Source organism: Nonomuraea sp. NPDC050404 (genome assembly GCF_040655495.1).
Lineage (GTDB): Bacteria > Actinomycetota > Actinomycetes > Streptosporangiales > Streptosporangiaceae > Nonomuraea.
In genome coordinates this window covers 57009-112933 of record NZ_JBFAKB010000031.1, presented here as the reverse complement: position 1 = coordinate 112933, position 55925 = coordinate 57009, and the positions used below count along the sequence as shown (strand labels likewise).

At 71.5% G+C, this 55925-nt stretch carries 54 protein-coding genes and 1 pseudogene (2 of these 55 cut by a window edge); 22 read left to right on the top strand and 33 right to left on the bottom strand.

The window, feature by feature from the left end:
* Nucleotides 1-2024 carry the 5' portion of a family 78 glycoside hydrolase catalytic domain gene (locus AB0I81_RS52285; protein WP_360675301.1) on the bottom strand. The gene continues 1078 nt to the left of window position 1, outside the view, so the window shows 2024 of its 3102 coding nt (coding positions 1-2024); it begins with the start codon at nt 2022-2024; the stop codon falls past the left edge of the window.
* A 329-nt stretch (nt 2025-2353) separates the two neighbouring features.
* Here AB0I81_RS52285 and AB0I81_RS52280 point away from each other — a divergent pair, with 329 nt between their 5' ends.
* Nucleotides 2354-3415 (top strand): LacI family DNA-binding transcriptional regulator, encoded by a 1062-nt coding sequence (locus tag AB0I81_RS52280; RefSeq protein WP_360675298.1) that lies wholly within the window; start codon nt 2354-2356, stop codon nt 3413-3415.
* Nucleotides 3415-4428: an alcohol dehydrogenase catalytic domain-containing protein gene (locus AB0I81_RS52275; RefSeq protein WP_360675295.1), complete on the top strand. Its 1014-nt coding sequence runs from the start codon at nt 3415-3417 to the stop codon at nt 4426-4428. Before AB0I81_RS52280 ends, AB0I81_RS52275 begins: the two co-directional genes overlap by 1 nt.
* 167 nt (nt 4429-4595) lie before the next feature.
* Here AB0I81_RS52275 and AB0I81_RS52270 read toward each other — a convergent pair whose 3' ends face one another.
* Complete coding sequence (locus AB0I81_RS52270; RefSeq protein WP_360675293.1) at nt 4596-5618, bottom strand: LacI family DNA-binding transcriptional regulator; 1023 nt, start codon at nt 5616-5618, stop codon at nt 4596-4598.
* A gap of 31 nt (nt 5619-5649) precedes the next feature.
* Between AB0I81_RS52270 and AB0I81_RS52265 the strand changes: the two are divergent.
* Nucleotides 5650-7545: pseudogene (locus AB0I81_RS52265) on the top strand (cytochrome c oxidase assembly protein); the annotation flags it as partial.
* Between the two features lie 15 nt (nt 7546-7560).
* Here the strand turns inward: AB0I81_RS52265 and AB0I81_RS52260 are convergent.
* From AB0I81_RS52260 to AB0I81_RS52205, 12 genes are all read right to left on the bottom strand, one after another.
* Nucleotides 7561-8196, bottom strand: a complete 636-nt coding sequence (locus tag AB0I81_RS52260; RefSeq protein WP_360675290.1) for a response regulator transcription factor — start codon at nt 8194-8196, stop codon at nt 7561-7563.
* Nucleotides 8193-9434, bottom strand: coding sequence for a sensor histidine kinase (locus tag AB0I81_RS52255; protein ID WP_360675287.1), 1242 nt, complete (start codon nt 9432-9434; stop codon nt 8193-8195). The genes AB0I81_RS52260 and AB0I81_RS52255 overlap by 4 nt, the downstream gene beginning before the upstream one ends.
* Nucleotides 9435-9441: 7 nt before the next feature.
* A complete protein-coding gene (locus AB0I81_RS52250) occupies nt 9442-10146 on the bottom strand; it encodes an ABC transporter permease (protein WP_360675284.1) in 705 nt (234 codons plus the stop codon).
* 100 nt (nt 10147-10246) lie between these two features.
* Entirely contained in the window at nt 10247-11167 is a 921-nt protein-coding gene (locus AB0I81_RS52245) for an ABC transporter ATP-binding protein (RefSeq protein WP_360675282.1), read from the bottom strand.
* A 104-nt stretch (nt 11168-11271) separates the two neighbouring features.
* Complete coding sequence (locus AB0I81_RS52240) at nt 11272-12612, bottom strand: MFS transporter (RefSeq protein WP_360675279.1); 1341 nt, start codon at nt 12610-12612, stop codon at nt 11272-11274.
* A 148-nt stretch (nt 12613-12760) separates the two neighbouring features.
* Entirely contained in the window at nt 12761-13420 is a 660-nt protein-coding gene (locus AB0I81_RS52235) for a GntR family transcriptional regulator (RefSeq protein WP_360675276.1), read from the bottom strand.
* Nucleotides 13421-13456: 36 nt separating this feature from the next.
* Complete coding sequence (locus AB0I81_RS52230) at nt 13457-13888, bottom strand: SRPBCC family protein (protein ID WP_360675274.1); 432 nt, start codon at nt 13886-13888, stop codon at nt 13457-13459.
* 58 nt (nt 13889-13946) lie between these two features.
* Nucleotides 13947-14855 (bottom strand): AraC family transcriptional regulator, encoded by a 909-nt coding sequence (locus AB0I81_RS52225; RefSeq protein WP_360675271.1) that lies wholly within the window; start codon nt 14853-14855, stop codon nt 13947-13949.
* Nucleotides 14856-14991: 136 nt separating this feature from the next.
* Nucleotides 14992-17709 carry a beta-L-arabinofuranosidase domain-containing protein gene (locus AB0I81_RS52220; RefSeq protein WP_360675268.1) on the bottom strand — a complete coding sequence of 906 codons (2718 nt, stop codon included), beginning with the start codon at nt 17707-17709 and terminating at the stop codon, nt 14992-14994.
* A 326-nt stretch (nt 17710-18035) separates the two neighbouring features.
* Complete coding sequence (locus AB0I81_RS52215) at nt 18036-18527, bottom strand: hypothetical protein (RefSeq protein WP_360675265.1); 492 nt, start codon at nt 18525-18527, stop codon at nt 18036-18038.
* Nucleotides 18528-18616: 89 nt separating this feature from the next.
* On the bottom strand, nt 18617-19993 hold the full coding sequence (gene tnpB / locus AB0I81_RS52210; RefSeq protein WP_360675263.1) for an IS607 family element RNA-guided endonuclease TnpB: 1377 nt from the start codon (nt 19991-19993) through the stop codon (nt 18617-18619).
* A 325-nt stretch (nt 19994-20318) separates the two neighbouring features.
* Nucleotides 20319-20750: a nitroreductase family deazaflavin-dependent oxidoreductase gene (locus AB0I81_RS52205; RefSeq protein ID WP_360675260.1), complete on the bottom strand. Its 432-nt coding sequence runs from the start codon at nt 20748-20750 to the stop codon at nt 20319-20321.
* Between the two features lie 176 nt (nt 20751-20926).
* Here AB0I81_RS52205 and vanY-N point away from each other — a divergent pair, with 176 nt between their 5' ends.
* Nucleotides 20927-21499, top strand: a complete 573-nt coding sequence (gene vanY-N, locus AB0I81_RS52200) for a D,D-peptidase/D,D-carboxypeptidase VanY-N (RefSeq protein ID WP_360675257.1) — start codon at nt 20927-20929, stop codon at nt 21497-21499.
* Between the two features lie 6 nt (nt 21500-21505).
* Here vanY-N and AB0I81_RS52195 read toward each other — a convergent pair whose 3' ends face one another.
* Nucleotides 21506-22732, bottom strand: a complete 1227-nt coding sequence (locus tag AB0I81_RS52195) for an MFS transporter (protein WP_360675254.1) — start codon at nt 22730-22732, stop codon at nt 21506-21508.
* A gap of 149 nt (nt 22733-22881) precedes the next feature.
* On the opposite strand from AB0I81_RS52195, the gene AB0I81_RS52190 reads away from it, so the two are divergent.
* Genes AB0I81_RS52190 through AB0I81_RS52175 form a run of 4 tightly spaced genes read left to right on the top strand, consistent with a single transcriptional unit; the run spans nt 22882 to nt 26214 of the window.
* Entirely contained in the window at nt 22882-23859 is a 978-nt protein-coding gene (locus AB0I81_RS52190) for an acyl-CoA dehydrogenase (protein ID WP_360675253.1), read from the top strand.
* On the top strand, nt 23856-24740 hold the full coding sequence (locus tag AB0I81_RS52185; RefSeq protein WP_360675250.1) for a PIG-L family deacetylase: 885 nt from the start codon (nt 23856-23858) through the stop codon (nt 24738-24740). The genes AB0I81_RS52190 and AB0I81_RS52185 overlap by 4 nt, the downstream gene beginning before the upstream one ends.
* Nucleotides 24737-25363 (top strand): SAM-dependent methyltransferase, encoded by a 627-nt coding sequence (locus tag AB0I81_RS52180; protein ID WP_360675247.1) that lies wholly within the window; start codon nt 24737-24739, stop codon nt 25361-25363. Before AB0I81_RS52185 ends, AB0I81_RS52180 begins: the two co-directional genes overlap by 4 nt.
* Nucleotides 25364-25395: 32 nt before the next feature.
* Nucleotides 25396-26214 carry a glycosyltransferase family 2 protein gene (locus tag AB0I81_RS52175; RefSeq protein ID WP_360675244.1) on the top strand — a complete coding sequence of 273 codons (819 nt, stop codon included), beginning with the start codon at nt 25396-25398 and terminating at the stop codon, nt 26212-26214.
* Between the two features lie 45 nt (nt 26215-26259).
* Here the strand turns inward: AB0I81_RS52175 and AB0I81_RS52170 are convergent, their stop codons facing one another.
* Both AB0I81_RS52170 and AB0I81_RS52165 read right to left on the bottom strand, forming a co-directional pair.
* The gene (locus AB0I81_RS52170) at nt 26260-27288 is read right to left on the bottom strand and encodes a hypothetical protein (RefSeq protein WP_360675241.1); all 1029 of its coding nucleotides are present in this window, start codon (nt 27286-27288) and stop codon (nt 26260-26262) included.
* A 124-nt stretch (nt 27289-27412) separates the two neighbouring features.
* Nucleotides 27413-28303 carry a LysR family transcriptional regulator gene (locus AB0I81_RS52165; protein ID WP_360675238.1) on the bottom strand — a complete coding sequence of 297 codons (891 nt, stop codon included), beginning with the start codon at nt 28301-28303 and terminating at the stop codon, nt 27413-27415.
* A gap of 108 nt (nt 28304-28411) precedes the next feature.
* Here AB0I81_RS52165 and AB0I81_RS52160 point away from each other — a divergent pair, with 108 nt between their 5' ends.
* The 3 genes from AB0I81_RS52160 to AB0I81_RS52150 all read left to right on the top strand — a co-directional run bounded on the left by AB0I81_RS52160 (nt 28412) and on the right by AB0I81_RS52150 (nt 30995).
* Nucleotides 28412-28822, top strand: a complete 411-nt coding sequence (locus AB0I81_RS52160) for a hypothetical protein (protein WP_360675235.1) — start codon at nt 28412-28414, stop codon at nt 28820-28822.
* Entirely contained in the window at nt 28815-30491 is a 1677-nt protein-coding gene (locus AB0I81_RS52155) for a multicopper oxidase family protein (RefSeq protein WP_360675232.1), read from the top strand. Before AB0I81_RS52160 ends, AB0I81_RS52155 begins: the two co-directional genes overlap by 8 nt.
* A gap of 75 nt (nt 30492-30566) precedes the next feature.
* Nucleotides 30567-30995 carry a hypothetical protein gene (locus AB0I81_RS52150; RefSeq protein WP_360675229.1) on the top strand — a complete coding sequence of 143 codons (429 nt, stop codon included), beginning with the start codon at nt 30567-30569 and terminating at the stop codon, nt 30993-30995.
* On the opposite strand, the gene AB0I81_RS52145 is transcribed toward AB0I81_RS52150, so the two are convergent.
* Genes AB0I81_RS52145 through AB0I81_RS52135 form a run of 3 tightly spaced genes read right to left on the bottom strand, consistent with a single transcriptional unit; the run spans nt 30986 to nt 33787 of the window.
* A complete protein-coding gene (locus tag AB0I81_RS52145; RefSeq protein ID WP_360675226.1) occupies nt 30986-31582 on the bottom strand; it encodes a sulfotransferase family protein in 597 nt (198 codons plus the stop codon). The genes AB0I81_RS52150 and AB0I81_RS52145 overlap by 10 nt on opposite strands.
* Nucleotides 31579-32400, bottom strand: coding sequence for a sulfotransferase (locus tag AB0I81_RS52140; RefSeq protein WP_360675223.1), 822 nt, complete (start codon nt 32398-32400; stop codon nt 31579-31581). Before AB0I81_RS52140 ends, AB0I81_RS52145 begins: the two co-directional genes overlap by 4 nt.
* Nucleotides 32390-33787 carry a sulfotransferase gene (locus tag AB0I81_RS52135; RefSeq protein ID WP_360675220.1) on the bottom strand — a complete coding sequence of 466 codons (1398 nt, stop codon included), beginning with the start codon at nt 33785-33787 and terminating at the stop codon, nt 32390-32392. The genes AB0I81_RS52140 and AB0I81_RS52135 overlap by 11 nt, the downstream gene beginning before the upstream one ends.
* Before the next feature lie 156 nt (nt 33788-33943).
* Between AB0I81_RS52135 and AB0I81_RS52130 the strand changes: the two genes are divergently transcribed.
* Nucleotides 33944-34864, top strand: a complete 921-nt coding sequence (locus AB0I81_RS52130; protein ID WP_360675218.1) for an NAD-dependent epimerase/dehydratase family protein — start codon at nt 33944-33946, stop codon at nt 34862-34864.
* 57 nt (nt 34865-34921) lie between these two features.
* Here the strand turns inward: AB0I81_RS52130 and AB0I81_RS52125 are convergent, their stop codons facing one another.
* On the bottom strand, nt 34922-35422 hold the full coding sequence (locus AB0I81_RS52125) for a pyridoxamine 5'-phosphate oxidase family protein (RefSeq protein WP_360675215.1): 501 nt from the start codon (nt 35420-35422) through the stop codon (nt 34922-34924).
* Between the two features lie 197 nt (nt 35423-35619).
* On the opposite strand from AB0I81_RS52125, the gene AB0I81_RS52120 reads away from it, so the two are divergent.
* The 3 genes from AB0I81_RS52120 to AB0I81_RS52110 all read left to right on the top strand — a co-directional run bounded on the left by AB0I81_RS52120 (nt 35620) and on the right by AB0I81_RS52110 (nt 37898).
* Nucleotides 35620-35964 carry a DUF1801 domain-containing protein gene (locus AB0I81_RS52120; protein WP_360675212.1) on the top strand — a complete coding sequence of 115 codons (345 nt, stop codon included), beginning with the start codon at nt 35620-35622 and terminating at the stop codon, nt 35962-35964.
* A 63-nt stretch (nt 35965-36027) separates the two neighbouring features.
* Nucleotides 36028-37212: a histidine kinase gene (locus tag AB0I81_RS52115; RefSeq protein ID WP_360675209.1), complete on the top strand. Its 1185-nt coding sequence runs from the start codon at nt 36028-36030 to the stop codon at nt 37210-37212.
* Nucleotides 37209-37898, top strand: a complete 690-nt coding sequence (locus AB0I81_RS52110; protein WP_360675206.1) for a response regulator transcription factor — start codon at nt 37209-37211, stop codon at nt 37896-37898. Before AB0I81_RS52115 ends, AB0I81_RS52110 begins: the two co-directional genes overlap by 4 nt.
* A 25-nt stretch (nt 37899-37923) precedes the next feature.
* Here the strand turns inward: AB0I81_RS52110 and AB0I81_RS52105 are convergent, their stop codons facing one another.
* Both AB0I81_RS52105 and AB0I81_RS52100 read right to left on the bottom strand, forming a co-directional pair.
* Nucleotides 37924-38820 carry a CPBP family intramembrane glutamic endopeptidase gene (locus tag AB0I81_RS52105; protein WP_360675203.1) on the bottom strand — a complete coding sequence of 299 codons (897 nt, stop codon included), beginning with the start codon at nt 38818-38820 and terminating at the stop codon, nt 37924-37926.
* 143 nt (nt 38821-38963) lie between these two features.
* Nucleotides 38964-40058 carry an acyltransferase gene (locus AB0I81_RS52100; protein WP_360675201.1) on the bottom strand — a complete coding sequence of 365 codons (1095 nt, stop codon included), beginning with the start codon at nt 40056-40058 and terminating at the stop codon, nt 38964-38966.
* 80 nt (nt 40059-40138) lie between these two features.
* Between AB0I81_RS52100 and AB0I81_RS52095 the strand changes: the two genes are divergently transcribed.
* From AB0I81_RS52095 to AB0I81_RS52085, 3 genes are all read left to right on the top strand, one after another.
* On the top strand, nt 40139-40771 hold the full coding sequence (locus AB0I81_RS52095; protein WP_360675198.1) for a TetR family transcriptional regulator: 633 nt from the start codon (nt 40139-40141) through the stop codon (nt 40769-40771).
* 313 nt (nt 40772-41084) lie between these two features.
* Complete coding sequence (locus AB0I81_RS52090) at nt 41085-41780, top strand: ABC transporter ATP-binding protein (protein WP_360675195.1); 696 nt, start codon at nt 41085-41087, stop codon at nt 41778-41780.
* Nucleotides 41777-42415: an ABC transporter permease subunit gene (locus tag AB0I81_RS52085; protein WP_360675192.1), complete on the top strand. Its 639-nt coding sequence runs from the start codon at nt 41777-41779 to the stop codon at nt 42413-42415. Before AB0I81_RS52090 ends, AB0I81_RS52085 begins: the two co-directional genes overlap by 4 nt.
* A gap of 42 nt (nt 42416-42457) precedes the next feature.
* On the opposite strand, the gene AB0I81_RS52080 is transcribed toward AB0I81_RS52085, so the two are convergent.
* From AB0I81_RS52080 to AB0I81_RS52040, 9 genes are all read right to left on the bottom strand, one after another.
* The gene (locus AB0I81_RS52080) at nt 42458-42838 is read right to left on the bottom strand and encodes a hypothetical protein (protein WP_360675190.1); all 381 of its coding nucleotides are present in this window, start codon (nt 42836-42838) and stop codon (nt 42458-42460) included.
* Nucleotides 42839-43115: 277 nt separating this feature from the next.
* Nucleotides 43116-44333 (bottom strand): serine hydrolase domain-containing protein, encoded by a 1218-nt coding sequence (locus tag AB0I81_RS52075; protein ID WP_360675187.1) that lies wholly within the window; start codon nt 44331-44333, stop codon nt 43116-43118.
* On the bottom strand, nt 44330-44677 hold the full coding sequence (locus tag AB0I81_RS52070; protein ID WP_360675184.1) for a DUF1048 domain-containing protein: 348 nt from the start codon (nt 44675-44677) through the stop codon (nt 44330-44332). Before AB0I81_RS52070 ends, AB0I81_RS52075 begins: the two co-directional genes overlap by 4 nt.
* 1 nt (nt 44678) lies before the next feature.
* On the bottom strand, nt 44679-45035 hold the full coding sequence (locus AB0I81_RS52065) for a DUF1048 domain-containing protein (RefSeq protein WP_360675181.1): 357 nt from the start codon (nt 45033-45035) through the stop codon (nt 44679-44681).
* On the bottom strand, nt 45032-45358 hold the full coding sequence (locus AB0I81_RS52060) for a PadR family transcriptional regulator (RefSeq protein WP_360675178.1): 327 nt from the start codon (nt 45356-45358) through the stop codon (nt 45032-45034). The genes AB0I81_RS52065 and AB0I81_RS52060 overlap by 4 nt, the downstream gene beginning before the upstream one ends.
* Before the next feature lie 83 nt (nt 45359-45441).
* Nucleotides 45442-47439 (bottom strand): cation-translocating P-type ATPase, encoded by a 1998-nt coding sequence (locus AB0I81_RS52055; RefSeq protein ID WP_360675175.1) that lies wholly within the window; start codon nt 47437-47439, stop codon nt 45442-45444.
* Complete coding sequence (locus tag AB0I81_RS52050; protein ID WP_360675172.1) at nt 47429-47818, bottom strand: helix-turn-helix domain-containing protein; 390 nt, start codon at nt 47816-47818, stop codon at nt 47429-47431. The genes AB0I81_RS52055 and AB0I81_RS52050 overlap by 11 nt, the downstream gene beginning before the upstream one ends.
* Before the next feature lie 70 nt (nt 47819-47888).
* Nucleotides 47889-48119: a hypothetical protein gene (locus AB0I81_RS52045; RefSeq protein ID WP_360675169.1), complete on the bottom strand. Its 231-nt coding sequence runs from the start codon at nt 48117-48119 to the stop codon at nt 47889-47891.
* A gap of 62 nt (nt 48120-48181) precedes the next feature.
* The gene (locus tag AB0I81_RS52040; RefSeq protein ID WP_360675166.1) at nt 48182-48538 is read right to left on the bottom strand and encodes a hypothetical protein; all 357 of its coding nucleotides are present in this window, start codon (nt 48536-48538) and stop codon (nt 48182-48184) included.
* Nucleotides 48539-48725: 187 nt separating this feature from the next.
* On the opposite strand from AB0I81_RS52040, the gene AB0I81_RS52035 reads away from it, so the two are divergent.
* Nucleotides 48726-49325 (top strand): TetR family transcriptional regulator, encoded by a 600-nt coding sequence (locus AB0I81_RS52035; RefSeq protein ID WP_360675163.1) that lies wholly within the window; start codon nt 48726-48728, stop codon nt 49323-49325.
* 168 nt (nt 49326-49493) lie between these two features.
* A complete protein-coding gene (locus tag AB0I81_RS52030) occupies nt 49494-51089 on the top strand; it encodes an FAD-dependent monooxygenase (protein ID WP_360675160.1) in 1596 nt (531 codons plus the stop codon).
* 310 nt (nt 51090-51399) lie between these two features.
* Here AB0I81_RS52030 and AB0I81_RS52025 read toward each other — a convergent pair whose 3' ends face one another.
* On the bottom strand, nt 51400-53934 hold the full coding sequence (locus AB0I81_RS52025; RefSeq protein WP_360675157.1) for an AAA family ATPase: 2535 nt from the start codon (nt 53932-53934) through the stop codon (nt 51400-51402).
* Nucleotides 53935-54024: 90 nt separating this feature from the next.
* Between AB0I81_RS52025 and AB0I81_RS52020 the strand changes: the two genes are divergently transcribed.
* Together AB0I81_RS52020 and AB0I81_RS52015 are read left to right on the top strand one after the other, a co-directional pair.
* Nucleotides 54025-54438, top strand: coding sequence for a hypothetical protein (locus AB0I81_RS52020; RefSeq protein ID WP_360675154.1), 414 nt, complete (start codon nt 54025-54027; stop codon nt 54436-54438).
* 48 nt (nt 54439-54486) lie between these two features.
* Nucleotides 54487-55925: the 5' portion of a WD40 repeat domain-containing protein gene (locus AB0I81_RS52015; protein WP_360675151.1), read on the top strand. Its footprint extends 1636 nt past the window's final position; 1439 of the gene's 3075 nt are visible here — the first part of the coding sequence; its start codon is at nt 54487-54489; its stop codon lies beyond the right edge, outside the window.

Sequence of the window (55925 nt, the reverse complement as noted above, 5' to 3'; positions counted from 1 at the left end):
CCCCAGTCGTAGACGGGGGTCTTCAGCGCCACGTTGCCGCGCATCGGGGTGTCGGCGATCGACTGACCTTCGACGAGGTGCCGCATCGTGGTTCTGAGGTAGGCGGCGAGGTCGTGGTTGCGGTGGATGGCGCCCATCGGCATCGTGTAGTCGGCCGGGTAGGAGAGCTTCTCGCGGCCTGGGCAGTCGGTGAACACCGACATGATGTTGGAGGCGAAGGAGTAGCGGGCCATCTTGTGGATCCGGTTGATCCGGGCGTTGGAGGTGGTCACCTGCCCCGAAACGGGGGTGTCGGCCTGCAGCCGGATGCCCGTGATCAGGTTCTTGTCGGGGGTGTAGCCCTCCGGTAGGCCGGTGACCTGGATCCACTGCATGCCGAAGTAGGTGAAGTCGGGGTGCCAGGTCTCGCCGTCGCGCAGGCCGGCGGTGGTGTAGGTGTTGAACAGGTCGCGGCCCCGGCTGCCGCCGCCGCCCATCAGGGACGCCTGGTCCACGGTGCCGTCGGCGGCCAGCGACTCGGCGGGTGACATCCGGATGACGGTGCCGGCCGGCACGGCGTCCTTGAGGTGCAGCTCCGGCCATCCGACGATGTTCTGCCCGAGGTCGAACACCCAGGTGCCGGGCGCCGGGTTCGTCATCGACACCGGCCTGAAGGTCTCGACCGCCTTGACCGGCTCGGCCGTGCGGGCGACCAGTCGGGTGGCGAGGTTCGGCGGGGGTGAGAGGCCGGCGGAGGTCCAGTCCATGGCCGAGCCGTCGCGCCGCCTGGCGGTGGGGGAGAGGTCGGCGCCGGGGCGGTCCCAGCCCGGTTGTTCGCGGCGGGCGTCGTGGTCGGCGCCCGAGTACCAGGCGTCGGTGACCAGCGGGCCGAGCGCGGTGCGCCAGCTCCGGTCGGAGACGATGACGTCGGAGGAGCCGCCCGCGTAGGTGATCTCCAGGCGGGCGATCATGCGGGGCGTCACCGCCGCGCCGGCACTCGGGTCGCTCGCGGCGATGTTGTTGCCGGAGCCGGTTACCGTCGCGCCCGCCGGGTGCGGTTTGTCCAGCGCCGGGGTGAAGGTGATGCCGGACGCGCCGATCGCGGTGATCGTACGGGATTCGAGCGCGTCGCCGCCGTCGCCGGTGTCGACGTTGATCGTGCCGCCGACGTGGTAGCCGGTGACACCGCTCAGTGCCACGGTGGTGGCGCCGGTGGCGGTGGCGGCGGTGAGGGTGCCGCTGCCCTTGAGCTGGCTCTGCCACCAGGAGTAGGGCGCGGTACGGCCGACGGCCGGGTTGGTGACGCTGCGCCGCACGTAGGCGGGCCCGTTGCCGAGCCGGACCCCGAGCGTGTTGGCGCCGGCGCGCAGGTCGCCGGTGACGTCGTAGGTGCGGTACTCGCTGGAGAGCTGGTAGTTGGAGTTGCCGGGGGCGAGCACCTCGTCGCCGAGCTCGCGGCCGTTCAGGGTCGGCAGGTGCAGGCCGACGCCGGACAGGTAGAGCCGGGCACCGGCCACGCGCCTGCGCCGGTCGAGGTCGAACGCGCGGGCGAAGATCGGCATGGGCTGCGTCTCGGTGCGGCCGGGGTACTCGATCCACCGCGCCGCTCCCCAGTCGTCCTGCCGCAGCAGGCCCATCTCCCACAAGGACGGCCTGCTCCAATCCGAGGGCCGCCTGCCCGCGTCCCAGACGCGCACTTGCCAGCTGACCTGCTGCCGCGAACCCAGGGCCCGGCCGCCGTAGCGGACACCGGACTGCACGCCCGAGCTCACCTTCCCCGAGTCCCAGATCAGCCGCCCGCGCCGCAGGTCGCCCTCGTTCGCGGCCACCTGGATCTGGTACGCGGTCTGCGCGTCGGCAGGGCAGGTCGCCCGCGCGCACTGGCCGACCGGCGTCATGCGCCAGCCAAGCACGGGGGCGGGGCTGTCGATGCCGAGGGGCTGATCCCGCCTGCCGTCCACGCGCAGGTCGACGACCTCGACGTACGACTGCCCGCCGGCGGCCGGCTGAGCGTTGAGCGGCTGGATGAGGAGGAACGCTGCCAACAGGGATATCCGGCGACGTAATGAGGACACGGGGCACTCCCACTTCCGTGCGGAAAGCGGCGTTTGCGAAAAACGATTTACACACTCGCGGGTGCCGTCAACGTAAGCTCCGGCCGGAAAGCCGTCAAGAGCGTTTGAGGAACGGTTCCCGCGCTTTTCCCATGGCAACGGGCCAGCGGGGGATTTCTGGAGGTAACGGTACCCACGGTTTCTCCGGCTGCGGGCGGATCCTGGACGGCTTCCCGCTGAACGCCCGTATCGCGGCGGACTGCGACCAGGCCCCCGGTTCCGGCTCATAGAATCGGATCACGCCTCGGAGATGGAGTCTCATGGTCACGCCCGCTCGACGACGACGAGTGACGATCGCCGACGTGGCGAGCCACGCGCAGGTCTCCATCACGGCCGTCTCCAAGGTGATCAACAACGCCTACGGCGTCAGCCCGGCGATGAAGAACAAGGTCAAGACGGCCATCGAGGAGCTCAATTACCGGCCGCAGGCGGTGGCCAGGGGGATGCGCGGGCGTACCTTCACCATCGGCCTGGTGCTGCCGCACATCAGGAACCCGTTCTTCGCCGACATCCTCGACGGCCTCACCGCCTACCTGGAGAGCACCGACTACCAGGCGTTCATGATCGCGGGCGGGGCAGCGCGCAAGGTCGAGCACCGGGCGGTCGACGCCCTGATGGACCGGCAGGTGGACGGCATCATCATGGTCGCCCCGCTGGCATCCAAGGCGCGCCTGGAGGAGGTGGCGAAGGAGAAGCCGCTCGTGGTGCTGGCCCGCCACGAACGCTCCCCGCACTACGACTCGGTGCTGGACGACGACGAGGCGGGCGCGGAACTGGTCGTCAAGCACCTCATCGAGTTGGGGCATCGCCGGATCGCGCACATCACGCACCAGGACGACAGCATCGCCCGGCCGGGCGACCTGCTGCACAACATCCGATCAGGCAGCTACGAACGCGTCATGCGCGAGCACGGGCTCGCCGATGAGATCGCGATCGCGACCAGCTTCTACAGCGAGCAGGGCGGCTATGACGGCGCCCGCCGGTTGCTCGGCCGCGCGCCGCGCCCGACGGCGATCTTCGCGGGAGCCGACTCGGCGGCCCTCGGCGCGCTCGCCGCGCTGCACGAGGCGGGCCTGTCGGTCCCGGGGGACGTATCGGTCGCCGGCTACGACAACACCCACCTGGCCGCGTTGCCCAACATCGCGCTGACCAGCGTCGACCAGGACGGCCGCGAGATGGGCCGGGCCGCGGGCAAGCTGCTGCTCGAACGCGTCGAAGGCCGCATGACACCGGTGCGCTTCTCCGTCACACCGAGCCTGGTCGTCCGAGGCTCGACGGCCGCGCCGGCCGCGCCGGCCGGGCCGGTTCCGGCGGTCCGGTAATGCGCGCGCTGGTCATCACCGGGCCGGGCGAGGCCGCGGTCCAGGACGTCGAGCCGCCCGTGGCCGCGCCGGGACAGGTGATCGTCGACATCGAGCGCGTCGGCGTGTGCGGCACCGACCTGGAGCTGTTCACCGGCGAGATGAACTACCTGCGTACCGGCCGGTCCTGGTACCCGCTGCGCCCTGGCCACGAATGGTGCGGACAGGTCACCGCGCTCGGCGAGGGCGTCGATCGCGGCTGGCTGGGCCGGCGCGTCACCGGCGACACCATGATCGGCTGCGGTCGTTGCGAGCGCTGCCGGGCGGGCCGCCACCACGTCTGCGCCGACCTGGCCGAGATCGGCATCAGCCGCGGGTACGCCGGAGCGCTGGCCGAACGGCTCGCCGTACCGGCGACGGCGTTGCACGCGCTGCCCGACCAGGTGGACACCACGCTCGGCGCGCTCGTCGAGCCCGGCGGCAACGCCCTGCGCGCCTTCCACGGCGCCGGGCTGCGGCCGGGGGAGCGGCTGCTGGTCCTGGGAACGGGCACGATCGGCCTGCTCGTGGCGCTCTTCGCGCGTTCCCGCGGCGTCGAGGTGCACCTGATGGGCCGGGACGCCGAGGGCCTGCGCCTGGCGCGCACCCTGGGCTTCACCGGCATCTGGACCCGGCCCACGCTGCCCGCGACGGTCTGGCACGCGGTGGTCGACGCCTCGAACGCCGCCGAACTGCCCGCCCTGGCGCTGGAGCTCGTCGAGCCCGCCCGGCGGGTGGTCTACATCGGGCTGGCCGGCACGCCGAGCACCCTCGACACTCGTGACCTGCTGCTCAAGGACGTCACCGCCGTGGGCATCCTCGGGGGCTCGGCCGGGCTCGCCGACGCCATCAAAGCCTACGCGGACGCTTCCGTGGACGCCCGCCCGCTGGTGGCGGCCACGGTCGGTCTGGCCCAAACCGCCGAGGTCCTGGCCGGACATCGCCCGGACGGCGCCGGCCCCGGCCCGAAGATCCACATCGACCCGCGGCTGTGAGACAGGCCCGCAATTCTGAGGAAGCTCGCGGTTCTGAGGAAGCTCGCGGTTCTGAGGAAGTCTGAGGAAAACGCGCGGCTGTGAGGAAAGCGCGCGGCTTTGAGGAAGGCCCGCGCTGTGCGAGAAGCAGCAGCTCCCGGCAGACCGCGCCACCCCAGGCCCGGCGCCTACCCCATGCCCGTGGTGCTTTCCGCGACCACCAGCCGCCAGGGCGCCTCAAGCTGGACAGGCGGGCTCTGGTCACCCTCCACGCGGGCCAGCAGACGGCTCACGGCCAGCTCGGCGATCCTCTCCTTGTCGGGCGCGACGGTGGTCAGCGGCGGGGTGACGAAGCGGCCCTCCTCGATGCCGTCGAACCCGACGACGGCGACGTCCTGCGGCACCCGCAGCCCCCGCGACAACACGGCCCGCACCGCGCCGACCGCGAGCAGGTCGTTGTAGCAGAACACCGCGTCCGGCGGCTCGGGCAGGTCGAGCAGCGCCTCCATCGCGTCCCTGCCGTCCTGGCGCTGGTAGCGCCGTACCATCGCGGAATACTCGGGCCGGACGGTCAGGCCCGCCTCGGCCAGCGCCTGCTCATACCCGGCCGAGCGGTGCGCCGCGGTCGCCCTGGCCGGCCGGCCGGGCTGCTGCCGCTTCACGTGCGGCACGCCCATGGCGGCGATCCGGGTCCTGCCCAGCGAGATGAGGTGCTCCGTGGCGGCCCTGGCCGCGGCGGTGTCGTCGATGGCGACGTGATCCACGCCGTCCACCCGCATCTCACCCAGCATCACCGCCGGGCAGTTGCCCGCCCATCGGCGCAACTCGTCCGCGTCGAGGCCGAGCGGGCTGAAGATGAACCCGTCGAACAGCGCCGACCGGTCGCGCCGCATGACGATCTGCCGCTCCCGTTCCGCCACCCCCTCGGTGCGGTCGATGAGCACCGTGTACCCGCGCTCCTCGGCCTGGTCCACCACGTGGGCGGCCAGTTCGGTGAAGTACGGCACGTCCAGCGGCAACACCAGGGCCAGCAGGTTGGAGCGCCCCCGGTTCAGGCTGCGCGCCGCGAGGTTGGGCCGGTAGTCGAGCTCGTCCAGGACCCGCTGCACCTGGGCGCGCGTCTCCGGCGCCACGTAGGCGAAGTTGTTCACGACGTTCGAGACGGTCCGCACCGAGACCCCCGCCAGCCGCGCGACATCGCGTTGTGTCACCACAGTTGATTCACCCTCCAGCCGGGACCCGATGAAGAGTCGTGCGGCGCGGATGGGCCGCGCGGCGGGACCAACTTTGCCACGCGGCGACCCCTACCGCGATATCACGGCTTCAAGGGCGGCCCCGGGCCGGGCTGAACCCCGGCCGGAGGTGGTGCGTACCTCGAATATCGCGGTGGGTTGGCCTCGGACGACGTGGCGGGTGTGTGCAATGAGAATTTCCGCACGGTTGTACGCGGGTGCCGTCATCGGCATGGGCGTCCTGGTGCTGGTGGCGGCGTTGCGCTTCGGCGGTGGCGCCGGGGCGCCGCAGATCGCCGGGCTGCCCACGGCGGGGCCGCTGACCGACTGGGGGCTGCCGGTGATGCGCCTCGTGCACGAGTTGTGCGCGGTGGCGTGCGTGGGAACCCTGCTGGCGGCGGCCGTGCTGGCCCCGGCCGCCTCGCCCGAGTCGGCGCGCTGCCTGCGCGCGGCCGGATGGTGGGCGCTGGGCTGGGCGCTCTCCTCGCTGCTGAGTTATCTGCTGACGTTGTCGAGCTTCATCGCGATGCCGGTGGCGGACGTGCTGTCCGTGCCCGGCCTGCTGAGCTCCGGGACGGAGCTGCCGCAGGCGCGGGCGCTGCTGGTCGTGGTGGCCGTGACGTTCGTGGTGGCGGTGGCGACGCTCGTGCCGCGGCTGCCGAGGTGGATCCCGCTGGCGGTCGCGCTGTTCGGGCTGCTGCCGCCGGCCTACGTCGGCCACGCCGCCTCGGCGGGCGACCATGATCTGGCGGTGTCCGCGCTGATGGCGCACCTGCTGTCGATGGCGCTGTGGGTGGGCGGCCTGGGCGCGGTGCTGGTCTGCTTCCGCCGCTCCGGCGACCTGCCGATCGTGCTGCGCCGGTTCAGCACGATCGCGCTGTGCTGCTTCGCCGCGGTGGCCTTCTCGGGGGCGGTCAGCGGCTGGACGCGCCTCGGCACGCCCGCGGACCTGTGGCAGACCCCGTACGGGCTGCTCCTGCTGGCCAAGGCCGCCACCCTGGGAGTTCTGGGCTGGTTCGGATGGAGCCATCGCCGCCGTACGGTCGAGGGCGTCGCCGATCGCGGGGTGCGCAGGACCTTCGTGCGGCTGGCGGCCGGGGAACTGGGCGTGATGGCGGTGGCGATGGGGCTCGCGGTGGGCCTGTCCCGGACCCCGCCGCCGCCGGGCGCCGAAAGCGGCGAGCACGTCCATCCGCTGCTTGAGTACGTCGTGACGCCCTTCTCACCCGGCGCGCTGATCGGCGAGGTGCGGCTGGACTCGCTGGTGGTGCTGCTGCTCGCGCTGCCCGCCGCCGGCTACCTGTTCGGCGTGCGCCGGGCGGTCACATGGCCGGCGGGCCGGACGATCGCCTGGTACGCCGGGCTGGGCCTGGCCGCGCTGGTGCTGCTGTCCGGGGTGGCCGGGTACTCGCGGGCGATGCTCTCGGTGCAGGCCCTCCAGCACGTCGTCCTCGCCGTAGTCGTGCCGCTGCTGCTCTGCCTGGGCGCGCCTCTGACGCTGGCGCGCCGGCCCACCTCCCGGTACGGCCGGCGCGTCATGACGCCCGGACTCCTGCTGATCGCCTATCCGGCACTGTTCCTGCTGCTGTACGGCACGGACTGGCTGCCCTGGTCGTTGTCCGGGTACGCGCAGCACCTGGCCACCCAGTTGCTCTTCCTCGGCCTGGGCCTGGCGGCGTCATGGGTGCTGGCGGGCGTCGATCCGCTGCCCCGGCCGTTCCCCCGGGTGCCGCTGCTGGCGGTGGTCGCCGGAACGCATCTGGCGGTGGGCGCGTACCTGCTGGCCGGGCCGCCGGTCGCGGCGCGGTGGTTCGCGATGACGACGCCGCCCGGCGCGCCGGACCTCGTCACCGACCAGCACGTGGCCGGCGCGGTGGTCCTGATCGTGCCGCTGCTCGCCCTCGTGCTGGTGACGGCCCTGTCACGGGCGGGGAAACAGCCCCCGCTCGAAGGCCACCGCGACGGCGGCGGCACGGTCGTTGACCCCGAGCTTGGCGTAGATGTGCAGCAGATGGCTCTTCACGGTGGCCTCACTGATGAAAAGGCGTGAGGCGGCCTCGCGGTTGGTGGAGCCGCGGGCGATCAGCGCGAGCACCTCCAGCTCCCGCGCGCTCAGCGGATCGGACGGCGCGCGTACCTGGCCGATCAGCCGGGTGGCCACCGAGGGGGACAGCACCGCCTCGCCGCGCGCCGCGGCCCGCACGGCCCGGATCAGCTCCTCGGGCATGGCGTCCTTCAGCAGGTAGCCGGTCGCGCCCGCCTCGATGGCCGGCAGCACGTCGCTGTCGGTGTCGTACGTGGTCAGCACCAGGACCCTGGCCGTGCTGCCCCGCTCGGCCAGCCGCCTGATCGCGGTGACCCCGTCGGTCCCCGGCATCCGCAGGTCCATCAGGATCACGTCGGGCCGCACCTGTTCGGCCAGGCTGACCGCCCGCGCGCCGTCGCCCGCCACCCCGACCACATCGAAGCCGGGCTCGCCGGTGAACATGCCGCGCAAGCCGTCACGGACGATGGGATGGTCGTCGACGACGATCAGCCGGATCGGGCGCTCGCTCACCGGACCTCCCTGGCCGGGACCGTGGCCGAGACGGCGGTGCCCCCGCCGGGCTCCGACTCGATCTCCAGGCTGCCCGCCAGCCTGGTCACCCGCTGCCGCATGGAGGTCATGCCGAAACCCCCGCCGCCGTCGCCCGGCACGAACCCGGCGCCGTCGTCGCGCACGTCCAGCGTGACCACGTCTTCCATGTACGACACGGTGACCCCCACCCGGGCGGCCCCGGCGTGCTTGCCCACGTTCGCCAGGGCCTCCTGCGCAACCCGCAGCAATGTCACCTCGACCTCCGGGTGCAGCGGCCGGACCGGGCCGGTCGTGGCGAACTCGGTCCGGACGCCGTGAACGTCCTGCCACCGCCTGGTCACCTCCGCCAGCGCCTCCGGCAGCCGGGCGGACTCCAGTTCGGCAGGAGCCACGGCGTGCACGGAACGGCGCGCCTCGGCCAGGCCGTCCCTGGCCAGCCGGGCCGCGTTGTCGAGGTGGCGCCGCCACTCCGCCGGGTCGTCCTCGGCCCGCGCGGCCGCCTGGACCTGGGTGATGATCCCGGCCAGGCCCTGCGCCAGCGTGTCGTGGATCTCCCGCGCCATGCGCTGACGCTCGTCGGTGACGCCCGCCTCGCGGGCCTGCAGGAGGAGCTGGGCCTGCAGCCCCGCGTTCTCCCGCATCGTCTCCTCCAGCTTGGCGTTGGTCTCGGCGAGCCGGTCGACCATCTGCTGCCTCCTGGCGCTCCGGTCGGCGGTGACGTCGCCGAAGAGGCTGAACAGCACGACCAGGACCACGATGACGACGATGAACAGCACGTAGGACGAGATGACGGCCGGATCGGGGCCGGGCAGCCCGCCGAAGTAGCCGGTCACCGCGGCCGCCGCCGTCGCGGCCACACCCGCGATCCGCCATCTGCCCAGCAGGAAGTGCCAGGAGTGGAGGTAACCGGTGAAGGCATAGAAACTGGCGAAATAATGGTCGAGCAGGCCCAGCGCGGTGATGAACGCCACCAGCCCGGCGATGTACAGGCCCGCCGCCCTGCCGTTCGCCATCCAGGCGGGGTGCAGGGTGACCATCCACAACGTCCATCCCGCGGCGAGCGCGGTCAGGCCCAGGATCCCGAGCCGCTGAGCCTGCGGGCCGTCCCCGGTGAGCAGCGCGAGTCCGGCCGAGACGGCCAGCAGCACGTACGGTACGACGGCCAGCCCGGTGGCCAGCCGGCCCTCCGCGACGTCGAGCGGATCGCGTGGCGTCACCGCCGCCTCACTCCCAGCGGAAGAAACGGGCCGCGACAAAACCGATGACCAGCGCATACACCGCCATTATGGCAAGAGGCAGAGGCTGTGTCGCAGCGCCGCTCCAGGCGTCGTGGATCGCCTGCCTGAACAGGCCGAGCGGGGTGAACCCGCCGATCGCGGCCAGCGTCTCCGGCATGGACTCCACCGGCTGCATCAGGCCGCCGAGGAAGGCCAGCGGGAAGTAGAGCAGCACGCCGACGCCGTTGGCGGCGCGCCCGGTGGCCGCGGTGGCCGCGATGAGCAGGCCGATCGCGAAGATCGCCGAGGCGCCGAGCAGGAAGGCGGCCGACATCGCCGCGACGCTGGCGGGCAGGGCCGCCTGGAAGACCACGACCGAGACCATGACGAGCAGCACCGAGGCGAGCAGCGCGAACACCAGCTGCAGAATCAGCTGCACGCTCAGCAGGGCGAGCGGGCTGACCGGCGTGGTGGACATCCGGCGCAGGATGCCCCGCTCCCGGTAGGTGGCCAGGGTGGTGGGCACCATGTAGAGCCCCACCAGGCCGACCGCGAGCGTCATCGACATCGAGGGCAGCGCGGTGTCGCCGGGGCCGGTCCCGCTGCCGAAGATCACCAGGATGAAGAGCGGGACGGCCATGCTGAAGATCGCGCCCGGGTCGCGCAGCAGCAGCTTGCCCTCGACCTGGGCGAGTTTGGCGAATCCGGTCATCAGAACTCCCGCGAACGTTTGGCGAATCCGGTCATCAGGACTCCCGCGAATCTTTGGGGAATCCGGCCATCAGGACTCCGCGAGGCTTTGGCGGTGCCGGTCATCGGGACTCCTGCGGATCGAAAGGACGGCCGGTCAGCGCGACGAAGGCGTCGTCGAGCGTGTGCTGCTCGATCCGCAGTTCGGCCACCGGCACCTGGGCGCGGGCCAGCGCGGAGGTCACCGCCCCGGCGAAGTCGCCGCGGCCCGCGACGATCACCAGGTCGCCGGAGCGGGTCACCGACACCACCCCGGGCACCCCCGCCAGCACGGCGTCGTCGAACGGCGTCAGCGGCCGGAAACGCAGCCGCTGGTCGGCGTCCACGGCCGAGATCAGGCGCGAAGGGCTGTCCAGCGCGACGATCCGGCCCCGGTCGAACACCGCGACCCGGTCACACAGCTCCTCCACCTCATCCATGTAGTGGCTGACCAGGACGACCGTCACCCCCGTGTCCCGGACCCGCTTGATCAGCTCCCAAGTGGCCCGGCGGGCGGCCGGGTCCAGCCCCGTGGTCAGCTCGTCGAGCAAGGCCACCTTCGGGTCGCCGACCAGCGCCAGCGCGATGAACAGCCGCTGCTTCTGCCCGCCGGACAGGGTCCCGAACCTGGCGTGGCGCCGGTCGGCCAGACCCCACTCCCGCAGCAGTTCCCGCCAGTCCCTGGGGGCGTCGTAGAAGGAGGCGTACAGGTCGAGTGCCTCCCCGACCTTGATGTTCTCCGGCAGGAGCGACTGCTGGAGCTGCACGCCGACCTGGTGGCTCAGCTCCCGCCGGTCCCTGACCGGGTCGAGGCCGAGAACCCTGACCGACCCGGAATCGGGCCGCCGCAACCCCTCGACGCACTCCACGGTGGTCGTCTTGCCTGCTCCGTTGGGCCCGAGGATGCCGAAGATCTCGCCCTGCTCCACAGAGAAGGACACCTCGTTCACCACGCCGAGCCCGCCGTACCTCTTGCTGAGGCCGCTCACCTCGATGACTGCCATGCCTCAAGCCTCGGCCGCACACCCCCTGGCCCGAATCGCCCGCCCGGCCATGATCCGCCACCGCTGGGGCTGAGCCCGGAACCCACCGATCGGTTGATGCGCCTTCAGGCGCTCGCCCGATCGGGCCTCGTGCCGTAGGCGGTCAGGGCGAGGCAACCCAGGGCCGCCAGCGCCACCGCCGACAACATCACCGGGTACGACAGCAGCCGCGACAGCGCGGACAACACGGTGGGCAGCAGGAAGCCCGAGTAGGCGAGCATGTAGTAGATGCCGGTCAGGCCGGCCAGGTCGTTCTCGCCTGCCATCGACTGGATTTCCATCAGTCCCGACACGACCGCGATGCCATAGGCCGCACCCAGGGTGATCGCGGCCGCCACGGCCAGCAGCGGTGACCGCAGCACGGCGTTGCCGGCGCACAACGCGGCGCCGAGCAACATCGCGGCCATCGCCACCACGCAGGCGCGCCCCTGGCCGGCGCCCGCCGCCCGGTGCAGCCGCCTGACCACCGGCTGCACGGCCGCGCCGGTGCCCAGCGTGAGGACCGTCAGGCCGGTCGCGTACGCCAGCTCCCAGTGGCCCACCCGTGCGGCGACCAGGTGCGGCATCACCGCGTACGCCAGTCCCGCCGCGCCGAACACCCACGGCGCCATCGGCAGCACCACCAGCCGGAACCGGCGGCGCGCGGGAGCGGGCACGCGCAGGTCGTCCACCAGGGAGCGCAGCAGTCCCCGGCCCGGGGCGGGTTCGGGCGCACGCGTCTCCGGGACCCGCAGCAGCAGCACGGGGACGGCGACGGTGATGAGGATGTGCACGGCATACGGGGTCACCATCGGCCACGGCCCCCACTGGGCCAGCGCGCCCGCGACACCCGCGCCCAACGCGAACCCCGCCGTCTGGCAGAGCGCGGCCCGACGCGCGGCAAGCCCATCGCCCACGCCTCCGCCCCCCGCGCCTCCACTGCCTGCGCCTTCAGGACCCGCGCCTCGGTTGCCCGCGCTTTCAGCACCTGCGCCTCGGGTGCTTGCGCCTTCAGCCCCCGCGCCTCCGTCGCTCGGGTTGCCGGACAGCTCCTTGACCCAGCTGCTGCCCACCGCCATGGCGATGCCGACCGCGACGCCCGTGAGCAGCCTGCCGAGGTAGATCGTCCAGGCGCCGCCTGTGCCGAAGCACAGCACCAGGCTGGCCAGCGCGGACACCACCGTCCCGAACACCAGGACAGGGCGGCGGCCACGGCGGTCCGACACCGGCCCGGCGAGTAGCAGACCGGGCACCAGCCCGACGACGTAGGTGCCGAGGAAGGCGTCCACGCTGAGCGCCGAGTAGCCGCCGAGCCGGCGGTACATCAGCAGCAGAGGCGTGAACTGGTTGCCGCCCCAGCCGCAGACGAACATCGCCGCGGCGACCCATCGCCACGCCCCTGGACGGGCCACGATCGCGTCGGGCATGGTGATCACACGTTCCTTGCTTGTGGAGATGACGCCGCCCGTCTGATCAGGCGCCACCCTGCGGGACCCGGCCCCCTGCGGAGGCCGGCGCCCGCTGGTCCGATCAGGCGTCGCCGGCGGCACCGGGGATCTGGCGCCGCTGGTCCGATCAGGTGTCGCCAGGTGGCACCGCTGAGCCGTGGGTTGCGGTGAGATGTGCGCGCAGGGCCTGACCGAACGCCGCGGGCGCGCCGGCCACGAGGTGAGCGAGCAGGCTCTCGTGCTCGCCGGCCAGCACCCCCAGCCGCTGCGGCCGGGGCGACAGTGCGGAGATGCTCATCCGGCGCTGCCGGTCGCCGAGGGTGGCGTAGAAGCGGGCGGCGAGCCGGTTCCCCGACGCCTCCACGATGCCCCGGTGGAACCTCTCGTCCGCCGCGGCGAACCCGTCCACATCCCCGGCACGGGCGAGTTCACGCTGCCGCCCGATCAGCCCGCGCAGGTGCTCCTCGGACTCGGCCGTCAGGCCGTGCCGGGCGATCCGTTCCGCGGCGGCCTGCTCCAGCGCCTGCCGCAGCTCCAGCACGTCCGCGGCCTCTCCGGCGGGCACGGGCACGACCACGGCGCCGCGCTTGGGATGCAGCGCCAGCAACTCCTCCGACTCCAGGCGCAGGAACGCCTCACGGACCGGGGTCCGGCTGACCTGGACCCGCTCGGCGATCTCGCCCTCGCTGATCAGCGTGCCGGCGCTCAGCTCGCCACTGAGAATGAGCTCTTTGGTGACGGCATACACCGCCTGCGCGGCGGACGCGCGCCCCGTGGTCTCGGCCATGGCCCGACTGTAGCAAACATAGATGCATGCTTGTATCTATGGCTGGCTCGCGTACGCGGCGACCCCGTCGGCCATGCCCTGCATGAAGCGGGTCAGGTACCGCCGCCAGAAGGCCCCCGAGAGCGGCATCTTGGGGACGAAGGTGCCGGACCAGGTGATGTCGGTGCCGCCGCCGGGCGCGGGAGCCAGCTCGACCGTCCCCCGGTAGGACCGGAACACCCCGCCCACGTTGTCGTAGACGAACCGCCGGTCGGGGACCAGTTCGAGCACCCGCTCCCGGGCGACGTGCTTGCCGGTGCGGAAGATCCTCAGGTCGCCGACCCGCTGCTGGTCGGCGGCGTCGCCGCCCTCGACCTCGGCGGAGCCGATCGGCGACCAGGAGGGCCAGGTGGCCGCGCGGGTGAGCGCCGCGTAGACGGCACCGGGGGCGGCCTGAGAGCGTGCGGTCACGCGATAGGAATGGGACATGCGCCCAACGTAGGCAGCGCCGCCGGCCAGGGACATGCGCGCGATTGCGGAAGGTCGATCAGTTCTTGCGGTACGCCGAGGGCCGCACCTGGTTCTGTCGGTACGCCGACGGGCGTACCCCGGTCTGGCGCAGGAACGCCGACGACAACGCGCCGGGACTGGCGAACCCGCACCGCCGGGCGATCTGCTCGATGCTCAGGGGAGTGGCGGACAGCAGCCGCCGCGCCTCCTCGATCCGCAACCGGGTCAGGTACCGGTGCGGCGTCTGCCCGGTGGCCTCCCGGAAGACGCGGACGAAGTGGTACACGCTCAGGTGGACCTCGGCCGCGATGACGGCCAGCGTCAGCGGCTCCGCCAGGCGTTCCCGCATGATGGCGACACCCGCCCGTACCGCGGCGTGCTCGGGACCGGGCAGGCGCTCGTCCCCGCCACGGGACAGCAGGTGCGTCGCGAGGAACGCCGCCGCGGACTCCGCGTACAGGTCGCCGACGTCGCCGGCGCCCGGCAGCGAACGGAGCAGCTGCTCGACCACCGGATCCCCCGCCCCCAGACCGGCGGACAACGCCTCGAAGTCGGTCGGGCGGCCGCCCAGCGCGCCGGTGACCCGCCGGACGGCCGGCGCGGGAATGTGCACCTGCACGGTGCTCCACCCGGTCGCCGAGCGGTAGCTGAAGGAGGTGGCGCGGCCGGGGACCATGAGCTCCAGATGCCCGGGCACCCACCGGCGGCGGACGGGCTTCGCGCCGGTGTCCATGCGCACGTCCGCGCTTCCGGCGACACAGAGCACGAGATGGAGGTCGGACACCGCGGGCAGCGGCAGGTACTCGGCCTCGCGGGAGTGGTCGAAGCCCTGGACGAGCAGTGACCGCCAACCGGCGTCGTCCCAGCTGTTGTAGGTGTGCCGCGCGTACGCCGAGGTGTCGAAGTCGGCGTAGGACGCCAGATCGAAGTCGGGCGAATGGAACACACGACGAGTTTAGTCGGCCGCCCGGCCACCATGCGGGCTCCCGGCCGCCGTCCGCGCCCATGGGCCCCGGGCACGGCTGGTGCTCCCAGCCGCCGTACCCGAGGCCCCGGGGGACCTTAGGAGCAGGAGGCCCGCCTCACAGGAACCTCCAGAGGTTGTTGTTCGCGCCGTTGTCGTCGGCGAGCACCACCTGCGCGCCCTGCGACGTGCCGCCGAGGCCGAGCACCCGGCCGCCGTTGGCGCACTGGATGCGGAAGGTCGCGCCCGTCCCGTAACGCAGCCGCCAGCGGTGGTCACTGGTGCCGTTGTCGGCCCACTGCACGACGCGCGACCCGGCGGCGGTGCCCATGTTCTCCACGCCCAGCACCTTCTGGCTGGCCGAGTTGCGCAGCCGCAGGTAGCCGCCGGTGTCCACGATCGCCGTCCACAGATGGTCGGCGGTGCCGTTGTCGCCCCACTGGACGACGAGCGCGCCGTCGGCCGTGGACATGTCGGTGACGCCGAGCACCATGCCGGTGCCCGCGTTCTGGATGCGGCGCGCGCCGCTCGGCACGAACCGCCAGAGGTTGTCCGCGCTGCCGTTGTCGGGGTCCTGCACCGCCTGGGCGCCGTTCGCGGCCGAGCCGTTCAGGATGCCGAGCAGCTTGGAGCTGTGCACGTTGCGGATCTTCACGGAGCCGTCGCCGGCGTCGGTGATCGTCCAGCGGTGGTCGGCGGTGCCGGTGTCGCCCCACTGGAGCACGCGGGCGTTGTCGGCGGTGGACATGTTCTCCACGCCGAGCACCTTGCCGCTGTGCGCGTTGCGGAACCGCACGGCGGTGCCGTCAACGACCGGGACCCAGTCGTGGTCGGCGGTGCCGTTGTCGGTCCACTGCAGCGCGGGGGCGCCGTCGGCGGTGGACATGTCCTGAATGCCGAGCACCAGCCCGGAGGCCGCGTTGAGCAGCCGGAAGCCGGTGGACCCCTGGCCGCCGGTGTTCCAGTAGACGACGTAGTTGTGGTTGGAGGCGTCGTAGAACGGGCCCAGATTGACGTTCGCGCCGCCCGCGGTCGCGGTGAAGGCCAGGGACGACGTGCTCGTACGGGCGATCGACGCGGTGGTGAGGGCCGGGGCCGCCGACAGGCTGGTGCTGCCGTAGTTGCCCGACAACACGACCGGGCCGTAGGTGACGGCCTGCAGGTTCGCGTTGTCGTTGGCGGCTTTCATGACCACCCGCATGGGCAGCCGGACGGTCACGGTGTCGCCCGACGTCCACGAGCGGGTGAGTGCGGCGTAGGAGCCCGGGGTGGTGGCGACGGACTGCGCGACCCCGTTGACGCTGATCGTCGCGCCCTGGGTCCAGGCCGGGATGCGGACGCGCATCGTCCACGATCCGCTCACGTTCCCGGTGACCTGCAGCGACGTGGTGTCGCCGACCGGGTACGAGGTCGTCTGGGTGACCGTGATGCCGCGCTGGCTCCAGTTGAGCGTGGAGGGCGCGAACAGGTTCACGAACAGTGTGGTGCCGTTGTGGAAGTAGATCGAGTCCATCAGCTTGGTGTTGGTCTCGATGCCGGTCCCCTGGCAACACCAGAACGAGTCGTAGTCCGTGCTCCAGGTGCCGCCGCCCCAGGCCGGGCCGACGCCCCGGCGCCCGCCGGGGTTGAGCGGGGTGAAGTAGGTGACGTGGCCGCGCGCGCTGGCCGGGTCCTGCTGCCCGATCAGATGGTTGAGCAGCGCGTTCTCGTAGTAGTCGAAGTAGTCGGCCCGCGTCGGTGACAGCAGCCACAACTCCCGGGTCAGCTTGAGCATGTTGTAGGTGTTGCACGCCTCGCCGGTGTCCCTGCTCAGGTGGGCGGCGATCGCGTTGGGCGCGCGGAAGTGCTCGGCCTGGCTGTTGGAGCCGTTGACGTACGTGTGCGCGCCGATGGTGATGGACCAGGCGTTGGCGGCGATGTCGCGGTACCGGGTCGTGCCCGTCGCCTTGTACTCGCGGGCCGCGCCGATCCACTTGGGCACCTGCGTGTTGGCGTGCAGCCCGTTCAGCTGGTCCTGATTGGCGGCCAGCGGGTTGAACACGGCCGCGTGGTCGAACCGCTGGGCCGCCGTCATCCAGCGGGAGTCGCCGGTCATCTGGTAGAGGTCCGTCAGCACCGCGTTCATGCCGCCGTACTCGGTGCCCAGCATGGCCTGCATCTGGCTGGAGCTCAGCCGCGAGGTACGGGTGTCCACCCACCCGGCCAGGGCCAGCAGCACGGTACGGGCCTGCGTGTTGCCGATCAGCCGCCACACGTCCAGCAGTCCGGCCAGGGTCTTGTGGATGCAGTAGTAGGGCACGTTGCCGTTGGTCAGGGTGCGGTTCTCCACGGCGGTGATGTCCGACTCGGGGAAGCCGGACAGGTAACCACCGGTGAACCCGGCGGCGCCGTTGTTGGCCTGGCACTTGGCCAGCTCCGCGACCATGTGGGCGGCCTTGTCCCGGCAGGTGGTGTCGCCGAGCACGGCGTAGGCCTGCGCCCAGGCCGTCAGGAAATGGCCCTGCATGTGGGAACGGAACGGGAAACTGGGCGCGTCCCAGCCGCCGTTGGCCGCCGCGCCGCCGGTGGACAGGCGGTGGTTGGCGCGGAAGACGTACAGCAGCCGGTCGACATCGACGAAACGCAGGTAGTTCAGGGCGCGGTTCTGGTTGTCCAGCCAGCGGCCGGAGGTCAGCCGGACCTGGCCGAGGTCGAACTCGTAGGCGGACACGCCGATGTCGGGCCTGGCCCAGGGGAGTGCGGCCAGCGCGGGGGAGACGCCGATGACCTGGCCGGCGGCCGAGAGCGCGACCGTCGCGCCCGCTGCCCGCAGGAGCCTGCGACGGCTCAACGACATGAGGGCTCCTTCGACGCATGGACTGTTAGCGTTAACATTCGATCCCGGAGGGCTGTTCGCCTGATTCGGTGAGTGCGGTTGACGCGGAGTACATCCGACGGCCGGACCCGGCGTCAACGGAGGGGTTCAGGGCGTTGCCGCGAGAACGTCTCCCCGCCTGGACATTCGCCTCCGGGGAGAACACGCCGCAGGTGAAACTTTCACACCCGGGCCCCCACGACGGTCATGCTCCGGGGAGACCGCAGGACGGCCACCGCCGCTCTCGCCGGCCCGGCCATGACGTCGGGCCCGCCGGCACGCAGGTAGCGGCCGGCGGGCCGGCAGGGTCAGCTCACGCAATCCTGGGTGTTGAGGGCGAGCGACAGCTCTTCGAGCTTGCCCTTCTTGTTGACGCCGAACGTGTAGTGCGCCTTGGGGTTGCCGGGCACGGACACGTACGGGTTGAAGTCACGCGGGGTCTTCACCTTCGGGTAGGCCGCCTTGATCTGCTTCAGCGTCGAGCCGATCCCGATGCCCTGGGGCGTCTTCATGCCCTTCGCGGCGAAGATGACCGCCACGCCCCGCTTCTTGGAGACGTAGAGGCCCACACTGTCCTTACCGGTGGGGTGGGCCTTCAGGTCCCAGCCGGAGCAGGCGCCGCCGCTGCCCGCCAGCTTGAGCTTGAGCTTTCCTGTCGCCTTCGCCTGCTGCGCGCTCAGGCCCAGCCTGACCTGGCCGTACCCGTGGGGGCCCAGCGTGGGCGCGGCGGTCTGGGCGAGCGCGGGCGTACCAGTGAGAAGCAGTGCCCCGCCGGTCAGCGCTGCGAAAATCATCTTCATGGCGTACATCCTCGTCAGTGGGTGCCCGTACAGATCGTTACCTGTGATTGGAGTATCACGACCCGGCGGAAGTTCATGCCGGGAGCCGTTCACTGGATATCAGTCAATCTCAGTGATTCGCCCATTGCTGGGTGAAGGTCCCCGTCTTGCCCGGTTGCCCAGTGCGGGGTTGACGTTTCACAGCCACCGGCCCCGCGTGGCGGGGTCTTCTGGTCGGCTCCGTGTCCGTTTACCGTCTCCGGGCCACTCCCGGCGACGTGCCGTACGAGGGATGCGAGGTTGCGTGCGGCGTTGCGGTCCCGGTCGATCGCGAGTCCGCAGGCCGGGCAGGTGAAGGTGCGCGCGGACAGGGGCAGCTTGGTTTTCACTGTCCCGCAGGCCGAGCACGTTTTGGAGGAGGGGTACCAGCGGTCGGCCACGATCAGCCGACCGCCGTTCCAGACGGTCTTGTAACCGAGTTGGCGGCGGATCTCGCCGAAACCGGCATCGGAGATGGCCTTGGCCAGGCGGCGGTTGCGGAGCATGCCGGCCACGTGGAGGTCTTCGATGACGATGGCGCCGTATTCGCGCGCCAGGCCAGTGGTGAGCTGGTGCAGGGCGTCGCGGCGCAGCGCCGCCACCCGGTGCTGCGCCCGGTTGCGGACGGCGTTGGCCCGCAGCCAGCGGCCGGAGGGCTGCTGTCCGGTGCGCCGGTCCGGGCCGATCTTCCGTGACACCGCGCGGGCCGCCCGGCGCAGCCTCTTGGACGCGCCGGCCAGATACTTGGGGTTGGCGACCGGTGGCCGGTCGTCGGAGAACACCGCGAGCGTCCGCACGCCCAGATCCACGCCGACGACCGCGTCCGCGCGGCGCGGCACCCGGACGGGGCGTTCAACGTGCACGCTGAACGCCACCTGCCAGCGGCCCGCCTCCCAGCGCACGGTCGCCGACGCGATGCGCGCAGTGCCGGCCTCGATCCGGCGGGCGAGCTTGCGGGTGGACTCGTGCGTCTTGATCCGGCCCAGCCTCGGCAGCACCACATGGGTGCGCCCGTCCAGGCGGATCGTCCCGGTGGTGAACCGCACCGACGGGGATGTCTTGCGCCTGGATCGGAACGACGGGAACCCCATCACCCGGCCTTTACGCCCGCCCGTCCGGGAGTCGGCCCAGTTCTTCAGGGCGGCGGCCAGGCGTTCCAGACCACAGGCATAGGCCTCCTTGGAACACTCCGGCCACCACGGCGCGACGTCATCCTTGGCCTGGTTCCACGCCTTGCGCAGCGCGTACATCGAGCACGACAACGACGGCGTCAGCTCATCGCCAGAGATGCCGTAGGAGCGTTCGGCGGCGCGCTGACCAAGGTTGGCCTTGATCAGCGCCAGGCCCCAATTGAACGCGAACCGCGCCGCTCCGCAGTGCGCGGCCAGGGCGCGGGCCTGGGCGGGGGTGGGATCGAGGGCGTAGCGGTAGGCCTGGATGGCCTGCATCACCCACCCCCCCTTTTTTTACGCTGAGTGGTGGTGATGTTACCAAATGTTTGCACTGTTGGCAGGGTGCCAGGACGGGTTCGCAGGCGCTGACACCGCCGCCCGCCTGTTCGGTATGCAACGTCCGATTCCCGTACCGCCATGTCCGCCGCCTGAACGGCTTCCTCATCCCCACTCAGATGGGATGGGATGGGCTTCCCCACGCAGCCGGAAGGAGATCGCCGCCTGGCGCGAGACCCATCCCACCAAACCGAGGAAAGCTGACCGGCACTGACGAACGCTGAGTAAAACCCGTGCAGTTCGAAGCCCCTGAGGATGCGCTTTTTCAGCGTGGGTCGAGCACGAACAGCGGGATCTGCCGGTCGGTCTTCTCCTGGTACTCCGCGTAGGACGGGTACGCGGCGACGGCCCGCTCCCACCACTCGGCCCGCTCCGTGCCCTCGACCTCGCGTGCCACGTACTCCTTGGTCACGGTCCCGTCCTGCAAGGGGAACTCGGGGTGGGCCTTGATGTTGTAGTACCAGGTGGGGTGCTCGGGGGCGCCGCCCTTGGAGGCGACGACGGCGTAGCTGCCGTTGTGCTCCACCCGCATCACGGGGGTGTAGCGCAGCTTGCCGGTCTTCGCGCCGCGCAGCGTCAGCAGGACGATCGGCGACCCGAGGACCTTGATGCCTTCGGTGGTCCCGGTCTCAAGGATGCGCTTCGTCTGGTCCTGTACCCAGTTGGTGGGGCTGAATTCCACGGTCTCGTTGGCCATGCCGACGACAACACCACCCGCACGGCCCCGATTCCCGCCGTGTCCCCCGCTTCGTTCTCGCCGTGTCATGGTCGTGTCAAGGTCGTGTCACTGTCGCGCCGACGACGGCAGCCCGTCGACAAACGGTGACATGCGGCGGACGGCGCGCGTACATCCTGCGCCAATCGTGGTTCGACATGGACGAACCACGCACGATCCCACCCCGGCCCCGGGACCGGCTGTACGCCGTGCTCACGCTGGTGCTCGCCGTGCTCCTGCTCCCCGCGGCATTCGTTCGCCATCCCGGCCGCGCCCGCGAACTGGCCTGCCGCTGGGCGCTGGGGATGCGATTCCCCGCCGAGGACCTCACCGGGCTCACCGAAGGCACCAGGGCGGCGTTCACCGCGGCGCGCACCGACGCGCTCTGGCGTCACGGCCAGCTCCTGGGCCTCACCTCGGGGTACCGCGACCCCTTCGTCCAGCAGCAGATGTTCGACGAGGAGGTACGCCGCTCCGGCTCCCCGGCCCTGGCCCGCATGCTCGTGCTGCCCCCGGCCGAATCCAGCCACGTCAAGGGCATCGCGCTGGACGTGCGCCCGCACGAAGGCGCGCGCTGGCTCGAACGGCACGGCGCCCGCTACGACCTCTACCGCCTCTACGACAACGAATGGTGGCACTTCGAGCACCGCCCGGACCGCGCCGGCACACCTCCGCCCCGGCTGCCCCACCCCGGTGTGGGGTACGCGAGCGATCACCGCTATCGCGGGTAGCCCCACTCAGTCGTCGTGCGCGATGAGCATGAGCTGCCGCCACAGCAGCACCACGAACACCGCGGAGCCGGCGAAGGCGAACCAGAAGGGCGCGGCGACACCGAAGCGGGCGGCCAGGATGCCGCCGACCAGCGAGCCGACCACCAGGCCGCCGTAGGAGCACAGGGCGTTGACGCTGCCCACCCGGCCCTGGAGTTCCCGCGGGACCGCGCGCTGGCGGACGGTGACCGAGGTCGTGCCCCAGATGAAGGCGTGCGCGCCGAAGGCCAGGAAGATGACCCCGGCCACCCACGGCGAATGGGTCAGGGCCAGGCCCAGGTGGGTGACCGTCTCGATGATCAGCCCGATCCGCATCAGGGCGCCGAGACTCACCTTGCGGGTGATGGCCCCGTACAGGGCGGTGCCGATCAGGCCGCCGATCCCGCCGATGGTGGTCATCAGGCCGAAGCCGATCGCGCCGAGGCCGAGCTGGTCCTGGGTGTAGAGGACGAGGACCGACCAGGCCGCGCCGAACGTGAAGTTGAAGATCAGGATGGTGAGCGACAGGGTGCGGACCGCCGCGTGCCGGATGGTCCAGCGCAACCCGGCGACGAGCTCCCGTGCGGCGTTCGGCCTGGGCGCGCCGGCCTGCGGGTCGGGCGGCGGCAGCGTGATCCGGGAGACCAGCACGATCCCCGCCAGCACCAGGAGCAGCTGGCCCGCGAACGGCCACGCCAGGCCCAGGCCGAACAGCGCCGCGCCGACCGGCGGCCCGGCGAGCTGGTTGAGCGTGATGAAACCCGTGCCGAGGCGGGCGTTGGCGATGACGAGATCGTCCTTGTCGACCAGCATGGGCGTCAGCGTGGACGTCGCGTTGTCGGCGAACACCTCGGCGATGGACCGCAGGGTGAGCGCGACGAGGGCCGTGGCCACGGTCACGGTGCCGGTCAGGGTGAGTGCGACGAGGGCCGCGAGCACCAGGGCGCGTAACGCGTTCGCGATAAGTACGATCCTGCGCCGGTCGTACCGGTCCGACAGGACGCCCGCGTACAGGCTGAACAGCAGCGGCGGCGCCCAGCTCACCAGGGCGGACAACGAGATCATCAACGGGTCGCGGGTGAGCGACGCGATCAGCAGCGGGCCCGCGGCGGCCGCGATCCCGTCACCGAGGTTCGTCAGCCAGCTTGAGGCCAGCAACCATCGGAAACCCGTCCCCAGCCGGGCCGGCAGGACCCGCTCCACCACAGTGATCACAAGCGCAGAACCATATGATTCGCGGCAATCCATGGCAACACGTTTTCGAAAATCCGCACATGTCGCAGTTGCGGCAAACGGCGCGTAAGGGGGAGACCAATCTCGGGTCACGTGCGAGATCGGCAGGTCGGCGGGGGTAGCACCCTGCCATGAGCATGGATCCTGGGGACGTGCCCGGCTGGCAGAAGGTGGCCGGGCAGTTCGTCACCGCGGTGGAGTCGGGGCTGCTGGACCTGCCGCTGCCCGGGGCCGGCCGTACCGGGGCGCGATGGGCGGCGCTGGCGGCGCTGGCCCAGCGGGATCTGTCGCTGGCCCGGCTGTGCGAGGGGCACACCGACGCCGTGGCCATCCTGACCGAGCTGGCGGGGCCCCGGCCCGAGCCGGGCAGCCGGTGGGGGGTGTGGGCCGCGCAGCCGCCGGGACCCTCGCTGTCCGCCCGGCCGACGGGCGCTGGCTGGGTCCTGGAGGGGACCAAGCAGTACTGCTCGGGCGCGCGGGTGTGCACCCACGCCCTGGTCACCGCCGACGCCCCGGACGGCATTCGGCTGTTCGCCCTGCCGGTCGCCGGGCTGGCCCCGCTGCCGGGAAGCTGGCCGGCCACGGGCATGGCCGCCAGCGACACCCTGGACGTGCGCTTCGCCGCCGTACCCGCCGAGCCGGTCGGTCCCGTCGGCGCCTACGTCGAGCGGCCCGGTTTCCACCATGGGGGCGCGGGGGTCGCCGCGTGCTGGTACGGCGGCGCCAAGGCCGTGGCGGCGACGCTCCTCGACGCGGCCACCCAGCGGGACATCGGCCCGCACGCCCTGGCTCATCTGGGCGCGGTGGACATCACGCTGCACAACGCCAGGGCCGCGCTGGAACGGGCGGCGGAGGAGATCGACGCGGACCCGCATGATCACAAGTCGGCCGGCCGGATGCGCTCGCTGCGGCTGAAGTCGCTGGTGGAGGCGGCGGCCAGCGAGGTGCTGTCCAGGGTGGGCAGGGCGCTGGGCGCGGGGCCGCTCGGCCACGACGGGCCACACGGCCGCCGGGTCGCCGACCTGACCGTCTACCTGCGCCAGCACCACGCCGAACGCGACCTGGCCGCCCTGGGCTCCCTGGTCGCCGAGCAGGGCACCCGCTGGTGAGCGCGGGCCAGGTGGTGCCCGCGACCGGCGCAGGTCAGGTGGTGCCCGCGACCGCGAGTCAGGTGGTGCCCGCGACCGCGAGTCAGGTGGTGCCCGCGACCGCGAGTCAGGTGGTGAGCGCGGCCGCGAGTCAGGTGGTGCCCGCAGGCCAGGCGGTGAAAGAGGCGGTCAATGCGATCGACGCGCCGGGAACGCCGGAGAGCCGGTGGCGCGCGTGGCCCGGGCTCGCCGCCCTGCCGGTCCTGCGGCATTCCACCTGGCGCAGCGCGGTGGTGATCGCCGCACACCCCGACGACGAGGTGCTGGGCGTCGGCGGGCTGATCTCCCTGCTGGCGGCGGCGGGCGTACGGCTGCGGCTGGTGGCGATCACCGACGGTGAGGCGTCCCACCCGGACGCTCCCGACCCCGCCGCCCTCGCGGCCCGCCGGGTCGGGGAGAGCCGGGCGGCACTGGCCGCGCTGGGCGCCCCGGCCATGGAGATCGTACGGCTGGGCCTGCCCGACACCGGCCTGGACATCCGCCAGGAGGAACTCGCCAGGACGCTGCGGGAGGCCGCCGCCGGGTTCGAGGTGTGCCTGGCGCCGTGGGAGGCCGACGTGCACGCCGACCACGAGGCGGCGGGACGCGCGGCCGTGGCGGCCGGGCTGAGCCCCCTGTTCTACCCGATCTGGGCCTGGCACTGGGCCCGCCCCGCCGACCCGCGCCTGCCCTGGGACCAGGCGGTACGCGTCCCGCTGCCGCCGCGCGCCCGTACCCGCAAGCAGGCGGCCATCGGCTGCTTCGCCAGCCAGCTCGAACCGCGCGGCCAGGGCCTGGAGGCGGTGCTGCCGCCGCGCATCCTGGCGCACTTCGACCGCGGGGAGGAGGTGCTGTTCGGATGAGCGCCCAGCCGTCGATCCCCGCCCCGGAGTACTTCCGGCACCTGTACGAGACCTCCGCCGACCCGTGGGGCTTCACCTCACGCTGGTACGAGCAGCGCAAGTACGCCCTCAGCCTCGCGCTGCTGCCCGAGCGCCGCTACCGCAGGGCCCTGGAACTGGGCTGCTCCATCGGGGTGTTCACCGCCCTGCTCGCGCCGCGTTGCGACCGGCTGCTGGCCTGCGACGTCTCACCCATCGCGGTCCGCGCGGCCGGCGAGCGCACCGCGGCCTTCGGGCACGTACGGGTGGAGCGCCGCACCCTGCCCGGGCAGTGGCCGGGCGACGAAGGCCGCTTCGACCTGATCACGGCCTCGGAGCTGCTCTACTACTTCCCCGGCGCCGAACTCGACCGCATGATCGGCCTGATCACCGCGGCCCTGCATCCGGGCGGCACGCTGCTGGCCGTGCACTGGCGCCATCCCGTGGCTGAGTACCCCCGGGGCGGTGAGGAGGTGCACCGGGCGCTGGCCGGCCACGCCGGGCTGGCCCGCCTGGCCGAGCACCGCGAGGCCGACTTCCTGGCCGAGATCTACCTGCGCGGCGCAACTGCCCCCTCGGTCGCCGAGATCGAGGGCCTGGTGTGAGCAACCTCCCGCTCGGCAGCCGAGGGCCTGGTGTGAGCAACTTCCTCTGCGGCCGCCGAGACCGGGGGCCCGGTGTGATCCACAGCTCGGTGCGGGCCGTCGGTGTGGTCGTGCCCGCGCACCAGGAGGCCGACCTGCTGCCCTCCTGCCTGGCCGCGCTCGACCTGGCCGCCCGGCTGCTGCCCGGAATCGCGGTCCACCTGGTCGTGGCCGCCGACGCCTGCACCGACCGCACCGCCGACCTGGCCGCCGCGGCCGGGGCCGTCGTGGTCGACGTGGACCTGCGCAACGTCGGCGGGGCACGCAGGGCGGGGACGCTGGCGCTGCTGCGCAGGACCACGGACCTGGACCCGCGTACCCTGTGGATCGCCACCACCGACGCCGACACCCTGGTCCCGCCCTGCTGGCTCAGCCGCCAGCTCAGGTACGCGGAGGCCGGCTGGGAAGCCGTGGTCGGCACCGTGACCGTCACCGACTGGCAGGATTACCCGCCGCACAGCCGCGGCCGCTACCTCGAACGCTACGCGGCCGGCCGCGCCGGGGCGTGGCACTCCCACGTGCACGGCGCCAACCTCGGCCTCACCGCCGCGGCCTACCTGGCGGTCGGCGGGTTCGCGGAGCTGCCGACCGGCGAGGACCACGCCCTGGTGGCGGCCCTGGAGAGCGCGGGCAGGCGCGTGCTGCGCACCACCGCGGTGAGCGTGGTCACCTCCGCCCGCCGCAGCCCGCGCGCCCCCGGCGGCTTCGGCCACCTGCTGGCCGGCCTCGACAGCCGCCGTTCCGGCCCGCGAGAGGAGCCGGACTTAGCGGAAGGAAGAGAGCGGCGAGCCGGGCTTGGCGGAAGGAGATGACCGGGGAGCCGGGCTTAGCGGAAGGAGGTGACCGGCGCGCGGGGCTTAGCGGAAGTCGGACAGGCGCAGCACCGCCAGCATGTCCGTCGCCCGGGAGCCGGTCGAGAAGGACGCCTCCGCGCCGACCCAGCCGCGGAACGCCCCCGAGTCATCGATGATCTGCATGAGCGGCTTGACGTGGGAGTTGCCGTCGTAGCAGAACTCGCCGCGCTCCATCGCCAGGCAGGTGCACCAGTGCCACAGCGTGTCGCGGCGGTCCGACTTGGAGACCATCGTGAGGTAGTACTGGATGGAGGTGACGTTCGCGCTGGTCCCGCCGCCGTACTTCGGGCAGCCGCCCTCCTTCTTGCACGCGCTGTTGGAGGACGGCTGCAGGTACGTCAGGCACGAGGTGGTCGAGGCGCAGGCGCGGAAGGCCGAGTGGCCGAACGGCTGGTTGGCGGAGTTGACGATCTTGCCGCTCGCCCAGCTCGTCAGGTCCTGCCGTAGCGAGCCGGGGAACGCCTTCACCGAGCTCATCGCGCGCCGGGTGCCGGCCGCGGCCTTGCTGCCGTAGCCGTACCCGTGCGTGGCCAGCGTGCTCTGCTTGAGGTCCAGGCCGGCCAGCTTGCCGTCGGGCGCGGTGCGTACCCGCCACTGCTCGGTCCACTTCTGGGCGATCTTCCACCGGATGGTGAGCGTGTCGCCCGACACGGTGTAGGTGCCGGTGCGGCTTTCGTCCGGGGCGCCGGTGAAGCCGCCGGCGGTCAGCACCTCGCAGGTGCGGGGCCGCGACTGCTTGCCGCCGGCCTTGGTGGTGCAGCTTCCGTCGGGCATGGTGCCGGTGCCCTGCCTGGCCTGCGGATGGCGTTGCCACCACAGGTACATGGAGGAGCTCACCGTGCCGTTCGCGGCGAAGCGGTAGGTGCCCAGGCGTACCCAGTTCTGCTGGGAAGCGGCCTTCAGGTGGCCTTGTGAGACGACGAAGGTGGTCTTGCCGCCCGGCAGGGCCGCGGCGGATGCCATGGTGGGGAGTGCGGGCAGCAGGCCGAACGTGAGTAGGAAGGAGAGAATTGCCGCTGCGGCGGTACGCATGGTGGGAGCTCCAGAACGCTTACGGGCTGGGCCGATCTTCAACGGGGGCCACCGTATTCGATCAGGACCGGACATGTCTTGTAAAACGAACATCCGGTAACGGCGCGTAAGGGCACCCGCCGGCTCAAGTGTCTACGTCGGCGTTCCAGTCCCACCCGGTGATCGTGGTACGCATCAGGCGGGCGGCGGCCGACAGGTGGTTGTCGGCGCCCCAATAGAGGATGACCGTGCGGCGGCAGTCGGCACTGTCGACGGGGATCCACGCGCCCTCGGTGTGCGTGGCGACGCGGCGGGCGAAGGCGGGGACCAGGCCGATGCCGATCCCCGCGCTGATCAGGCCCGCGATGGCGGCGGGCTCGTCGCTCTCGCAGACGATCCTCGGGGTGAGGTCACGGGCGGCGAAGAGCCGGTCGAGCAGGCGGCGGATCCAGTGTCCCTTGCGGGCGGTGATGAGGGGCTGGCCGGCGAGGTCCTCGATGCTCACGGACGTACGGCCCGCGAACCGGTGATCGAGCGGCGTGCCCACCCCCACCGCCTCGTCGAACAGCCGCGCCGACTCCAGGCCCTCGGCGTGGATCCGCTGCGAGGCGACGCACAGGTCGACGTCCTGGCCGCGCAGGCGGCGGGGCATGTCCTCGGCCGGCGACCAGTGCAGCTCGATCTCGGAGGAGGGATGGGCCCGCTTGTAGGCCGCCAGCGGGCCGGTGAGGGTGAGGAAGGTCTCCGACGCCAGCCTCACGGTGCCCAGGCCCTGGCTGGTGGCCTCGGCGACGGCGCGCTGTCCCGCCTCCAGCTCGCCGAGGGAACGCTCGACATGATCGCGGAAGAGCCGCCCCGTCCGGTTCAGCCGTAGCCGGCCGCCGCGGTCGAACAGCGGGGTGCCGAGTTCGCTCTCCAGCCGGGCGATGGCCCGGCTCAGCGACGGCTGGGCGACGCGCAGTTCGTCGGCTGCCCGGCTGAGGTGCTCCAACCGCGCCACGACCAGGAACTGCCTGAGCGAATTCAGCTCCATCATGCTCCTCGATACATAACACCATAACAATATTGATCTTAGCCAAGATAACTCAACAGTCATATTCTCGGAGGCGTTCATCCACGACACTCAGAGTGAGGAGGATCCCTCATGGCGGGATCCGCGATCGCGCCTCGGACCAGGCCGGTCGAATGGGCCTTCCGGGCCGTGGTCAGCGCGCACCTCGTGGCGATCGCCGGGCAGCCGGTGTTCGCCGGGGTCTATCTGACCGGCGACTTCGACAGCCTGCGCTGGCACGCGATCGGCGCCGACGTGGTCACCTCCATCGGCTACCTGCAGATGATCACGGCGATCGTGGTGTGGGTCCGGCTGCGCCAGGCCGGGCCGTTCCTGGTCACGGCGCTGGTGGTGGCGGCCGAGACGGTGCAGTACTTCGCCGGCTTGGAGGGCGCGTTGTGGCTGCACATCCCGCTGGGCGTGATGACCGTCGCCGCGCTCGTCGTCCAGTTCATCGCCGTCTGGCGCCGGCCCCTCGCGCGGCGGGAGGCCCGAGATGCGTGAGCCCGACGAGCGCATGGCCGGGAGCGGGGGCATGGCCGGGAGCGGGGGCAGGGCAGGGAGCGGGAGCAGGGCAGGGGGCAGGGCCGGGGGCCTGAGCCGGCGGCGGGTGCTGGGCATCGGCGGGTCGCTTGGGCTGATGGCGGTCACCGCCCTGTCGGCCTCGGCCGCGCTGGCCCGCCATCCCTCCTTCACCGGGGCCGAGCTGCGCAGCGCCGTGCCGTTGCCGCCGCCCTTCCAGGTGCCGCTGCCGATCCCCGCCGTGCTGAAGCCGATCGGCACCTCGGGCGGGGCCGATCGTTACACGATGACCCAGCGTGAGACGAGCGCGGAGATCCTGCCCGGGGTCAGGACGCCGCTATGGACGTACGAGGGCACCTTCCCCGGGCCGACGATCGAATCGCGCCGCGGCCGGGCGATCACCGTGACGCACCGCAACGAACTGCCCGTGCCGACCGTCGTACACCTGCACGGCGGACGGACCCCGGCGGCCTCCGACGGCTACCCGACCGACCTCGTCCTGCCCGAAGGACAACACGGCGGGCATGGTGGGCATGGCGGGCACGGCGCCGGCGGCATGCACGATCCGCGGGCCGTGGTGACCAGGCTGACGCGGGACTACACCTTCCCGCTTGAGCAGCGGCCGACGCTGTTGTGGTATCACGACCACCGGATGGACTTCACCGGCCCCGCGATCTGGCGGGGACTGGCGGGCATGCACATCGTCCGCGACGACGCCGAGGACGCGCTCGGCCTGCCTTCCGGGCCGCGCGAACTGCCGCTGATGATCGCCGATCGTTCGTTCGCCGCGGACGGGAGCCTCGCCTACCCGGCCCTGGACCCCACCCTGCGGGAGCGTCCCGGCGTGCGCGAACCCTACGTCGCGGGGGTTCTGGGCGATGTGATCCTGGTCAACGGCGCGCCCTGGCCCGTGCACGAGGCCGACGCGGCCCGCTACCGGCTGCGCGTGCTCAACGCCTCCAACGCCCGGCACTACGAACTAGAGGCGGTCACCGGCGACGGCCGCCGGCTCGACCTCGTGCAGATCGGCGCCGACCAGGGGTTGCTCGCCGCGCCGGTCACCCACCGGGTGTTGCCGATCGCGCCGGCGGAACGTTACGACCTGATCGTCGACTTCTCCGGCGTCCCGATCGGCGGCCTGGTCAGGATCGTCAACCGGCTGGGCTCCGGCCGCACCCGCGACGTGCTCGCCTTCCGCATCGCCCGCCGCGCCGCCGACGACAGCCGCGTTCCCCGTACGCTCAGCACCGACCTGCCCGCGTGGCGCCGGTCGGACGCCGTCCGGGTGCGCGACCTCTCCTTCCGCACCGGACAGACGCACGGCGGCCGGGGCTGGGTGATCAGCGGGCTCCCGTTCGACCCCGCCAGGGCCGACGTGACCACCCGCCTCGGCGACGTGGAGGTGTGGCGGCTGGTCGCCGACGTGCACCACCCCATTCACCTGCATCTGGTCGGCTTCCGGGTGCTCTCGCGCGGCGGCGGGCCGCCGCTGCCGCACGACGCGGGCCTCAAGGACACCGTCTCCCTGCGGCCGGGCGAGGCGGCGGAGATCATCACCCGTTTCGACGGCTACCGGGGCCGTTACCTGTTCCACTGCCACAACGCCGAACACGAGGACATGGCCATGATGGCCAACCTCGAGATCACCTGACAGCGGACATACCCCCGCTATACCGCCTCTTCCTACGCTCGGGCCCGTCAATAGGAATCGACCCGAGGGAAGATCGTGAAATCCGCACCGAAGAACAAGCTCCGCTGGACCGCCGCCGTCATGAGCGGCCTGGCCGTCGCGGCCGTCGGGCTTACCGTGTACGCGCCCGGCGCCCAGGCCGACGTGCTCTCCGACCCGAGCAAGGCGAGCAACGTCAAGACCAGGGACACCGACACCGTCTGGTCCGGTCCGCTGGGCCTGAAGTGCGAGGTCCGCACCGGCACCTACAACGGCAAGTCCTACGCCTGGGGCCGCATGACCAAGGGCCGCACGGGCGAGTTCAAGGAGTTGAAGAACGGCGTCGGCATGAAGAGCGAGTCGGTCAGCAAGGGCTCGGGCCAGACGCACTACAGCCGTGGTGTCCCGCTGCGCAAGAACTACACCTACCGCACGACCTTCTTCGACGGTAAGTACCGCTGCAAGGCCGAGTGGACCTACAAGTAGCCGTCACGGCGTCGCGTGAAGACGTCCAGATCTCGTTGGCGGCGTACGGCGGGGAAGGGCGTCCCGGGGACGGCGCGGCCGAGGAAGGGGGCCAGCCGCTCCCAGCCCTGGCCCGCGCAGATGTCGAGTTCGAGCAGATCGTCCCGCCGGTGGGCGAAGTGGTGGCGCACGCGGTCCAGGTGGTCGTCGTAGACGCGGGACATGCGTGCGGCGTTGAACTCGCAGCAGCCGTAGACGGCGGCGCGCAGCAGCAGCCGCACCTGGCCGTGCGTGCCGGTGACCGGCGTGGCGGGCCGCCCGGCCCAGTGCCGTTGCATGGAACGCAACCAGGACGGCTTGTCCCTGACGGTCAGGACGAACTTCGCGCCGGGATGCAGGTCGTCGAGTTCGCGCAGGTAGGGGATGGTCGCGATGTCGGTCAGGCCGTCGTGGCGGTCCAGGAGCGGGAAGCGGCCATCGCCGCGGGCCATGGCGGCCAGGCTGGTCTCGTCGGCCGGGTAGTGCACGACGTCGAAGCCCAGCACGCCCAGGGCGGCGGTGAGGGTCTTGGTGCCGGTGCGCGACAGGCCGATGCCGAACACCTTCACGGCTCGTCCCAGGCGTAGGGCCGGTTCGCCGCCCCGGCCAGCTCCTCGAACACCGCCAGCGCCGCCTCTCCCAGCTCGTGCCGCCAGCGCAGGTCGGGAGCGAGGCGGGTGCGTTCGGCGGTGTACCAGGGGCGGTCGGGCGGCGCGGGGGCGCCGGGGCCGCGGCTCAGGAGCGAGCGGGTGCCCTTGTTGCCCGCCATCGGATGGTGCTCGCAGCTCCAGGGGGAGGCCATCTCGGGCACGTACGGCACCCCGAGGAACCGGGCGATCTCGCGCAGCCTGAGTCCGGGTTCGGTGGTGAGGTGTTCGTAGCGGACCCGGTGCACCGGCCCCGGCCACTGCCCGGCCAGCCGTTCGACGGCGCGCATCCGGGACAACCAGGTGCGCACGTGCTCGTCTGCCGGGAGTGACGGGTGCTTGCGCAGGTAGGAGTTGACGACCCCGCGGCCGTCGCGGGTGAGCACGATCAGCCGCAGCGGTACGACGCCGCGCAACAGGCCGGTCTGCTCGCCGATCCAGGTCGTGTTCTTGGAGGAGTCGAACACCAGGGGCCGGCCGGAACGCCGCGACAGCACCTCGTACAGGTCGGGCCGCTCGCCGGGGCGAAGTCCGGCCCAGATGCGGCAGCGTGGGCCGCAGACGGCGCAGTGCCGCTTGTGCGCGGGCCTGCTCGGGCTGAGAAAGTGGTTGATCTTGCACGCCTCTCCGGCGTAGAAGATCCGGGGGTGTGCGCCGAGCATCAGCCCGAGCAGCGTCGATCCCGAGTGGCTCGCGGTGCCGATGAACGTCACGCCGCTGTTCGCGCGCTCACATGACATCGCCGTGCCTCCCGAGCCGCCAGCCGTAGGAGGCGTCGGGCGCGGGGAAGGGTTCGTCGGGCGGGGGAAGGCCGAGGAAGGGGCAGAGCCTCTCCCAGCCGTCCCCGGCGTGCGGGTCCATCGTCAGCAGGCTGCCGGGGCGGTCGCGGAAGTGCTCGCGGACCCGCGTGGCCAGGTCGGTGTAGGCGCGGGCGAGCCGGTCGGGGTCGTAGCCGCAGGTGCCGTGGCTCTGCCGGTGCAGCCACCGCAGGTGGTGTTGCTTACCGCTCGGCGAGGGCTCGGCGGCGAAGAGCTCGCGGGTGCCCCAGAGGACGGACAGGTCCGCCAGCCAGGCGTCGAGGTCGCGCTGCAGCAGGATGAACTTCGAGCCGGGCCAGGCCCGGTCGAGCTGCGCGAAGAACGGGGTGACGGTCTCCACCGCGCCGTCGAAGTGGCGCAGCAGGGACAGGTCGTACCGGCCCGCGCGCAGGTCGTGCAGGGTGTTCCAGTCATCGGTCGCGAACGGCACCGCCAGGCCCAGCCGGTTGAGCGCCGAGCACAACCCGGCGGTGCCGGTGAGCATGAGCCCGATGCCGAAGACCTTGCCGGGGAACGGCGGCCGATCGCGGGGGGCCGCGGCCGCCACGGTGGCCGCCACCTCGGCCCGGGTCAGCGGCGCCTTCTCCGCCAGCCCGGCACGCCCCAGCTCGGCGGGCAGGCGGCCGGGCAACGCGTCGAAGTAGGCGTTCAGCGCGGCGGTGTCCGGCTCGGCCGGCAGGTGCAGCCGGGCGTCGGCGAGGGCGTGCTCGACGATGCGGCGGTCGCTCTCGTACGGCGAGTGTTGCCAGCCCCGCCGGTGCGTGTCGAAGCGCAGCCGGTAGTAGCCGTCGCGATGACGCACGGCCCGCCGGGCGTACTTGGTGAACAGGTCGCCGTGGTATTGCAGGTGGTCGTGCAGGATCGGCATGGGGCGGCACGCGTGCGTCAGGCCCAGCCGCCGCATGGCCCGCCTGCGCAGCGTGCCCTCCGGCTCCACCACGAACTGCGGGGTGTCGTCCATGTCGCGCAGCTCGCGCATGGCCCTGACCACGTCGATCCTGGTCACGTGCACACCTGCCTGCACGTGCCCGCGCAGGCCGTCCAGCACGATGGAGTCGACGTAGGGGAGGGTGTTGGCGCGCAGGAAGGCGCTGATGTCGGCGGTGATCAGGCAGTCGGCGTCGGCGAAGACGACGGTGTCGCACTCATGGTCGAGCTCCAGCATCTTCCGCATGGCCGCGCCGATCGGGCGGATCCCCTCCACGACGTGCACCTGGTGCGGGCGCACGTGCCGCACGGCCAGGTCGAAGGCGGCGTCACTGGTACGTTCGCCGACCGTGCGGAAGACCAGCCCGATCCGTGCCGACATGATATTTCCCCCAAGAACAGTGAATGGCGGCCCCTTGGTCAGGTTTTCTCCGAAACGCCACTTCCATAAACGCGTTAATCGTGGGTATGAAATGCGTACAGGGGAACCCACAAATGTCCGAATTGTTTAGAAATATCGGGACAAAGGGGGAAGGAAATGTACGCCGTGGTGACGGGGGCCGCGGGCTTCATCGGCTCCCATCTGTGCGCCGACCTGCTGGCATCGGGTGACGACGTCCTGGGCATCGACGCGTTCACCGACCATTACGACCCCGCGCGAAAGGAGGACAACCTCTCCGGCCTGCTCGACCGCCCGAACTTCCGCCTGCTGCGACGCGACCTGCTCTCCACGCCGCTACGGGAGTTGTTCGCGGGCGCCGACGTCATTTACCATCTGGCGGGCCGCCCGGGCGTACGCGCCCGGCCGCGCGACTTTCCCCGCTATCTCGCCGACAACGTCAACGCCACCCACAAACTCCTCCAGGCGGCCATGGAAGGCGGCGCCGGCAAGGTCGTCTACGCCTCCAGCTCCTCCGTCTACGGCGACACGCGCGGCAGCCCCGCCACCGAGACCATGCGCCCCCGCCCCATGTCGCCCTACGGCGTGACCAAGCTGGCCGCCGAACACCTGTGTGAGCTCTACCGCACCGCTCACGCCCTGCCCACGGTCTCCCTGCGGCTGTTCACCGTGTACGGCCTCCGCCAGCGCCCCGACATGGCCTTCGCCCGCCTGACCGCCGCCGCCCTGCACGGCGGTTGCTTCCCTCTGTACGGCGACGGAGACCAGACCCGCGAGTTCACCCACGTCAGCGACGTGGTGACGGCCATGCGCGCGGCGGCGGCCTCCGCCTTCACCGGCGTGGCCAACATCGGCGGCGGCGCCCGCGCCTCGATCAACGAGGCCATCGAGATCGTCGAACGCCTCACCGGACCCGTCGACATCCGGCCCTTCCCCGCCTGCGGCGACGAGGCCCGCCACACCCACGCCGACATCTCCCGGGCCGCCACGGCCTTCGGCTACCGCCCCTCGATCGCCCTCCCCGAAGGACTGGCCGCCATGATGGGCCACGGCAGGTGATCGGCAGGCCATGCGAACACCCGGCCTGGCGGTACGGCGGCTCCCGGGCGATGGAGCTCAGGCGCGTTGACGCTCCTCCCGCTGCCGGATCAGCTCCTCGACCGGGCTCGGCAGAGTCGTCTCGAAGTCGATCAGCTTGGCCCACGTCGGGGTCACCACGATCCGGACCATGCCGTCGCGGTAGAGCGAACGCACCTCCACCTCCCACTCGGCCCGCTGCTCGGGCGTCATCTCGTAGGTGCTGGTCGTCTGGAGGTACTCCTGCGGGATGCCATCGACGTAGTCCAGCTCGGCCCGCCCCCGGATGAGCAGGATCTTGGGCGGGTGCGACTCGGTGTCGATCGTCAGCGCCACCATCGGGTTCTCCCGCAGGGCCCGAAGTTTCGGCGCGTTCTTCGGCGTGCACATGACGATTTCCGAGCCGTTCCAGGCGAAGATGATCGGAATGTTGCGGGGTGTGCCGTCCTTGGCGACGTAGGCCAGGCGGGTCACGTCGCGGGCCAGCAGTTCCCGGCTGAGCGGCCGGTTCAGAACTTCGGTGATCTCGTTCTCGTTCATGGTCCTTCTCCCCTGTGGAAGATGTCGTGCGGCCCGTCCCGGCCGCTTGTCGTCCCTGGGACGGATCCGGCGCGGCGTTCTCGACATCCTCCACGGCTGGAGTGCCCTACCAGCGCAAGATGATCAACGCTACGCTGCTCCAGCAGGTGACCGGAAAACCGCTCCGGCGTTAACGAAACGACATTTGGGAGAACAACGTGAACGACGAAGTCACCCAGTACATCAGTGCCGCCCCACCATGGCAGCAGGAGGTCTGCGAGAAGTTACGCGCGATGATCCACGAAGCCGTTCCCGGCATGGAGGAGAAGTTCCAATACGGCAAGCCACACTTCCTCAAGAACGGCAAGCACGCGGCCGTCGTTTACGTCTCCCGTGACAAGGTCTCCTTCATGGTGTTCAACGCCACCGAAATCCCCGCGGTCAAAGGCTTCATCCGCTCGATGGGCAAAGGCGAGCGCAAGTGCGCCGACATCGTGGAAGGGCAGGAAACCGACTACCAGGCGCTCGCCGAGATGTTGAAGAAGACCTCAAGCGCCCTGTAACGAGGTCATCGGCCCGCCCGTCAGGAGGAGAAGGAGCCGGCGGCGCGCCGCTAGGCTGGGGCGGTGATCGCGAGCGTTCCCCCGGCCGTGCGCTCATGGCCGCTCTGGTGGAGAGCCCGCCCCGCCCCGGTGAAGGACGGCGCGCTAGCGGCGACGCTGACCGCGCTGGCCTTCGTGCCCACGCTGTCCGCCATCGCGGCGCAGCTCGGCGACCTGCCGAAGCGCCCGGCCGACACCCTGGCGCTGGTGCTGACCGTGGCGCAGTCGGCGCCGCTGGCGCTCCGCAGCCGCCGACCGGCGGCCTGCCTCGCGGTCATCGGCGTCGCCTTCGCCGTCCACCAGGCGCTCAGCTATCCGCAGACGTTCGCCAGCCTCGGCTTCTACCTGGCCCTGTACGCGGCAGGCGCCCACCTGGCCCGGCACCGGAGCGCGGTCGCGGCAGCGGTGAGCGCCGGCTATGCCGCGCTGGCGTTGGTCCTGCACCAGCTGGGATCCCCCAACCAGTTCGCGGACTTTCTCGCCTTCTACTCCTTCCTGGCGCTGATGTGGATGGCCGGTGCCGGGATGCGCCGATGGCGCGCCGAGGAGGCAGAACGGCGGCGTCTCGGCGCGCTGGCGGCGACCGCCGCCGAACGCGCCCGCATCGCCCGTGAGCTGCACGACGTGGTCACCCATCACGTGACCGCCATCGTGGTGCAGGCCGACGCGGCCCAGTTCCTGGTCGGCACCGAGCCGCGACGCGCGGGGGAGGGGCTGGCCGCCATCGGTGGCACCGGCCGGCGGGCGCTGACGGAGCTGCGGCACCTGCTCGACGTGCTGGAGGCGACCGGCGACGCCGCGTTCGCGGACCGTACACGGGCCTTCGGCGAGGTCGCCGACCTGGTCGAACAGGCTCGCAGAGCCGGCCAGCCCGTCGAACTGACCGAGCACGGCGAGCGCCTGCCCCGGTCCATCGACGCCGAGCTGGCCGCGTACCGGGTGATTCAGGAAGCCCTCACCAACGCCGTCAAGCACGCGGCGGGCCGGCCCACCACGGTCACGGTCCACCACCGCGCCGACCACATCGACATCGAGGTGACCACCGACGGCCCGGACCCGGGAGCGGGGCCCGCCGTGCCTTCCGGCGGGCGGGGGCTGGACGGGCTGCGGCAGCGCGTACAACTGCTGGACGGCGAGCTGACCGTCGCCGCCCGGCCAGGGGGCGGGTTCACCGTCCGGGCCCTCATCCCGTCCGGGAGCACCACATGACCGGCCCGCCGATCCGGGTGCTCATCTGCGAGGACCACGAGCTGGTGCGCACCGGCTACACCACGATCTTCTCCGCTCAGCCCGACATGACCGTCGTCGGGGAGGCCGCGGACGGCCGCGCGGCGCTTGAGGCGGCGCGGCGGCTGCTGCCGGACGTCGTCGTGATGGACATCAGGATGCCCGTTCTGGACGGCATCGCGGTCACCAGGCAGCTGGCCGGACCCGGTGTCGCCGCTCCGGTGAAAGTGCTGGTGGTGACCACGTTCAACGTCGACGAGTACGCCTACGAGGCGCTCAGGGCAGGCGCCAGCGGGTTCCTGCTCAAGGACGCGCCGCCGAGAGAACTGGTGGACGGCGTGCGTACCGTCGCCCGCGGTGACTCCCTGCTCGCGCCCGCCGTCACCCGCGCCCTCATCGGCCGCTTCGCCGAACGCCTGCGTCCGGCCGACACCGCCAGGACAGCCCGCGACGAGGTTGTGCGGGCACTGACCCCGCGGGAGGTGGAAGTGCTCGAACAACTCGCCGGGGGCCTGTCCAACGCGGAGATCGCCGCGAAGTTGTCCATCAGCGCCGAGACCGTCAAGACGTATGTGTCGCGGATCCTGACCAAGCTCGACCTGCGGGACCGGGTGCAGGCGGTCGTCCTCGCCTACCGGGTGGGCCTGGTGCCCACCGACCAGGGTTGACCCGTCGGTCCTGTGCGCCGGGTGGTCAGGCGGGATGCCCGGCGCGGTGGGGGCGGCGCCGGATCTGGCCGGCGCGGGCGGCCCGCCGCAGCAGCAGGATCGTGGGCGCCAGGCAGATCGGCAGCGCGAGCAGGCTGGCCTCGGGCCCGAAGGCGCCGCCGGTCAGCGCGGACGGGCCGGACAATGTGACGCTCAGCAGTCCGTGGGGCGGCGTGTCCGATCCGGAGAGCATCACGCCGAAGATCCCGGCATGGGTGAAGTTCCAGGCGAAGTGCAGGCCGATGGGCAGCCACAACGTGCGGGTGGCGACATAGGCGGCGGTCGTCATGGCTCCGCCCGTCAAGGCGATCGAGAGCGCGCCCCACAGCGTGGCGTTGGCGTTGACCAGGTGTGTCGCCCCGAACAACAACGTGGACACGACGAGGGCGATCACGGTTCCGGTGCGTTCCTCCATGATCCGGAACACCACCCCGCGAAACAGCAGTTCTTCGGCGACGGCGACGCCGGCCATCATGCCCGCGGTGCCGAAGAAACCCCCGAAGGAACCCCAGGACACCTCCTGCCAGCCGCCGAACACCGCGATCAGCGACATCAACCCGGCGAACAGGCCGAATCCGAGCAGTGCCCCGCGCCGCAACAGGGGCCAACTGCCCGTCCTGCCGAGTTCGGGGATGTCCGTACGCAGTTCGACGGCCCGGCAGAGCCGCCGGTAGCAGGCCACACCGGCGACGGCCAGCCCGGCCCCCACCGGCAGGGCGAGAATCGGCACGGGCGCGACAAGCTGGTTGATCCCGGCCGTCGCCACCATCACGCCGAACAACGCGACCAGCAGGACAGGGAACCGGAACCTGCGCAATCGGCGCCGGGCCGTGGAAGGGCCGGCTTGCGGGAGGGTGTTCTCCGGGTGCTTCGTGGACGCCACGATCGCGATCCTCTCGATCAGGTTCCGCCTTGTTTTCTGCGGCCCGAACGAGATTAGGGATCGCGACGGGGCGTGCCATCCCCCCGGAACGGACATTCGCGGTAGCTCTCACGGGGGATCTCCCGAACCGGCCTGCTTATGGCCTACCGAGGGGAACGGCCGAGGCCGAGGGCGAATCTGGTGGGTCCCCAGCGCCGCACGATCTCGTAGGTGGCCAGGCTCAGCGCGAACGACCCGATCATGATCAGCAGGTACGGCGTGATCCCGGCGTCGGTGTGCCGCAGAACGTGGTAGCCCACGGCGACCAGGAACGTCTGGTGCAGGACGTACAGGGGGAAGGCGGCCTCGTTGCAGTACGCCACCGCCTTCGATCCGCCGTTGAGGTGCCGCCGGCCGTACCCGAGCATGGTCAGCAACGCCGTCCAGCACGCGAGGTCGCGCACGGCCGTGGCCGGCAAGCCGTCCTGGCCGCCGAGCATGAGCACCCCCGCGCCCCCGCACACCGCCAGCGCCAGGAACAGCGGGCGCCACCGCTCGATCATGTCCATGATCGAGTCGTCGGTGACGATGAGGAAGCCCAGCATGAAGTACGCGGCGAAGACGAAGATGTTCTTCCCGCCCACCTCGGGCAGGCACGACAACGCGGTCAGCGGCACGACCGGCAGCAGCGCGGGCAGGGGCCGCCGCAGCCAGCCCGGCGTGTACCCGCGCCTGGCCAGAGCCAGCATCGGCCGGACGAGCGCGGCCGAGATGAGGAAGAGGAACAGGATGAACCACAGGTGCGCCGGCGAGATCCCGCCCTCGTACTCCGACCAGTCGGAGAAGTCGGTGAAGTACGTCCACAGGAAGTCGGCGTAGGAGCCCTGGTGATCACGGTGGAACCGCAGGGCGTAGTACGCCTGCGGCGGCACGACGACCAGCACGCCGAACAATAGCGGAACCAGCAGCCTGGACACCCGCTCGCTGACGTAGCGCCCCGCCGTCCTGCGTTTGAGCGCGTAGAAGCTGGCCGAGCCGGCCAGCAGGAACAGCAGGGGCATGAACCAGTAGGACAACTGGACCAGCACGGTGGAGAACGCGTTCACCTCGCCCTTCACGTAGAACGACGCGCCATCGTTGAACACCCGCGCCGTGTGGTACGGGAACAGGAACAGGATGCCCAGATTGCGCAGCCAGTCGATGTAGTTCCGGCGCCCGCCGCCCTGCCTGGTCGTCGTTGCCGTTGCCGCCGTCGTCAAAGGTGCCTCCGATACCGAAAGGTGATCAAGTCACCCCGTACGATACCGAAAGTATTGAGTACTTTCGGTATTGTGGCTGTATGCAGAGGAACCCGAACCGGCGTCTGCCGCGCGAGGAGGTACGCCGCCGGCTCCTGGCGGAAGCGACGCGGGTGTTCGCCGAACGCGGCTACGCCGACGCCCGCATCGAGGACATCGCGGCCGGCGCCGGCTTCACCAAGGGCGCCGTCTACTCGAACTTCGGCGGCAAGCAGGAACTGTTCGGCGCCATCCTCGGCGACGGCGCCGAGACCGAACTGGCCGCCGTACGGGAGGAGATCCGCGACCTCGACGACCTGCCCACAATGATCGGCAGGGTGGCGTCACTGGTCACCCGGCGCATCGTGGAAGACAGCGGCCGCGGGCACCTCGGCCTGGAGTTCGCGGCCCGCGCGGCCCGCGACGAGCACACCAGGCAGATCCTCGCCCCGATGCGCCGCGACCAGCGCGAAGGGGCCGCCCGCTCGATCGCCGAAGTCGCCGAGCGCACCGGTGTCCGCCCCGCCGTCGATCTCGACCAGGCCGCGCTCATCCTGCACTGCCTGACCAACGGCCTGGTCAACGAGCACATCGCCGATCCCGAGGCGGTCGACGCCGAGGCTGTCGAACGGGCGCTGAGAACCGCGCTGACCTGCCTGCTGCCACCACCGGGCGACGACCCGGGCCGCGAGTGATCTGGTGGACGAGTCGGGGGTTGCGATGACGCGGATGCCGGCGAACATCCGGCCGTGCGGCCCGCCCGGGGTCCCCGGGCCTGTCATACGCGGCTGAAGGCCCCGCCGGCTGCGGCCTCATGGCTACTGAGGCTTTCCTCATGCTCTGCACGCCGCTCACTCCGCTGGTGGATTTCAGGCCGAAACCGCACCCCGGACACCACCTCGATCTCACCAGTGTGCTCCGCGTGAACCTTCGCGGCCTCTCGCCCGACTGTGCTGGATGACAGGAGGACGAAATGACCAATGAGCTGCTGACGGGCCTGGAGGAGCGGTGAACGCGCTGGAGACTCATGAGCTGGGCAAGCGCTACCGGCGGCGATGGGCGCTGCGCGAGGCCACCATCACGGTGCCGTCCGGGGCCAGGGTCGCGCTGGTCGGGCCGAACGGGGCAGGCAAGTCCACACTGCTGAACCTGGTGTCCGGCCTGCTGGTGCCCACCATGGGCCGGGTGGAGATCTTCGGCCGGCCCATGGAGACGGCCGCGGTCGCGTTCGTCGCCCAGGAAAAGCCGCTGTATCGCCGGTGGAGCGTCGCCGACCTGCTGCGCTTCGGCGCCGCCACCAACCCCCGATGGGACCGCGCCGCCGCGCGGTCCCTGCTGTCCGGGCACGACATAGACCCGCGCGAGCGGGTGGATCGACTGTCCGGCGGTCAGCGCACGCTGGTCGCGCTCGCACTCGCCGTCGGCAAACGCGCCGACCTGGTGGTGCTGGACGAGCCGCTGGCCGAGCTCGATCCGCTGGCCCGCCTGCAGGTGATGAGCGTGGTGCGCGAACTGGAGGCCACCGTGCTGCTGTCGTCCCACATCCTGGCCGACCTGGCCGGGGTGTGCGATCACCTGATCCTGCTCGGCGCCGGCCGCGTCCGGCTGTGCGGCGGCTTCGCCGGCCTCCTGAGCAGCCACCCCGCCACCGACCTGGAGGAACTCGTGCTGCACTACCTGCGCAACCCCGAGGCGGCCCGATGAGCGGCCTGCTGTGGGTGGCCTGGCGCGGGCAGCGCGCCCAGGCCGCCGCCATCGCCGCGCTGCTCCTGCTGTACGGCGCCGCCGCCACGATCGAGCGGCTGGAGCCGGACCTGAGCGGGCTCACCTTCCAACTGGCGGGGCTCCTGGCCGGCGCGATCTGCCTGATCTGGGGCGCTCCGCTGATCGCGCGCGAGTTTGAAGCCGGTACCCACAAGCTCGCCTGGACCCAGAGCGTGTCCCGGGGCCGCTGGCTCGTCGCGGTCCTCGCCGTCGCGGCGGCGGGCGCCTTGGCCGCGACCGCCGTCCTCTCCGCCGTACTGACCTGGTTCCTGCCGGACGCCGGGGGTGATCCGATGGCGTGGCGATACTACGAGAGCCATGGCCCGGTCCCGTACGCCAGGGCGCTGCTGGCACTGACACTCGGCGTCGCACTCGGCGCGGTCACCCGGCACACGCGCATCGCCATGCCGTTGTCGGTGCTCCTGGTCGGCACCGGCCAGCTCGCCTGCCGGGCTCTGCGCGAGCGGTTCGACCTGCCCTTCTGGACCCTCCAGTGGGCCGAGACAGCCGCTCACCTGGCGCTCGCCCTCGTCCTGACCGCGATCGCCCACGCGGCGATACGCCACCGAGCCTGACCACGACGGGCCTGCTCACGACGCTGCCGGGAGGGGCGGTTGTCAGGCCGTTCGGGCACGCAGGCGGTCGCTGAGCACGACGACATGCGGAAGGGCGCGCAGCGTGTCCGGACCCGCTGCCACGCCGCCCTCACCCAGGACGGCGGCCAGGTGTGCCCAGTGCGCCGCCGCCACTTCCTCGTGGGTCTGGCCCTCGACCGGCTCGTCGGGGCCGACCACGGTGAGGGTGGTGCTCTCGATCTCGCCGGCCGTGGCCGTCTCCCAACGCCTGGTGCCGCTCCAGCCACGGTCGTCGAGCAGCGTGACCCGGCGACCGTCGTCGAGAACGGCTGAGAGCGTCGCGGAAACCGACACCCAGTGCGGATCGTCGCCGGCCCGCTCGTCGAGGTCGGCGAAGGTTTCGAGGCGGACGACGGTGGTCATGGGGACATCCTGCCCCAGCCGCGCCCCTCACGAGGCGTGCGAATCGCGACCGAACGTTCCCCGAAGGATGATCTTTCTTCTGCTTTCACGGCGGGGTTGGTTGGGTGATCCCTGCACGTGACCTTGATCGTCGGCATGAGGAGCGCAGTGGAAGACGAACGACCGAATCCCAGGGTGTCACGGCGCCAGGCACTGCGCGCCTCACTGACCGCGGCCTCGGCCTCGGCCCTGGCCGTGACCGCGGCGGAGGAGCCGCCGTCCTGCACGGACCGGATCGTCATCCGAGGCAGGACTTGACGGCCTTGGCCAGGTTTGACGCCCTCGGGTCGTCGGGCCGGAAGTTCCAGAGGTTGGTGACGTAGCAGAAGCCGACTTCGGCGTCGGGATCGCCGAAGGCGACCGAACCGCCCGAGCCCGGGTGACCGAACGACCCCGGCCCGACCATCGGCGCAGGAGGGCAGGCTCGCCAGAACCCCAGCGACATGTAGAAGGAGCGGTCGGCCGGGATGTCCAGGCCCGGCGGCAGCCCGTACATCCGCGTCCTGTCGGTCTGGACGGCCGTCATCGTCTCGACCGTTGAGGGATTGAGCAGCCGCACGCCATCGACGTCGCTGACCGTGGCGGCGTACATGCGCGCCAGCGAGTGCGCGTCCGCGAGCATGTTCGCGGCAGGGAACTCCGCCGCGCGCCAGGCACGCGTCAGCACATACTCCCCGGACGCGTTGTCCAAGGCGCCGCCGAGCTCGCCGGCCCGCATCTGGATCGAGCCCGGGCTCCACATGGACTGGACCCAGGCGGTGACCGTCTCCGCGTCGAGCCCGGTCGTCGCGATCATCCCGGCGAGCAGCTCCTCCACGCTGAACGGCGCGGCGTAGTGCAGCCGGGACACCCGCTCCTCGTGCTCCTCGGGCAGCCCGATCCAGGCGCTCAGCCCGAGCGGGCCGGCCACCTCCTCGGCGAAGAATGTGCCGAGCGACCTGCCGGTGATCCGGCGTACGACCTCCCCGACCAGGAAGCCGTAGGTGACGGCGTGGTAGACGTGCTCGGTGCCCGGTTGCCACAGCGGCTTCTGCGCCTCCAGCGCGCGGATGACCGGATGCCACGCGCACGCCTCCTCGAACGTCAGCGGCCCGTCGATGAGCGGGAGGCCGGCCTGGTGCGACAGCAACCAGCGCACCTTGATGTGTTCCTTGCCGTTGGCGGCGAACTCCGGCCAGTACCGGGCCACCGGGGCGTCCAGATCCAGCTCGCCGCGCTGTGCCAGCAGAGCGGCACAGATCGCGGTGGCGCCCTTCGTCGTGGAGGCGACATGGACGATCGTGTCATCGCGCCACGGCCGGTTCGCCTCGCGATCGGCCTGCCCGGCCCACAGGTTGACGACGGGCCGGCCGCCCACGTAGACGCTGCACGCCGCGCCGACCTCGCCGGGGGTCTCGAAGTTCGCGTGGAACGCGTCGGCGACTTTTCCCCAGCCTTCCTCCACACCGGGGGTCACTTCTGAGGTCCGTTCTCTTGGTTCTCGGCGCTGCCGGATTTTCCGCTGATGGACTCCTGGTAGATCTCCGCGTAGGTGCGTGAGTCCTTGATCAGGTCGTCGCAGAAGGCGGCCACGTCGGTGCCGATGAGTTCCAGGACTCCCTTACCGGCCGCGGCGCCCTCCTCGAAGAAATCGAGGAGGCCGTTGAGCAGGGTCCCGTCGTGCAACTCGACCGGTCCGACCTTGAAGAAGTACCGCTGAATCTCCTTGTAGACGATTTCGTAGTCCGGCGGGAGCGCCTTCACCCGCGCCATGTGCGCCCGCCACTGCCGCTTGCCCTCGATGATGTCCCGGATGCCCATGTCAGCCTCCCAGCCGGCCCAATTTCCTGGCGACATTCCTGTTCAACTGCTCACGCCACCGGTCGCGATAGGTCTTGGCCTTCTCGCCGCCGGCCAGCGCCGCGCAGAAGCCCGGGATGTCGTCACCCAGCACCTCGCGAACGTTCTGACCATCGGCCGCCGTCTCTTCGAGCAACCCCAGAGCGCTGTCGAGAATCGGCATCAGGTTGCGGCCGGTGAAGTCCCCGTACAGCCACAGATTGCCCTTGATCTCTTCCCACGCCGCCCGGTAGTCGGCCGGCAGCGCCTGGGCCCGAGCCTCGAACGCCGTCACTTCCCTGGTGAGATCGCTGCCCGTCATGGTCTCCCAGAAGCTCATTTCCCGCCCTCCTTGAGCTTGTCGATCCGCGATGTGATGTACTCCCATTTCGCCCAGAACCTCGCGAGCTCGTCGCGCCCCGCGTCGTTGAGCGCGTAGAACTTGCGCGGCGGGCCCATTTCGGACGGTCGCTTCGTCACCTGGACGAGCTTGTTCCTCTCCAGCCGCAGCAGGATGGTGTACACCGTCCCCTCGACGACGTCGGCGAAGCCGAGTTCGTTCAGCCGGCGGGTGATGGCGTACCCGTAGGTCTCCTCGCTGCCGATGATTTCCAGCACGCAGCCCTCAAGCGTGCCCTTCAGCATCTCCGTCAGGTCGTCCACATGGGTCCTCTGCAATCTCCGGCTACTTCGTAGTACCGAGTACTTCTACAAAGTAGCACAGGGTACCGGCCGAGCGGCACACCTCAGCGAGGCTCCTTTGAGTAGCAAGCGCAACCGCCGATCAATTGCGGGCGCACAAGGGGTACGGGTCGCGGAGCCGTACGTGCGACGTGGGCGTGGCGGGGCAGGTGGGTGCGGCGGCCGGCGCGCATGCCGTTGGCGATGACCAGGACCTCGGCCAGTTCGTGGGCGGCGACCACGGCGGCCAGGCCGAGCACGCCGGCGGCGGCCAGCGGGACGAGGGTGATGAGGATGCCGCCGGACAGCAGCAGGTTCTGGGTGAAGATGGCGCGGGCGGCGCGGGTGTGGGCGACGGCGTCGGCGAGCCGCCGCAGATCCTCGCCCATGAGAGCGACGTCGGCGGCCTCGATGGCCACGTCGCTGCCCATGACGCCCATGGCGATCCCCGCGTCGGCGGTGGCCAGGGCGGGAGCGTCGTTGATGCCGTCGCCGGCCATGGCCACGGGCCCGCGGGCCTTCAGCTCGGTGACGATGCGGGCCTTGTCGGCGGGCAGCAGTTCGGCGCGTACGTCGGTGATGCCGGCGTCGGCGGCGATCGCGGCCGCGGTGCGGGCGTTGTCGCCGGTGAGCATGACCACCTCGACGCCGTGGTGCCTGAGCCGGGCGACGGCCTCGGCGGCCTCGGGGCGGATCTCGTCGCGTACGGCGATCGCGCCGAGCAGCGCACCGTCGTGTTCGACGAGGACCACGGTGGCCCCGGCGTCCTGCAACCCGCTCACCCGCGCGGTGAGCGGGCCGGCGGCGATGAACCCCGGCTTGCCCAGCCGGGCGGGGCGTGCGCCGACGCTGCCGCGCAGCCCGCTGCCGGGCACGGCCTCCACCTCGCCGGCCGGCTCGGGCCCTGGCCGGGCGGCCAGGATCGCGGCGGCGAGCGGATGCTCGCTGCGTGCCTCCAGCGCGGCGGCCACGTCCAGCACGCGGCCCCGGTCGACGCCCGGCGCGGGTACGACGTCGATGACGGCGGGTTCGTTGCGGGTCAGGGTGCCGGTCTTGTCCAGCGCCACGACCTTGATCTTGCCCAGCGCCTCGACCGCGGCGCCGCCCTTGACCAGCAGGCCGGCCTTGGACGCGGCGCCGATCGCGGCGACCACGGCCACCGGCACGGACAGGGCGAACGCGCAGGGCGCGGCGGCGACCAGGACGACCAGGGCGCGCTCGATCCACACGCCGGGCTCGCCCAGCAGGCTGCCGGCGACCGCGATCAGGGCGGCGAGCACCAGCACGCCGGGCACCAGAGGGCGGGCGAAACGTTCGGCCAGGCGCTGGCCGGCGCCCTTGCGTTCCTGGGCCTCGTGGACGATGTGGACGAGGCGGGCCAGGGAGTTGTCGCGGGTGGCGGCGGTGACGGTGATCTCCAGCGCTCCGGGGCCGTTGATGGTCCCGGCGAAGACCTCCGCGCCTGGGCCGGTCTCCACCGGCACCGATTCGCCGGTGATGACCGAGATGTCGAGCGCGCTGCGGCCGGCGGTCACGACGCCGTCGGTGGCGATCTTCTCGCCGGGCCGTACCAGCAGCACGTCGCCGACGCGCAGGCCGGCGACCGCGACCTCGGACTCGCCGCCGCCGGGCGTCAGCACGCGGGCGGTCGGGGGCACCAGGTCCAGCAGGGCGCGCAGGCCGTGCCGGGTGCGGGCCACCGCGTAGCCTTCGAGCCCTTCGGCGACGGCGAACAGGAACGCCAGCATGGCGGCCTCGCCGTACTCGCCCAGGGCCACCGCGCCGGCGGCGGCGATCGTCATCAGCAGGCCGACGCCGAGCCGGCCACGCAGCAGGCCGCGCAGCGCGCCGGGGACGAAGGTGGCGGCGCCGGTCAGCAGCGCCGCGACCTGCAACGCCGTCGCCCACGAGCCCGGCGCGGGCAGCGAGGCGAGGAACAGCACCCCGGAGGCGGCTGCCGCCTGCAACTCCCGTACCTGCCAGATCGCCGAGGGGGCCGTGACGGGGTCGTCGTGGTGCACGCTGCCGGAGACGTCGGGGGCGCAGCAGGCGTCAGACACCATCGGCCTCTTCGGCGCAGGCGTAGTCGCCCGGTGCGCAGACCTCGTCGGCGGGGGCGCCGCCGCCCTGGTCCACCAGCAGCACCAGGGAGGCCAGTTCGGCCAGAGCGTGTGCGAGCTTGGCGTCGGCCAGTTCGTAACGCACCCGGCGGCCCACCGGCACGGTGCGTACGAGCCCGCAGCCGCGCAGGCAGGCCAGGTGGTTCGAGACGTTGCCGCGGGTCATGCCCAGCCGCTCGGCCAGGTCGGCGGGGTAGGCGGGCTCGTTCAGCAGCTCAAGCAGCAGCCGCCGCCGGTTCTCATCGGCCAGTGCGGTGCCGACGCGGGCCAGCGCCTCGGCGTTGACGGCCACGGCGACGGCATGGTGCTCGGGGTTCTCCATATCGCGACGATACAGCCAATGCTGAATCAAGCCAAGAGTTGATTCAGCGCTGGCTGTATCAAGACCGGTTTCAGAGTCGGCGTGGCGTCGCGGGCAGCACCTTGATCGCCGCCGTCTCGCAGTTGGCGCAGGTCGCATGGGCCCAGGGCGGCATGCTGTGCAGGCCGCGATGGCGCCAGGACACGGTGTCGCCGCCGTGGCCGTCGTCGAAGTGGCGGGCTTCGTACTCGTCCTGCCAGGTGTGCGAGCAGTGCTGGCAGATGAACGTCCAGATTTCCGAGAACACGTCGGTTTCGCGCATGGCGAAGCACTTCCAGAGAGCTTGATGAGCGGATGGCGTGGCGGTGAAGGGGTGCCGCAGACTTATACGCGCCAGACGCTCAGCCGGACCAGACGCTCCGCGTGCCCGGCACCTCGCGTGGGGACCTCTTCGACGATGGCCCGTGCCGCGCCGACGACGGGCACGGGCGGTCCGCCGGCGAGCGCGGCCGGCACCGGCTCCTCCACGGCTCGCGGCCGCTTCGCCGGTCTGCGCTGCGGGCAGCGCAGAGCGGGCTCTTCGGTGTTGGACTCCTCGCCGGCGTGGACGGCCGAGGCCGCGGGGATCGGTTCGGCCGCGAAGGCATGGGAGCCGGGCGACCACAACGCCGCGCCCAGCCAGAGCGCGGTGAGCACGACCAGCCATCGCGCCGGAAAGGCGAGCGAGCGGTACGTGGTCACATCATCGCCCTCGGTGACGATGTTCGGGCATGCGCGGTCCTGTAGTGATTAATATCCGCAGCTCAGGTGGGCTAAACGGGCCCGGCGGGACCGTCGCTCTCTCCCGTTGTGCCGCCACTCCACTGTCATCTGACAGTCACTGTCAAGTGGCAGAATCGGGCTCGACGGCTGAGATACGGAGCACCTCATGACCTTGCGCGAACTGAAGATGGAGCGGACCCGGGACCTGATCGCCGAGACGGCGCTGGCGCTCTTCAGGGACAGGGGGTTCGCGGCGACCACGGTGGAGGAGATCGCCGCCGCGGCCGAGGTGGGCGCGCGCACCGTCTACCGCCACTACCCGACGAAGGAGTCGCTCGTCCTCAGTAGCTTCGCGAACATGTTCGAGACCGGGCTGAAGGATCTTCGTGCCTGCCCCGAGGGCACCGAACTGCCCGATGTCCTGCGCACGATTCTGGAGAGCCTGCTGCGCTCGCATCTCGGCATGCCGGAGCGGCTGATGACCGCGTACAAGGTCGCGCGGGACATGCCGTCGGTGCTGGCTCACTTCGTCTACATGCTCCAGATCTGGGAGATGGACCTCGCGCGCGAGGTCGCGACCCGCGTCGGCGGCCGGTCCGCGGACTTCGTCGCCGAACTGGCCGTACGGCAGACCGGTTCGGTGTTCATACTCGCCCACCGCAAGTGGTTCGAGTCCGACGGGCAGGCCGACCTGCGGCAGCTGACCCTCGAGGCGCTGGACCTGCTGCGATCGGACGCGGTGCCTGTCGCGTCCCGGCTGTCCTGACGGGCGTTCGAGCCCGGTGCCCGTCGCGTCCCGGCTGTCCTGACGGGCGTTCGCGCCCGGTGAGACCGGAGTCACACCGCCCACAGTGGTGACAGTCACTGCCACAAGTTAACCTCTGTCTTGTGGCAGTGACTGCCGCGAACTTGGTCTCACAGAGAGATGGCTCGCATGTCGAACGAGAAGGTCCCGGTACTCGTCGTGGGCGGCGCCTACACCGGGCTCAGCACCGCGCTCGGACTGGCCTCACGGGGCGTGAGGCCGCTGCTGGTCGAGCGGCGGCCGACCACATCGACGCTGCCGAAGGCGTGGGGGCTCAACGCGCGGACCATGGAGCTGCTCTGCACCGTTCCCGGCATGGAGGAGGAGCTGAAGGCCGCCATCGGCGACGCGGCCCTGCCGCAGTTGCGCAACGGCGCCAGCCTGGTCGACTCGAAGCTCGCCGAGATCGACACCGCGCCGCTGCTGGCGATGATGAAGGCCCTGACGCCGGCGCCGGCGTGCTTCCTGTCGCAGGCGACCATCGAGAAGATCATGCGCGCCCGGGCCGAGCACTTCGGCGCGGACCTGCGCTACGGCACCGAGCTGGTGTCCTGGACGCAGGACGCCGATCAGGTCACCGCGACGCTACGCGATGTGTCCGACGGCAGTGAGTACACCGTGCGGGCGGACTACCTGGTGGCCGCGGACGGCCACACCAGCCCGATCCGCAACCAGCTGGGCGTCGCCGTCGAGGGCGGCGGCAAGGTCGGGCACATCTACGTGGTCACCTTCGAGGCCGACCTGTCCGCCCACTTCGAGGAGGGCAGGTTCTCCATCGTCGGCATCCCCGGCACGGGGACCAGCATCATCTACGACGGCAGCACCTTGACCCTCTGGGTCGACTACCTGCCCGACCAGGGACAGACCGACGCCGACTTCACCGAGGAGCGGTGCCTGGAGCGGGTCCGCCGCGCCGTCGGCATCCCCGACCTGGAGTGCCGCATCGTCAACGCGCGCCCGTTCGCGCTCAACCACCAGCTCGCCGAGCGGTTCAGGGTCGGCCGCGTCCTGCTCGCCGGCGACGCGGCGCACGCCTGCCCGCCGGTCGGCGGGCAGGGCGGCAACCTCGCCATCCAGGACGGGTACGACGTCGCGTGGCGGCTCGCCCTGGTGCTCACGGGCCAGGCGGGACCGGCGCTGCTGGACAACTACCAGGCCGAGCGGCGGCCGGTCGTCAACCTCACCCTCGAACGGGAGGTCGCCCTGTTGTCGGTGTCGGAAGGACGCATCCTGGCGACCTCCGACCCGACGCAGCCGATCCCCACGCCCCGCGAGTTCCTCGGCTTCCGCTACCACTCGCCGGCCATCCGCACCGAACCGGACGACGACGGAAGCCTGCAGGAGGACCCCGGCACCCCCACCGGGCGGCCCGGCTGCCGCGCCCCGCACGTCGAGCTCACCCGGGACGGGCGGACACTGTCCACGCACCACCTCTTCGGGCGCGAATTCGTGCTGCTCACCGACGTGACCGGCGCGGATTGGGCGGACGCCGCCGCCAAGGCCGCCGACCGGCAGGGCATCACCATCACCACGCACCGGATCGGCGACGGGCTCCAGGACGAGGCCGGCGCCTGGCACACCCGCTACGACGTCGAACCCGGCGGCGCCGTGCTCGTCCGACCGGACTCGGTCATCGCGTGGCGGAGCAGGACCGCCGCCGCCAACCCGGCGCACGAACTCGACGAGGCCCTCACCGCGATCCTCGCCCGGCCCGTGGCCCCGTGAACCGCTGACCCCGTCAGGAACGATCAGGGGGCTGACCTCTGCCAGACGGAGGGCGAGCGTGTGGCAGTGCGCCGCCGCGTCCATCCCGGGCACCCGGCAGATCGCGTCAAGCACCTGCCGGGTGGTGCTCACCCGGCCCTGCTCCAGCCACGTGTACCAGGCCACGCTCACCCCGGCCATCGTCCCGCCCCTGCCGCGCCATTGTGGCAAGCCCAAAAACACCCGCAGATTGGGATTTTTCCCAATGTGCGGCCGGGAGGTCGGCGCATAGCGTCGACGCCATGAGTTCGCATCAGGTCCAAGCCGGGCCCTATCGCGGGGAGCCGGTGAACAGCTCGCGCCGATGGGCGATGGCCGCCGCCGCCGTCCGCGAGGTGACGCCCAGCTTGGACAGGATGTTCGAGACGTGGGCGCCGGCCGTCTTGGGCGTGATGAACAGCCGGCCCGCGATCTCCATGTTGCTCAGCCCGTCGGCCACCAGCCGCAGCACCTCCAGCTCGCGCGGCGTCAACCCGAGGCTTTCCGGCCGGCGGGCCGGATCGGCGCGCGACTCGATGGCCTTGAGCAGGGGCGTCGCGCCGAGTTCCGCCGCGATGGAGGCCGCCTCGGGCAGGCGTCCCGCCTCGAACAGCGCCCGCGCCAGCTCGTACGGCTGCCCGACCGCCCGCCACGCCTCGACGGCTCCGGCCCAGCCCGCCCGGCCGCCGCTGGACCTCGCCTCGAACGTGACCCGGTGAGCGTGCTGGAGCCGACCCTGCACGGCCAGCCGTTCCCCGAGGGAGCGTACCTCCGGCGTTCTGCGGCAACCGACGAGACGGGACAGTATCGGCCACGCGTCACGCCCTGCGGTGGTCAGATCATGATCATCGAGGATGTGCCCGGCCACGCGGTCCCTCCGCGACAGGTCGTCCTGCGCCTCGGCCAGACGGCACTCCAGCAGATCCGCCTCCAGGCAGGACGTCTGGCCCAGGGGGCGCCGGCGCAGCAGCGGCTGGGCGGTCGCCAGCGCCTGCCGCGCTTCGTCCAAGTTTCCGGTGGCCACGGCGATCGTGCCGCGCACGATCAGCAGATAGCTCCGCTGGATCGGCAGGGGATCCAGGGCGAGAATCCCGCGGACGACCTCCGTCGCCTCCGCCCATCGCCCGAGAGAGGTGAGCGATCCCGCCAGGTTGGCGGCCAGGATCGCGGCCTGCCTGCGGACCCGTCCGGCGCGCAGGGCGGCCTCCATGCCCTGCCGGGCCAGGGCCGCCGCCGCCTCGTGCTCGCCGGCCGTCTCCAGCGCGTCCGCCTCGCTTTCCATGGCGGACAGCCGGGTGGCCTCGGACGGGGCCAGCGTGCGCGCCCGCTCGTACAGCGGAAGGGCCTTGGCGAGGTCGCCCGTCCTGGCCGTGATCCCGGACAGGGTGATCAGGGCGTTCGCCCTGACCTCGGGATCGGTGGCCAGTTCCAGGGCCTCTTCCGCCTTGCCGGCCGCGGTGCCGTTCCCGATGACGAACAGGATCCGGGCCAGCAGGGCGAGCGAGCTCGCCCGCTCCTGCGGGGACGCCGGCGGCATCGCCTCGCGCAGGTCGCGCAGCACCTCCTCCCGCGTGGGGTCCTGCGGCTCCAGGACCGGGACCGAGCGGGTGACGGCGGTGAGCAGGGCCAGCGCCCGTGCCGTGTCCCCGTACCGGTACGCGGCCTGGGCGGCCCGCTCGGCCACCGTGACGTAGGTGAGACCGAGCCGGTCGGGAACTTGGTGCCACAACTCGCGCACCAGGTCGAGCATCTCAAGCTCCTCGCCGTAGGCGTGGGACTCGTGCGCCGACTCGGCGGCTCGCCACGCGGCGGTGAACGCCCCCTGGACGTCTCCGGCGGCCCGCTGATGCAGTGCGCGGGCCCGGCCGGACAGCCTGGCGGCGCACCGCGCGTGCAGCTTCCTGCGCTCTCCCGGCAGGAGCTCGCCGTAGACGGCCTCGCCGATGAGAGCGTGCCGGAAGACGTAACCGCCGTCGTCGGCGACCAGGAACCGCGCCTCCACCAGGGCCTGCACCGCCGCCTCCGGGGCGGTGGCCACCTCGGCGAGGAGTTCGACGGTGACGGGCCCGCCCAGCACCGCGGCCGCGTCCAGCATGGCCCGGCTGCCGGGCGGCAGCCGATCGGCGCCCGCCAGCAGCACGTCGAGCAGGCGCGCGGGCAGGACGCCGCCCGCCCTGGCCAGTTCCTGCGCGAACAGGGGGTTGCCGTCGCTGCGGCGGAAGATGTGCTCGACGTCGGCCCCCGCTCCGACGAGGTCGGCGATCTCCGACCTGGCCATCCCGTCCAGCTCCATGATCTCGGCGTTGCCCAGGGCGGCGGGGTACGGGCGGGAGGTGCCGATGAGCAGGATGCCGGGCCGGGTCAGGTTGTGGCTCAGGAAGACGAACAGGTCGCGCGTCGACCGGTCCGCCCAGTGCAGGTCCTCCACCACCACGAGCAGGGGCCGCCGTTCCGCGGCCTGCTCCAGCAGGAGCAGGACCTCCTCGAACAGCCGCGTACGTCTGAGGCCGTCATCCGGCTCCACCGCGCCGAACTCGGGCAGCAGCCGGGCCAGCTCCGGCCGTCCCTCGCCGTGCGCCCACTCCGCGCCGAACTCCCGGACCAGCCGGCGCAGGATCGCGATGAACGGGGCGAACGACAGGCTCATGTCGAGACAGCAGCCCGTCAGCGGCAGCGCGGGAACCCGGTCCGCGAACTCGCCCACGAGCCGCGTCTTCCCCATCCCCGCCTCACCGATGACGACGACCGCCGCCGCCTCCCCGTGGACGGCACGCGTGTAGGCGGCGCCCAGGGCGTCGAGCTCGGCTGCGCGTCCGACGAATTCCACAGTCCCCCTTACGGCGATCCGGCCGCGGCGTCGGCCTGCCGACCAGATCTTTCCATGACCACCATCCATTTCGACTCATCAGGGGTATTCATGATCAAGCGTGCGCTCACGATTGCCACGGCGGCACTCGTCACCGCCGGCGTCCTCGCCGGAACTCCCGAGGCGGCGAGCGCGGCCTCGGGATGCAGCGGACAGCAGATCCGCCACTGGGTCCTGGACGACTCACGCGGTCTGCCCATCAGCACCATTCGCCTGTACTACAACGCGCGTACCGGCATCAACTGCGCCGTCAACGTGTGGCGTCCCGGGACGCGCGGCAAGCGCGGCATCCACATCGGCATCTGGACCGCCAAGAGCGGCTGGAAGAGGGACGAGGGCAGCTTCAAGTACTACGCCGGCCCGGTCCGGGTCTACGGCAAGCACCGCTGCGTGAGGGTGTCCGGCTGGGCCCAGGTGGGACGGTACCGTCCGACCTTCGACAGCGGCCGCATCGCCTGCCGCTGAGCCCTCTCGCCCCGGCGTATCCACATCGTGCACCACAGGGAGATCACCATGCCGGACACCGGCTCAGGCCACGCGGGATGGATCGAGAGGCCCGCGGACGTGGACCGGGTGGTGGCGGCGCTGTCCGGCGGGGACAGCCGGGTGCTGCTGCTGCCCGACCCGGACGGGACGGAGGGCATGGGGATCTCCTCTGTGGCCGCGGCGGCGTGCCGCCGGCCCGAGGTGCGCGAGCGCTTCCGCGGCGGCATCATGTGGATGGACGCCGTGACCCTCCCGTGGGGGATGCGGCTCGACGATCCGGACCTGAGTGAGGCCGCGGGTCCTGACGAACCGGGCCTGCTGGTGTACGACGGCGTGATCGGCGACGCTCCGCCCCCACCGCTGGGCCTGCCGGGCCTGACCTGCCTGTTCACGGCCAAGCGCGAGGCCGGGACCTCGCGGGCCGACGTCACCGTGCGGATCGGCCCCATGGACGCGCGCACGGGCGCGTCGCTCCTGCGGCAGGGCCTGCCCACCCTGGACCACGGCATCGCCGCACGGCTCGCGGAGCTGACCGGCGGCTGGCCACTCGCGCTCACCCTGGCCCGCGCGGCGCTCCTGGACCAGGTGGAACAGGGCACGGGGGCGGACGCGGTGGCGGACCGGATCGCCCGGCGGCTGACCGGCGGCGTCGACCTCGCCGACCCCGCCTCCCGGGCGACGCTGATCGCCAGGCTGGCCGACCACTCACTCGGACTGCTGCGCGAACGGGACCCCCGGGCCGCCCACCGCTTCCTCCAACTCGGCGCGTTCCGCGGGCACGAGCCGCTGCCCATCGGCGTGGCGGCCCTCATGTGGAGCAGCGGGCACGACATGACCGGCGGCGAGATCGGCGCGCTGATCGCCAGGTTGGAGGCGTTGTCCCTGGTCAGCAGGCACACCGACGGACCGTTCCTGCAGATTCCCGGCACGGTGGCGTCCCATGCCCAGGACACGCTCGGCGCGGAGGGGCTGCGCCGGGCCCACCGGGCGCTGGTCGACGCCGACCTCAGCCAGGTCCCCGAAGGCTGGGCGGACCTGCCGGGCACCGAGGCCTGGTTGCGGATCAACCTGGTGGACCACTACGTGGCCGCGGAGGCGTACGACGAACTCGACGCTCTCGTGTGCCGGCTGGGATGGCTGACGCGCCGGCTGGGCATCTTCGATCCGCGCGAGGTGGAGCGGGCCGTCGCCGGCGCGGGCACCGAGCGGGCCCTGCGGGTGAGCCGCGTCCTCGCGACCTCCGCGCACCTGATCTCCCCGCTGCGCGGGCGGGAGTACGACCTGCTCCCCACCCTGGCCTGCCGTCTGCGCGCGGTGCCGGGGATGGCGGGGGAGTCGCGAGCGCATTTCGGCGAGCTCGGCCTCTCCTGGCTGGAGGCCCGGTGGACGCCGCCGGACCTGCCGCATCCCGCGCTGCTGCGTATCCTGCCCGGTCCATCCGCGGCGCGCGCCATCGCGATCGACCC

What these genes read in the sequence shown, in the direction of transcription:
- AB0I81_RS52280 (WP_360675298.1), top strand. Translation starts at nt 2,354, where the DNA reads ATGGTCACGCCCGCTCGACGACGACGAGTGACGATCGCCGACGTGGCG.
- AB0I81_RS52275 (WP_360675295.1), top strand. Translation starts at nt 3,415, where the DNA reads ATGCGCGCGCTGGTCATCACCGGGCCGGGCGAGGCCGCGGTCCAGGAC.
- AB0I81_RS52250 (WP_360675284.1), bottom strand. Translation starts at nt 10,146, where the DNA reads ATGACCGGATTCGCCAAACTCGCCCAGGTCGAGGGCAAGCTGCTGCTG.
- AB0I81_RS52245 (WP_360675282.1), bottom strand. Translation starts at nt 11,167, where the DNA reads ATGGCAGTCATCGAGGTGAGCGGCCTCAGCAAGAGGTACGGCGGGCTC.
- AB0I81_RS52240 (WP_360675279.1), bottom strand. Translation starts at nt 12,612, where the DNA reads ATGCCCGACGCGATCGTGGCCCGTCCAGGGGCGTGGCGATGGGTCGCC.
- AB0I81_RS52235 (WP_360675276.1), bottom strand. Translation starts at nt 13,420, where the DNA reads ATGGCCGAGACCACGGGGCGCGCGTCCGCCGCGCAGGCGGTGTATGCC.
- AB0I81_RS52230 (WP_360675274.1), bottom strand. Translation starts at nt 13,888, where the DNA reads ATGTCCCATTCCTATCGCGTGACCGCACGCTCTCAGGCCGCCCCCGGT.
- AB0I81_RS52220 (WP_360675268.1), bottom strand. Translation starts at nt 17,709, where the DNA reads ATGTCGTTGAGCCGTCGCAGGCTCCTGCGGGCAGCGGGCGCGACGGTC.
- AB0I81_RS52215 (WP_360675265.1), bottom strand. Translation starts at nt 18,527, where the DNA reads ATGAAGATGATTTTCGCAGCGCTGACCGGCGGGGCACTGCTTCTCACT.
- tnpB (WP_360675263.1), bottom strand. Translation starts at nt 19,993, where the DNA reads ATGCAGGCCATCCAGGCCTACCGCTACGCCCTCGATCCCACCCCCGCC.
- AB0I81_RS52205 (WP_360675260.1), bottom strand. Translation starts at nt 20,750, where the DNA reads ATGGCCAACGAGACCGTGGAATTCAGCCCCACCAACTGGGTACAGGAC.
- vanY-N (WP_360675257.1), top strand. Translation starts at nt 20,927, where the DNA reads ATGGACGAACCACGCACGATCCCACCCCGGCCCCGGGACCGGCTGTAC.
- AB0I81_RS52190 (WP_360675253.1), top strand. Translation starts at nt 22,882, where the DNA reads ATGAGCATGGATCCTGGGGACGTGCCCGGCTGGCAGAAGGTGGCCGGG.
- AB0I81_RS52180 (WP_360675247.1), top strand. Translation starts at nt 24,737, where the DNA reads ATGAGCGCCCAGCCGTCGATCCCCGCCCCGGAGTACTTCCGGCACCTG.
- AB0I81_RS52170 (WP_360675241.1), bottom strand. Translation starts at nt 27,288, where the DNA reads ATGCGTACCGCCGCAGCGGCAATTCTCTCCTTCCTACTCACGTTCGGC.
- AB0I81_RS52165 (WP_360675238.1), bottom strand. Translation starts at nt 28,303, where the DNA reads ATGATGGAGCTGAATTCGCTCAGGCAGTTCCTGGTCGTGGCGCGGTTG.
- AB0I81_RS52160 (WP_360675235.1), top strand. Translation starts at nt 28,412, where the DNA reads ATGGCGGGATCCGCGATCGCGCCTCGGACCAGGCCGGTCGAATGGGCC.
- AB0I81_RS52155 (WP_360675232.1), top strand. Translation starts at nt 28,815, where the DNA reads ATGCGTGAGCCCGACGAGCGCATGGCCGGGAGCGGGGGCATGGCCGGG.
- AB0I81_RS52140 (WP_360675223.1), bottom strand. Translation starts at nt 32,400, where the DNA reads ATGTCATGTGAGCGCGCGAACAGCGGCGTGACGTTCATCGGCACCGCG.
- AB0I81_RS52135 (WP_360675220.1), bottom strand. Translation starts at nt 33,787, where the DNA reads ATGTCGGCACGGATCGGGCTGGTCTTCCGCACGGTCGGCGAACGTACC.
- AB0I81_RS52130 (WP_360675218.1), top strand. Translation starts at nt 33,944, where the DNA reads ATGTACGCCGTGGTGACGGGGGCCGCGGGCTTCATCGGCTCCCATCTG.
- AB0I81_RS52125 (WP_360675215.1), bottom strand. Translation starts at nt 35,422, where the DNA reads ATGAACGAGAACGAGATCACCGAAGTTCTGAACCGGCCGCTCAGCCGG.
- AB0I81_RS52110 (WP_360675206.1), top strand. Translation starts at nt 37,209, where the DNA reads ATGACCGGCCCGCCGATCCGGGTGCTCATCTGCGAGGACCACGAGCTG.
- AB0I81_RS52095 (WP_360675198.1), top strand. Translation starts at nt 40,139, where the DNA reads ATGCAGAGGAACCCGAACCGGCGTCTGCCGCGCGAGGAGGTACGCCGC.
- AB0I81_RS52085 (WP_360675192.1), top strand. Translation starts at nt 41,777, where the DNA reads ATGAGCGGCCTGCTGTGGGTGGCCTGGCGCGGGCAGCGCGCCCAGGCC.
- AB0I81_RS52080 (WP_360675190.1), bottom strand. Translation starts at nt 42,838, where the DNA reads ATGACCACCGTCGTCCGCCTCGAAACCTTCGCCGACCTCGACGAGCGG.
- AB0I81_RS52070 (WP_360675184.1), bottom strand. Translation starts at nt 44,677, where the DNA reads ATGGGCATCCGGGACATCATCGAGGGCAAGCGGCAGTGGCGGGCGCAC.
- AB0I81_RS52065 (WP_360675181.1), bottom strand. Translation starts at nt 45,035, where the DNA reads ATGAGCTTCTGGGAGACCATGACGGGCAGCGATCTCACCAGGGAAGTG.
- AB0I81_RS52055 (WP_360675175.1), bottom strand. Translation starts at nt 47,439, where the DNA reads ATGGTGTCTGACGCCTGCTGCGCCCCCGACGTCTCCGGCAGCGTGCAC.
- AB0I81_RS52050 (WP_360675172.1), bottom strand. Translation starts at nt 47,818, where the DNA reads ATGGAGAACCCCGAGCACCATGCCGTCGCCGTGGCCGTCAACGCCGAG.
- AB0I81_RS52045 (WP_360675169.1), bottom strand. Translation starts at nt 48,119, where the DNA reads ATGCGCGAAACCGACGTGTTCTCGGAAATCTGGACGTTCATCTGCCAG.
- AB0I81_RS52035 (WP_360675163.1), top strand. Translation starts at nt 48,726, where the DNA reads ATGACCTTGCGCGAACTGAAGATGGAGCGGACCCGGGACCTGATCGCC.
- AB0I81_RS52030 (WP_360675160.1), top strand. Translation starts at nt 49,494, where the DNA reads ATGTCGAACGAGAAGGTCCCGGTACTCGTCGTGGGCGGCGCCTACACC.
- AB0I81_RS52020 (WP_360675154.1), top strand. Translation starts at nt 54,025, where the DNA reads ATGATCAAGCGTGCGCTCACGATTGCCACGGCGGCACTCGTCACCGCC.